The sequence below is a fragment of the Roseovarius lutimaris genome (assembly GCF_900115165.1).
GTDB lineage: Bacteria > Pseudomonadota > Alphaproteobacteria > Rhodobacterales > Rhodobacteraceae > Roseovarius > Roseovarius lutimaris.
In genome coordinates this window covers 1-57347 of sequence record NZ_FOVP01000001.1, presented here as the reverse complement: position 1 = coordinate 57347, position 57347 = coordinate 1, and the positions used below count along the sequence as shown (strand labels likewise).

Genomic DNA, 57347 nt, shown 5'->3' with positions numbered 1-57347 from the left:
TTGCCCCCATTCTTGTTGAGGCCCTCAAACGGCTTGAATATCGCGGCTATGACAGCGCCGGGATTGCCACTATCGAGAACGGACAGCTTGACCGCCGCCGCGCGGTCGGCAAGCTGGTCAACCTGTCGGATCTTCTGGTTCACGACCCGCTCGCGGGCAAGGCCGGGATCGGTCACACCCGCTGGGCCACCCATGGCGCGCCCAATGTCGCCAATGCCCATCCGCATCGCGCGGGACGGGTGGCGGTCGTGCACAATGGCATCATCGAGAATTACCGCGAATTGCGCAGCGATCTTGCGGCCAAGGGTATCGGTCATGAAACCGATACCGACACGGAAACCGTTGCTCTTCTGGCGGATCACTTTCTTGGTCAGGGTCACGATCCGATCAGCGCCGCGCGCGCCACGATTGCCCGCCTTGAGGGCGCCTATGCGCTGTGTTTCCTGTTTGATGGCGAACCCGATCTTCTGGTCGCCGCGCGTAAAGGCAGCCCGCTGGCCATCGGCCATGGGACGGGGGAAATGTATGTGGGTTCTGACGCCATTGCGCTTGCCCCGATGACCGATCGCGTGACCTATCTTGAGGAGGGTGACATGGCTGTTGTCACCCGCTCCAGCCTATTGATCACCGATGAGAACGGCGCCCCGGTCAGCCGCGAGGTCCGCACCATCGAGATCGACAGCACCCGCGTCGACAAAGCCGGGCACAAGCATTTCATGGCCAAGGAAATCGCCGAACAACCCGCCGTGATTGGCGGGGCCCTTGGTCATTACCTAAGCGAGGATGGCCGCCAGATCACCCTGCCCGGCGAAGACATTGATTTCACCGCCATAAATCGTTTCACCATGGTCGCCTGCGGCACCGCCTATTATGCCTGTCTGACGGCAAAATACTGGTTTGAACAGATTGCCGGCCTGCCGGTCGAGGTCGATATCGCCTCGGAGTTCCGCTATCGCGAACCGCCCGTTACGCCGGGCACTGTCGCCCTTTTCGTAAGCCAATCCGGCGAGACCGCCGATACCCTGGCGGCATTGCGCTATTGCTCGGGTCGCACAGATGCGATTGTGTCGGTGGTCAACGTAGCCGAAAGCTCGATCGCGCGCGAAAGCGATCTGGCGCTGCCGATCCATGCCGGGGCCGAGATTGGCGTCGCCTCGACCAAGGCATTCACCTGTCAACTTACCGTGCTGTTGCTATTGGCGCTCAAGGCGGCGCAGGCGCGCGGAATGATCAGTGATGAGCGGCTAGCAGATCTGCTGTCGGCGTTGCGCTCATTGCCCGCGACGCTGAACACCGCGATGGAGCGCGACGAGAATTTCAAAACCGCCGCACGCCTGCTTTCGACCTCTGATAACGCGCTGTTTCTGGGCCGCGGCCTGATGTATCCTTTGGCACTTGAGGGCGCACTTAAGCTAAAGGAAATCAGCTATATACACGCCGAAGCTTATGCATCAGGCGAACTTAAACATGGCCCCATCGCGCTGATTGATGAAAACATGCCGGTGATCGTTATGGCGCCTTGTGATGCGCTCTTCGACAAGACCGTCTCCAACATGCAAGAGGTGATGGCGCGCGGTGGTCAGATCATGCTGATTTCCGATGCCAAGGGGGTGGCGGATGCGGGCGAAGGTGTCTGGCAAACGCTGACGATGCCGATGGTTGAACCAATCCTGTCGCCGATTCTTTACGCGCTGCCGGCACAGCTATTGGCCTATCACACCGCCGTCGCCAAAGGCACGGATGTCGATCAACCCCGCAACCTTGCTAAATCGGTCACTGTGGAATGACCGCCTTGCCGCAATCGGGCGAGCAGGCGCTTGAGATGCTGCGGGCCCAAGGCGACACCGCGCGCGCCAAAGGGCTTGCCGAACATCACAAGGTGCCACGCGAGTATCTCGGTGTGGCCAACGGCGCGCTTGGCGATCTGGCGCAGGCGTGGCGGCAGGGGCTTGATCTGTCTACCCGCCTCTCGCTTGCGGATGCGCTCTGGAAAACCGATATCTTTGAGGCCCGCATCACCGCTGCCAAGCTTTTGACCCAGGCGCGCATTCGCCCCGATGACGGTGCGGTCTGGGATATGATCCTGTCCTGGATGGCCGATTTCGACAGTTGGGCAATTGCCGATCAGGTCATGACCGCCGCACAAAAGCGGCTTGTGGCCGATCCGTCACGGATTGAGACCGTCGCCAGTTGGACCACATCTGATGATCACTGGATCAAACGCGCGGCGATGATCATCGCCCTGCCCTTTGCCAAGCAAAACCACCCCTCCGAAACCGAGCTTGCCATTCGCGTCCGGGTTCTGGGCTGGGCGGCGACCTATGTGCAGGATGCCGATTGGACCTTGCAAAAATCGGTTGCCTGGTGGCTGCGCGACCTGTCCAAGCATGATCCCGAGCGGGTGCAATATTTCCTGTCAAACCATGCCAAACACATGAAACCCTTTGCCCGCAAAGAGGCCGCGAAGTTCCTGACAGAATAGGAACGTCTCTATCGCGCCTTACGGCAATTGAAACACCCGTACCTCCGGCAATCCGGTCAGCGGCGCCTCCAACAGGCGAAACGCCGCCAGCGACATCCGGCTGCCCGCGCCTTCGGCACCGCCAAGCGGGATAAGATCGACCGCAGCCGATTTGCCGGTGGCGCCATAATCCACCCGCCCCTTGGCCGGTGCCTTGACCAGCGGCGTCTTGAGCCAGAACCCCGGCTCTGACGGTGCCCCGAGCGAGGCAATCGTGATACCCAAATCCTTGGCGCCTGACGTTTTCGGCGCGGCGGCGGCGGCGCGTTCGCTGGCGGTGGTGGTATCAAGCGCCGCTGGCGTTTGCGGCCCCGTTACCGGCGCGCGCGGCGCCGATTCGGCGGCAATCTCCCCCTCTTCACCCGCGCCCTCTGGCGGCGGGGCCTTGCCCCATGGCGGCACTATACGCTCGACTTGCGCGCAACCGCCCAAGGCAAGAGCTAAACCCATAATCGCAACGGCATGTCTCATATGTCCACCATATCCCCCCGACAATCGGGCTTCAACGGACAACATGACCCTTGCCCCTCTGGCCCCGCGCGCCTAGATTCCCCTCATGACAGCACCTCTTATTGATCCCTTCCAGCGCGCGATTAACTATTTGCGCGTCTCCGTCACAGACCGCTGCGATTTTCGCTGCGTCTATTGCATGTCGGAGAACATGACGTTTCTGCCCAAGAAAGAGCTGCTCACGCTGGAAGAACTTGATCGCATGTGCTCGACCTTTGTCGGCCTTGGCGTGGAAAAGCTTCGCATTACCGGCGGCGAGCCTTTGGTGCGCAAGGGCATCATGACCTTTTTTGACGCGATGACCCAGCACCTTGACAGCGGCGCCCTGAAAGAGCTGACGCTGACCACCAATGGAAGCCAGATGGAACGCTTTGCCGATGATCTCTATGCGGCGGGCGTGCGCCGGGTGAATATCTCGCTCGATACGCTGGACGATAAGAAATTCGCCGACATCACCCGCTGGGGCCGCCTGCCGCAGGTGATCAAGGGCATTGATGCGGCGCAAAAGGCGGGACTTCGGGTCAAGATCAACACCGTTGCCCTCAAGGGCTTTAACGAGGACGAGCTGTTCACTTTGCTCGACTGGTGCGCCAGCCGCGATATGGACCTCACCTTTATCGAGGTGATGCCGATGGGCGATATCGGCAATGAGGACCGGCTTGACCAATACTGGAAGCTGTCGGATCTGCGCTCCACCCTGCGCGAGACCTATACGCTGACCGACCTGCCCGAGCGCACGGGCGGCCCGGCGCGTTACGTGAGGATCGAGGAAACCGGCCAGAAAATCGGCTTCATCACCCCGCTCACCCATAATTTCTGCGAAAGCTGCAACCGCGTGCGCCTGACCTGCACCGGCGAGCTTTACATGTGCCTCGGCCAGGAGGATATGGCCGATCTGCGCGCGCCCCTGCGCAACAATCCGGGCAGCGACGCGATGCTGCAAGACGCCATTCGCGCCGCCATCGCGCTCAAGCCCAAGGGCCATGATTTCGACTATTCTCGCCAGGGCGTCGATGGCCGGGTGTCGCGCCACATGAGCCACACCGGCGGCTGATGCGCCGCGCCCCTGCGCCCCTGCCTCTTCGGGTCTATAGCGCGGCGGCAAACCTGATCGCGCCACTGGCCTATGCCCGCGTCAAGGACAAGCTGGCGGCGCAAGGCACAGATCCCGCACGCCTGCCTGAACGGATGGGGCGGGCCAGTGTCAAACGCCCCAATGGCCTGCTGATCTGGTTTCACGCCGCCTCTGTCGGCGAAAGCCAATCGGTACTGCGACTGATCACCCATATGGGCGAGGCACATCCCGACTGGTCGTTTCTGATCTCCTCGGGCACCGCCAGTTCGGCGCAGGTGATGGCAACCCGCCTGCCCGCGCGCACCATCCATCAATTCGCCCCGCTCGATGCGCGTCGCGCGATTGACCGCTTCCTTGCCCATTGGCGCCCCGGCGCGGCGATCTTCGTGGAAAGCGAGCTTTGGCCGCAGATGCTGATGCGCACCCAGGCCGCCGGTATTCCGATGGCGCTGATCAATGCGCGGATGTCGGATCGCTCGGCCCGCCACTGGAAACGCGCCCCGAAAACCGCGCGCCACCTTTTGGGCGTCTTCACCCAGATTCATACACAAGACGCGCGCACCACCGCGCATCTGCATGATCTGGGGGTCAGCCATGCCGCGACCGGGCAGACCCTCAAATCGCTTTCCGGCCCGCTGCCGTTTGAGACGGACGAGAAAGACCGCATGCAGCGCCTGATCGCCGGGCGCGCGGTCTGGCTTGCAAGCTCGACCCACCCAGGCGAGGATGAGGTGATGCTTGCCGCGCATAAGCGCCTCCTGCGCCAGACCCCGGATGCGCTTTTGATCCTGGTGCCGCGCCATCCCGAACGCGGAGCCGGACTTGAGACCCTGATTGCCACCTCTGGCCTTAACGGCACGCGCCGCGCCATTGGCGGCCAGATCACCGGCCAGACCCAGGTTTACCTTGCCGACACTCTGGGCGAGACCGGGCTTTGGCACGCGCTCTGCCCGCTGACCTGTCTTTGCGGCACCTTCACCCCTGTCGGCGGTCATACCCCTTACGAGCCCGCCTGTGCCGGCTCGGCCATCCTGCACGGCCCGCTTTACGCAAATTTCGCCGAGACCTATCCCACCCTTGACGCCTCTGGCGCGGCGCTTGAGGTCGCGGATGAGACGGCCCTTGCAGAGACTCTGATACCGCTGCTTGCGGATCACGCGGCGCTTGACGCCATGCGTGAGCGCGCCCGCGCCTTTGCCCTCGCACAGGACAATACCCTAGATCAGATCACAAGCGACCTGATCGCCGCCCTTGGCCTTGAGGACAGGCAATGCCCCTGACTTTCATCTTTCCAAAAATACTCAAATCCGACAGTCCCGCCCAATGCCCGATCTGATCGTGACCAATTTCAACCGCAATTTCACCGGCGTGTCGGCCACGACGGCGGCTGTGGTGCGCGCGCAAACCGGCCGCTATGACATGGCGCTTGCCGGGGTGGCCCTGCCCGGTTGCCCGGCCCCGATCAGCCGCGCCAAGGCGTGGGCCCTGTCGCGCACCCCGCCACAGGGCCGCCCCTTCACGATCTGGCACGTGCGGCGCAACACGGAGATGCGCGCGGCGATCTGGGCGCGCGACGTGCTCGGCCTGCCGATCCGGATTGTCTTTACCTCGGCCGCACAACGCAGGCATTCGCCCCTTCCCCGCTGGCTTATCGCGCGCATGGATGCGGTGATTGCCACGAGTGAGGCCGCCGCCGGTTTCGTCCCGCATCTGCGCGCGGTCGTTCCACATGGCGTGGATTGCGCCCGCTTTTCCCCCGCGCCCGAGCGCGCCGCCGCCTGGGCGCAAACCGGCTATGGCGGCAGTTTCGGCATCGCCACCATTGGCCGCATTCGTCCCGAAAAGGGCAGCGACCGCTTCGTCGCGGCGATGATCCGGCTGTTGCCCCGCCACCCCGGCGCCACCGCGCTTTTGATTGGCCGCGCGGCCAAATCGGACCGAGGGTTTCTTGAGGGGTTGAAACAGAAAATCGCGGCGGCGGGCCTGGGCGATCGTATCCTCTTTCCCGGCGAGGTGGCGTCCGAGGCCCTGCCCGCCCTGATGCGCGCGCTGAGCATGATCGTGCAACTGCCGCGCTATGAGGGCTATGGCATGGTCCCACTGGAAGGCATGGCAAGCGGTGTGCCTTTCGTCGCCACAGATGCCGGGTCTTACCGCAGCTTGTCCTGTGATGGTGCCTGCGGTGTGATCGTGCCAGAGGATGCCCCGGCCGAGACCGCCGCCGCCATCGACCGCATCCTGAGCGACACCCAGGCCCATGGCGCCATGGCCCGCGCCGCGCGCTCGTGGGCCGAAACCCGGTTCAGTATCGCAGCCGAGGCCGACGGCATCGGTGCGGTCTATGATGCCCTGTGGTCAGACAGCTAGAGCGCGTTCAAGGCGCCCTAAGGCAGTTCGACCGCCGCCTCGATGGTGCCGAAATCGGGGTATTGCAACAGCACCACCAGCGGCTCATCGCCGCTGACCTGGGTGTCAATCGCCAGCGGCTCGCTGCTGTCCCAAACCGTCAGTTGGGTCATCTCGGTGACGATATTTGAATATTCCAAAAGCTTTCCGGCGTTCTCGCCACGCTCAATCGCGACGGTCGCCTCGGGCCGATAGCGCAGCAGTTGCACCAGCATCGGCATGTCGTGCGCCACATCGGTCCTGGCGGTGATACGCAGGACACTGCCATCGCGGGTGGCCTTCAAAACGATATCATCGGCGTCAGAGCGGTGTTTCTCGATAAGCTCGGTTACATCGCGCGGTCGGTTGCCGACCACGTGATCGGTGCCGTTGATGATCATTTGCGGTGTATAGATCATGCGGCGCCCGCCGGATTTGGCATAGCCGCGTTGACGGGCGGTATATTCGGGCTTGGCAAAGATGTCGGCCCAGCCGATGTAATCCCAGTAATCCACATGCAATGAAAGCGCGATCACATCATGGCGCGCGGCCAGTTGCTGCATGAACTCATCGGCCGGCGGGCAGGACGAACACCCCTGCGAGGTGAACAACTCGATCACCACGGGGCGGTCCTGGGCTTGCAACGAGACCGGCAGGCAAAACATCAGGACGGCGGAAAGGATGGCGATGATTTGTCTCATAGTCTCTGCCCGAGCTTAAGTCTGTTGGATTTCATGCTATCATACCTAGGCCCGCAAGCCGAGAATAACCAATCAAGGTTTCGAGAGACCAATATGAAATATTGAAATACCGTAGAATTGTGTGCAATAGTATACAAAAGAATGCGCGCCCCTCTTGATCGAACTCCGCAAATCGGTCAGAAGCAGGGCAAATACTTCCTCATCACTCGTGAAAGGACGGCTCAAATGCCCATTAGCGTCGGACAAGACAGCTCGAATACCCGTAAAACCCTGAAAGTTGGCGACCAATCTGTCGCCTATTATTCGATCAAGGCCGCCGAGGCCGCCGGTCTGGGTGATTTCTCCCGCCTGCCTGCCGCGCTCAAGGTGGTGCTTGAAAACATGCTGCGATTTGAAGATGGCAAGACTGTCACCACCGATGACATCAAGGCGTTTTCCGAATGGGCCGACAATGGCGGCCGCGCCAACCGCGAGCTGGCCTATCGCCCGGCGCGGGTGTTGATGCAGGATTTCACCGGCGTTCCGGCGGTTGTCGACCTTGCGGCGATGCGCGACGGGATCGTCGCCCTTGGCGGCAAGGCCGAACAGATCAACCCGCTCAACCCTGTCGATCTTGTGATCGACCACTCGGTGATGATCGACGAGTTTGGCAATCCGCGCGCCTTCCAGATGAACGTCGACCGCGAATATGAGCGTAACATGGAGCGTTACCAGTTCCTCAAATGGGGTCAGGGCGCGTTCAACAACTTTCGCGTTGTGCCCCCCGGCACCGGCATCTGTCACCAGGTGAACCTTGAGTATCTGGCCCAGACCGTCTGGACCGATACCGACCAGAACGGCGATACCGTTGCCTATCCCGACACGCTTGTCGGCACCGACAGCCACACCACCATGGTGAATGGCGCGGCGGTGCTTGGCTGGGGCGTTGGCGGGATCGAGGCCGAGGCCGCAATGCTTGGTCAGCCGATTTCCATGCTGATCCCCGAGGTTGTCGGATTCGAACTGACCGGCCGCATGATCGAGGGCACCACCGGCACCGATCTGGTTCTGAAAGTCGTGGAAATGCTGCGCGCACAGGGCGTTGTCGGCAAGTTCGTTGAATTCTATGGCGCGGGTCTTGACCACCTGCCGCTGGCCGATCGCGCGACAATCGCCAATATGGCGCCGGAATATGGCGCCACCTGCGGCTTTTTCCCGATCGACGATGAGACCCTGCGCTATCTGCGCAACACCGGCCGCGAAGAGGCCCGCGTGCAGCTTGTCGAGGCCTATGCCAAGGAAAACGGCTTCTGGCGCGGCGCGGATTACGCACCGATCTATACCGACACCCTCAGCCTTGACATGGGCACCATCGTACCGGCGATTTCCGGCCCCAAACGCCCGCAGGATTACGTGGCGCTTGATAAGGCATCGGATGCGTTCTTTAACGTGGTGTCGGAATATCGCGGCGAAGATCAGGGTCAGTCCGCCGAGGACATGGCCTCTGAGGGGCCTGCGCCCGACACCCTGATTGACCCGCGCAAGTCGCAAAAGGTCAAAGGCGAGGACTATGAGCTTCGCGACGGCTCGGTGGTGATTGCCTCGATCACGTCGTGCACCAACACCTCGAACCCCTATGTGATGATCGGCGCCGGTCTTGTGGCGCGCAAGGCCGCGGCCCTGGGTCTTAACCGCAAGCCCTGGGTGAAAACCTCGCTGGCCCCTGGTAGCCAGGTCGTCAGCGCCTATCTTGAGGCCGCCGGCCTTCAGGAAGACCTCGACAAGATCGGCTTTAACCTTGTCGGCTATGGCTGCACCACCTGCATCGGCAACTCTGGTCCGCTGCAATCCGAAATCTCGGACGCGATTTCCGAGGGCGATCTGATAGCCACTTCGGTCCTGTCGGGCAACCGCAACTTTGAAGGCCGCATTTCGCCCGATGTACGCGCCAACTATCTGGCCTCGCCGCCGCTCGTGGTGGCCTATGCCCTGGCCGGTGACATGAATATCGACCTGGCCAACGACCCCATCGCGCAAACGCCCGAGGGCCGCGATGTCTATCTCAAGGATATCTGGCCGACCACGAAAGAGATCGCCGACCTGGTTGAGCAGACCGTCACCCGCGAGGCGTTCCAGTCGAAATATGCCGATGTCTTCAAGGGCGACGACAAATGGCAGGCGGTCGAGACCTCGGAAGGCGAAACATACGATTGGCCTGCACAATCGACCTATGTGCAGAATCCGCCCTACTTCAAGGGCATGTCGAAAGACCCCGGCACCATTTCCAACATCGAAGGCGCGCGCGTTCTGGCATTGTTGGGCGATATGGTCACCACCGACCACATCTCGCCTGCCGGGTCGTTCAAAGACTCAACACCTGCCGGCAAATACCTGACCGAGCGTCAGGTGCCGGTGCGCGAATTCAACTCTTACGGGTCGCGGCGTGGCAACCACGAGGTGATGATGCGCGGCACCTTCGCCAATATCCGCATCAAGAACGAAATGCTCGATGGCGTTGAAGGTGGCTATACGCTCGGGCCGGATGGCGAACAGACCTCGATCTTTGACGCCGCCGAGGCCTATCAGGCGAACGGCACCCCGCTGGTGATCTTCGGCGGCGAGCAATACGGCGCCGGGTCGTCGCGTGACTGGGCCGCCAAGGGCACTGCCCTGCTTGGCGTCAAGGCGGTCATTGCCGAGAGCTTTGAGCGTATTCACCGCTCGAACCTGGTTGGCATGGGCGTGATCCCGTTCGAATTCACCGGTGGGGACAGCCGCAAGACGCTTGGCCTTAAAGGTGACGAAAGCATCTCGATCTCGGGCCTTGATACCATCAAGCCGCTTCAGGAGGTGCCCTGCACCATCACCCATGGCGATGGCACAGTCAAAGAGATCACGATCAAGTGCCGGATCGATACCGCCATCGAGAAGGAATATGTCGAACATGGCGGCGTGCTGCATTACGTGCTGCGCAACCTGGCCAAATCGGCGGCCTGATCGCCACAGATATGAACGCCAAAGGGCGGCCCCTTGCCGGGCCGCCCTTTTTCATTCTGCGCAAGATTGCGCCGACCAGTCTGAATTTGCGCCAGTACCCGCCGCTGCTCTGCGCCTGACGCAAGCGTGAGGACATTCCCCCTTTCAATCGTGCCTGATGCGCTCAACCTTGGAAGCATGCCGATAGAAAGGACTATCCAATGCGTACCGCTCTCATTCTTCTACAGGCAGGTTTTTTGAGCTTTCTTGCCGTCTACGGCGCCCATGGCGCGGACAACAAGACCCCGGCCTGCCCGTTGCCCGCCGCCGCCATCAGCACCGAGCATTGCAGCGAGTGATCCGCCTCAGCGGGCACTCTCGATCGCGGGCAGGATGGTGCTCTGCATCACCCGGCTGGTGATCGGCCCGGCAAAGCGCAGCACGATATTGCCGTCGCCATCAATCACATAGGTTTCGGGCACGCCGTAAACGCCCCAGTTGAGCGCCATGCGCCCCTTTTCATCCGCGCCCATAGCGTCATAGGGGTTGCCCAACTCTTCTAGAAAGCCGAGCGCATTTGCAGGCTTGTCCTTGTAATTCACCCCGTAAATCGTGATGCCCTGCTCTGAAAGGGTTTCAAGATTGGGGTGCTCGACCCGGCAGGGCGCGCACCAGCTTGCCCAGTAATTCACCAGCTTGACCTCGCCATCGCGCAGATCGCTGTCGCCAAACATCGGGCCTGTGCCAAGCGCTGTGACCTCGACGGCGGGTGCGGGTTTGCCCTTGAGCGCCGAGGGAAGCTCATTGGGGTTGTCGCGTTGCAGCCCGACAAAGGCCAAGCCGGCAAACCCGGCAAAGATCACCAGCGGCGCCAGCATGAGCGGCGAAAGTTTAGCCATTTGATTTCACCTTGTTTTCAATCTCTTGCAACTGTTTGCTGACACGATTCGCACGCAGCACGCTCACCACGATCAACCCCGCGATCAGGGCAATCGAGACCGCATAGGACGATAAAACCGCCTCGGCGTATTTTCCAAGATCCGGCATCAGGCCCCCATTCTTTCACGTGCCAAAAGCACCCGCATCCGGCGGGCGCGGATTTCCGTGCGGGTCCGGAGCAACACGAGGGCGATGAACAGCAACGCAAACCCCGCGATGCACACCAGCAGCGGATACCAGAACACATCGGCGACGTTTTCCTCTTTATCAAGGCTCAGAGAGGCCCCCTGATGCAGGCCCTGATTCCAGAAATTCACCGCATAGCGGCTGAGCAGCGCAAAGACCGAGCCGACAAGACAGAGGATGCTGGTCAGATCGGCGGCGGTGTCATCGTTCTCGATCGCCTCCCAGAGGGCGATATAGCCAAGGTAGAACAGGAACAGGATCAGGAACGAGGTCAGGCGCGGATCCCAAGCCCACCATGTGCCCCACATCGGCTGGCCCCAGATTGCGCCGGTAATCAGCGCGATCACCGTCATCACCATGCCCACCGGCGCCGCCGCGCGAGCCGCAAGGGCACTTACATGGTGGCGGCGCACGATCCAAACCAGCGAGGTCACAAGCATCATCATCCAGGCATTGATCGCCATGAGCGCGCTTGGCACATGCAGGTAGATGATCTTGACGGTCGATCCCTGCCGGTAATCCTCAGGCGTGAAAAAGAACCCCCAGATCAGCCCAAACACAAGCGACAACGCCGCCAACCCCGCCACCCAAGGCAAAACCCGGTCGGTGGTCTGGATAAATTTCTTCGGGTTCGCATATTCCCAGAGTGCGTTCAGGTTCATCCAAAATTCCATATGTCTAGCGCAGATTGACCCTTAGTACCGCAGCCGAGGCGAAAGGCAAAAGCGCGATGGTGCCGCAGGTGATTCCGGCCAGCATCAACAGCGGCGTCGTGGTGTCAAAGCCTTCGGCACCGCGCCGCGCCATCTCTGCGCCAAAGATCAATGTAGGCACATAAAGCGGCAGCACAAGCAGGCTCAGCAACAGCCCGCCGCGCTTGAGCCCGACCGTCAGCGCCGCGCCGAAAGTGCCGATCACGCTAAGCGCCGGGGTGCCGAGTAAAAGCGATATAATCAAGGGCCTGTAGCCCTCGGTCGGCATGTTCAGCAACAGCGCGAACACCGGCGCCGCCAGCACCAGAGGAAGGCCCGTGGTCAGCCAATGCGCCAGGGCCTTAATCGTCACAAGCGCCTCCATCGGCAAGGGCGAGGTCGCCAGCAGATCAAGGCTGCCGTCCTCCCAATCCAGGGCGAAAATCCGGTCGAGCGACAACAGACAGGCCAACAGCGCGCCAAGCCACAGGATGCCCGGCGCAATGGTGGCCAACAACGTACTTTGCGGCCCGACACCAAACGGCACCAGCGTGACCACGATCAGGAAAAACGCCAGCCCAAGGCCAAAGCCGCCGCCCGCGCGCATTGCCAGCCTGAAATCCCGGATCAGAAGCGCGATCATAAAAAGGCCCCGTCGAAATCGTCATGCTCAAGCGGTTTGGCCTTGAACGGGCCGACATCCAGCACTTGCGCCTCGGACAGGCCAAGGTCGATATGCGTGGCGATCACCGCAAGCCCGCCCCCCGCCAGATGCGCGCGCACGGCACTGGCGAACATCGCCACGGCCTCGACGTCAAGCGACACGGTCGGCTCGTCCAGCACCCAGATCTTGCGCCCGGTCACCAGCAGGCGCGCCAGGCCAAGCCGCCGCTTTTGCCCGGCCGAAAGCGCGCCGGCGGGCCGCTCGCCAAGCGGGGCAAGCTGAAACGCCTCCATCGCCCCGGTGATGTCGCTATTGCCAAAGGCCTGCGCCCAGAAACCCAGATTCTCGCGCACCGTTAGCGTGGCCTTGATGCCATCGGCATGGCCTGCGTAGACAAGGGCATCGGCGGGCACCTTAACCCGGCCCGATACGGGGGGTTGCAGCCCGGCAATGGTGCGCAAGAGCGTGGTCTTGCCCACCCCGTTAGGCCCGCGCAGCACAAGCGCCTGCCCCGCACCAAGGGCGAAGGACAGCCCTTCAAGCACCCTGATGCCGCCGCGCGCAATTGTAAGATCAGAAACAGTCAGCCCCATGCGCCCTGCTTAGCCCAAAGTCATGGGCGCGAAAAGCGCGTTCCGCAGGCGGGCGTTGATGGCCTGCCTCACACCGGCAACAGGGCCACGGCGACGCGTCGCCCTTCGGATAAAAGCACGTTATAGGTGCGGCAGGCCGAGGGTGAAGTCATGATTTCAACGCCAAGCCCGGCCTCCTCAAGCGTGATGCGCAAAGCACTCGGAATATGGGCCATCTCGGCGCCGGTGCCGATGAACAAAACGTCGATCTCGCCAACAAGCGCCAAAAGGCTTTCGCTGTCGCCATAGCCGCCCCAGCCGCGCGCGCCGGTCACGGTGACGCAGATCGGCCCCTCCATCACCTGCCCCGCGACGCGGAAAAAGCCGGGGCCATAGCCGTCAATCGGGGTTGCGCCGTCAAAGCTTATTTCGGTCATGCGCATGGGTAAGCTCCCTTATGTCCAGAGTGGCAGGCCGCTTAGCACGGCCAGGGCGATCACGCTATAGGCCGCCCAACGGTAAAGCCGCTGGTGGCGCGGGTCAAACAGCGCCTGCCCGATCAGCGAAGTGATGAAATAAGGCACCGCCAGCGTCAGCGCCAGAATCACGGTCGAACTTTCAAGCACGCCGCGCGTCAGCAGGTTCACCGCGATCACCACATCGAGGACTGCCAGAAACAGGATGGTATTGGCGCGCACCGATTGCGCCGCCGATTGTCCCGCGAGGTAAAACAGGATCACCACCGGCCCGGTCAGCCCGGTAAGGCCGCCGAGGATCCCGGCCATCGCGCCGATAATCAAAAGCACCGGCCGCGAGACCAGACCGGAAAATCGCCAGCCCGCCACAAGCGCGCCAAGGGTGATGGCCGCCACGGCCGCGACGACCCAGCGGATCGTGACCGGCTCAAGCGCCTGCATGAGCCAGAGACCGAACGGCACCGTCAAAAGCGCGGCCAGCGCCAGCAGCCCGACCTCGCGCCGGTCCGCCTGTCGCCAGGCGCGCGGCAAAAGGACGAAGGTGCTGACAATGCCGGTCAGGGTCATCACCCCGACCACGGTCTGCGGCGCAAGGAAAATCCCGGCCACGGGCACAAAGACAAGCGCCGTGCCAAAGCCGGTAAAGCCGCGCACAATCCCCGCGACACCAATCGCCAGCAACAACCAGATAAGCCCGGGCGTGGCCCAGACCGCCAGGATCGGATCAGGCATCTATATTGGCGAACTGGTTCCCGGCATTGGCGTCCGGCTTGGACCAATCCCGCTTGACGCCAAGCCAGCGCAAAACCGAGCTTGCCACGAAGATCGACGAATAAGTGCCGACAATCACGCCCCAGATCATCGCGAAGACAAAGCCGCGGATCACATCGCCACCAAGGAAATAGAGCGCCAGAAGCGCCAGAAGCGTGGTCACAGAGGTCATCACCGTGCGCGACAGGGTTTCGTTGATCGACAGGTTCAACACCTCGTTCATCGGCTTTTGCTTGTATTTGCGCAGGTTCTCGCGCACCCGGTCAAACACCACCACCGTATCGTTGAGCGAATAGCCGACGATGGTCAAAAGCGCCGCGATGATCGCAAGGTCAAACTGGATCTGCATCTCGGAAAAGACCCCGATCGTCAGCACCACATCATGGACAAGCGCCACCACCGCGCCGACCGCAAACTGCCACTCAAAGCGCATCCAGATATAGATAAGCACCGCGCCAATCGCCAGAATGACCGCGATCACTGCGGTCTGGATCAGCTCGCCCGAGACTTTCGGCCCGACGCTTTCCACCGAGGTGAATTTGACATCCGGCACCGCCACCTGAAGCGCATCCTCGACGGTCTGCACCATCTCTGCCGAGACGCTTTCCTGATCGTCCTGCGCCTGAATGCGGACCATCGCGACGTTCTGATCCGGGCCAAAGGTCGGGTCGAACACCTCGGTGATGCTGATGTCGCCAAGCTCAAGCCCATCCATCGCGCCACGATAGATGCCGATATCCACCGGCTCTGCGCTTTGGGTGCGGATCGTCGTGCCGCCCTTGAAATCAATCCCGAAATTCAGCCCCTGAAGCCCGAAAGACCCAAGCGCCACTACAATCAGAACCGCCGAAACACCAAGCGACATTTTCCAGCGCTTGAAAAAGTCCCAGCTTGTGTCCTTCGGCACAAGGCGCAAACTGCGCCCCGATAGAACGGTTTTCGGACGGCGGCGTTCAAACCAGATCACCGCGATCAGCCGGGTCACGAACAGCGCGGTAAAGACCGAGGTGATAATGCCAAGCCCAAGCGTGATCGCAAAGCCGCGCACCGGGCCAGAACCAATGGCATAGAGAATGACCGCCGTCAGGAAGGTGGTGATATTGGCATCCACGATCGCGCTCATCGCCTTTTCATAGCCAAGCTCGATCGCGCGCGCCGGGCCCTTGGCCGATGTCATCTCTTCGCGGATTCGCTCGAAGACAAGCACATTGGCATCCACCGCCATCCCGATGGTCAACACGATGCCCGCAATCCCCGGCAGGGTCAGCGTGGCGCCGATCATGCTCAGCAGGCCAAAGATCAGACCGACGTTGATGATCAGGGCAATATTGGCGAACACCCCGAAGATGCCATAGCTCGCGAACATGAACACCAGCACAAGCGCGAAGGCCACGATACAGGCGATCTTGCCCGCCTCGATGCTGTCGGCGCCCAGTTCCGGGCCGACCGTGCGTTCCTCAAGAAACTCAAGCCCCGCAGGCAAGGCCCCGGCGCGCAGCAGAACCGCCAGATTGGTGCTTTCCTCGACGTTGAAATTGCCGGTGATGATGCCCGATCCGCCGGGAATATGGCTCTGGATGACCGGGGCGCTGATCACTTCGCTGTCAAGCACGATGGCAAAGGGATTGCCGATGTTTTCGGCGGTATAGTCGCCAAATTTGCGCGCGCCGGTCGGGTTGAACCGGAACGACACCGCAGGGCGGCCGTTCTGGTCAAAATCGGGCTGCGCATCGACGAGCTCCTCGCCGGTGACCACCGGGGCGCGCTCAAGGATGTAATAGACGCCCTCCTCATCGAGCGAGGGCAGCACTTCGTTGCCGGCCCCTGCGCGTTCGTCGGCGTTCGAGGTGCGGCTGACCACCGGTTGAAAGGTCAGCTGCGCGGTGGTGCCGATGATCTGTTTGAGTTCGGCCGCACTGCCGACGCCGGGCACCTGGATCAGGATGCGATCGGCGCCCTGGCGCTGGATCGTGGGTTCGCGGGTGCCGACCTCGTCGATCCGGCGGCGGATGATTTCAAGCGCCTGACGCACGGTGCGGTCATCGGTGGCAAGCTGTTCGGCCTCGCTCAGGCGCAGGACGATCTCACCCGCCTCGGCGCTGACGTCAATGTCGCTTGCCCCGGCCCCGGTCAGACTTGTGACCGGGCGCGCCAGACCGCGCACAAGGCTGGCCGCCTCGCTCGCCATTTCGGGGCGATCCACAAGCCGCACGCGCAGCTCGGCATTCTCGGTCGATTGCAGACGGATCGGGCCGATGCGGTCGCGCTCTTCGCGCAACAGGTCGCGCACCTCGGGCCACATGCCCTCAACCCGCGCCTGATAGACATCCGCGACCTTGACCTCGGCCAGAAGATGCGCACCGCCGCGCAGATCAAGCCCAAGATTGACCAGCGCCGAGGGCATCCAGTCGGGCCATTGCGCAAGCCCCTGCGCGATCTCGGGCGTCTCGGCATTGCCCGCCTCGATCGAAGCGACGGCATCGTTGTAGCGTTCGACCCGAGGGTAAAAGGCATTCGGCAGAGCCAGCAAAAGACCAAGGGCAACAACCCCCCAGATACACAGGCGTTTCCACAGGTCAATTTGCAGCATAATTCTGCCTTTTCAGAGAGTTATAACAAACGGTCGGGCTTAGCCTTCGGCGGGCTCGGTCTTGGAGAGAACCTGCGCGATGGTCGAGCGCACAACCCGCACCTTGACACCTTCGGAAAGCTCGACCTCGACCTCATTGTCATCCTTGACCTTATGCACCTTGCCGATAAGCCCGCCCTGGGTGACCACCTGATCGCCCCGGCGCAGCGCATCGACCATCGCTTTATGTTGCTTGAGCTTTTTTTGCTGCGGACGGATCAGCAGGAAATACATGATCGCGAAAATCAGGATAAGCGGGATAAACTGGCCAAAGGCTTCCATAGGGTCGTGTCCTTCATAGGTTACGGCGGGGTGCCCCCGCGAATTGTTGCGGAAACTAGGCGGGGCGGTTGGGTTTTGCAAGGCGCGAAAACAGAGTAAGTGCCACCTATGATTGGCATGGCCGGGTTGCAAGACTTTACCGCCGGGCATTTGCACGGATAGGGTGAGGAAAGCATGGAGTAAGGCGGGTTGGGTGAATGAGTAAGAACAACAAGCCGGACCTGCGCGCATGGCTGGGTTTCGCGAAACCCTTCAACTACGCCGCCGCGCCGTGGCTTGGGCCTATTGTTTCGGGCGTTATGGTGACCGTTGTCGGTGGGCTATTCCTGCTCGCCATCGCAAGCGCGGCCAAGATGCTTGTCCTCGCCGTCTTTGGCGCCCCGATCCTAAGCACAGGCCGCAGCCTTAGCATTGGCGGGGTCACCGTCGCGCTTATCGGCGCGCCCTTTGTGGTTTGGCGGTCCATCGTGGCGCAAAAGACCCTGAACGTCACCGAACAGGGCCACATCACCGACCGGATCAACAAGGCGGTTGAGGGGTTGGGGGCTGAAAAGACCGTCAAGCGCGATGGCGATGAAAGAACCGAACCCAACCTCGAAGTGCGGATCGGGGCGATTTATGCGTTGGAGCGACTCAGTCAGGATAGCGAACGCGATCATATCCAGATCATGGAAATCCTCTGTGCCTACATCCGCCAGAATGCGCAGGCTCAGGATGTTGCCCTGCCCAAGGACAAGGCGACGCCCGAGAAGTGGCGCGCATGGGCCATAAGGGGCCGTGAGCATCCCCGGCTGGATGTCGATGTGGCGCTCAAGGTAATCGAGCGGCGCGATGAGACCCGCAAACAACATGAGACAGACAAAGGTTATCGTCTGGGGTTTGAGCGCGCCCCGCTGCGCAAGATCATTCTGACCGGGCGCGACCTGACCGGGGCCGACCTGCGCGATGCGCAGTTGCAGGGGGCGGACCTCAGGGCCGCGACGTTGCAGGGGGCGGACCTCTGGGGCGCGCAGTTGCAGGGGGCAGACCTCTGGGACGCGCAGTTGCAGGGGGCGACCCTCGGGGGCGCGGAATTACAGGGGGCGGACCTCTGGGACGCGCAGTTGCAGGGGGCGGTCCTCAGGGCCGCGACGTTGCAGGGGGCGACCCTCGGGGGCGCGGAATTACAGGGGGCGGACCTCGGGTTCGCGACGTTTGATGGTGACACAAACCTGACAGCCGCTACTCTTCGAGGTGCGGCTGTCAGGTTTGTGGATTTTACAGAAATAGCAAAAATTGAGCCGCATTTGGAGGGGATGTTTGGCGATGGCACGGTCATCCTGCCCGGCGGGCATGGGCCGAAGCATGAAAGCTGGCCCAAGCATTGGCCAAAGTTTGAGTTGGGTTACAAGCAGTTCGACAAAGAATGGAAAAAGTGGCTGGCGGACCCGGAGGGGTATGTGCCGCCGGAGCCGCCAGAAGAGGACGCGCAGGGGTGAATGAGGTCCCGGGTCAGGCCCGGGAGGGCGGGATTCGCTTTGACGTCTCAAAGCGTGGGTTTCACCCACCCTACACAGCCACAAAAATCTGGTGCATAAGGCGCTGACGACTCAACCACGCCAAGGATCAGACCGATGCATGATATCCGCGCCATCCGCGATACCCCCGATGCCTTTGATGCCGCCCTTGCGCGGCGCGGGGTGGCGCCGATCTCGGGTGAGATCCTTGCGCTTGACGAGGCCCGGCGCGCCCGTATCCATGCGTCTGAGACCGCGCAGGCCGAGCAGAACCGCGCCTCCAAAGAGGTGGGTGCCGCCAAGGCCAAGGGCGACAATGCCGAATTCGAGCGTCTGCGCGCGCTTGTGGCCGACAAAAAGGCCGAAGTGGCGGCGATGCAGGCCGAGGCCAAGGCGCTTGACGCAGAGCTTAACGATCTGCTGATGGGTCTGCCCAACCTGCCCCATCCCGATACGCCCGATGGCGCCGATGAGGCCGATAATGTCGAGATGCACCGCTGGGGCACGCCAAAGGTGTTCGATTTCACCCCGAAAGAGCATTACCAGCTGGCCGGCGTTGTGCCCGGCATGGATTTCGAGCTGGCCGCGAAACTCTCAGGCAGCCGCTTTGTCGTGCTCAAGGGCGCCGTGGCGCGCATTCATCGCGCCTTGGCGCAGTTCATGCTTGATACGCATGTGGATGAAAACGGGCTTAATGAGACCTGGACCCCGGTTCTGGTGCGCCCCGAGATGATGCTTGGCACCGGGCAGTTGCCGAAATTCGGCGAGGACAGCTATGAGACCACCAATGGCTGGTGGCTTGTGCCGACCGCCGAGGTGACCCTGACCAACACCGCCAATGGCGAAACGCTTGACGAGGCCGACCTGCCGCGCCGGATGGTGGCGCATACCCAATGTTTCCGCTCCGAGGCGGGAAGTGCCGGGCGTGACACCGCCGGCATGCTGCGCCAGCATCAGTTTGAAAAGGTCGAAATGGTCAGCCTGACCCACCCCGATCAGAGCCGCGCCGAGCTTGACCGCATGACCGCTTGCGCCGAGGGCATTTTGGAAAAGCTTGGCCTTGCCTATCGCACGGTTGTGCTGTGCACCGGCGACATGGGGTTTGGTGCGCAGCGCACCCATGACATCGAGGTCTGGTTGCCCGGTCAGGATACCTATCGCGAGATTTCCTCGGTTTCGGTCTGTGGGGCCTTTCAGGCGCGCCGGATGAACGCGCGGTTCAAACCGGCGGGTGGTGGCAAGCCCGAGTTTCTGCACACGCTCAACGGCTCTGGCCTTGCGGTCGGGCGCTGTTTGATCGCGGTGCTTGAAAATGGCCAGAACGGCGATGGTTCGGTGCGCCTTCCGGATGTGTTGCACCCCTATCTCGGCGGCAAGAGCCTGCTTCAGGCGGATGGCACGCTTGCCTGATCGCGCCGCCGCACTCCTTGTCTTTGTGCTGGCGGTGGGATTTGCCCTGTCGCCCTTTGCCACCGGCGGATTTGCGGGGTTTCGCCCGGATCAGTTCCCAGTGGCGCAGACAAACGCACCGGTGCAACCGGCGGGCTATGCCTTTGCGCTTTGGGGGCTGATCTATCTCTGGCTGATCCTCGGCGCCGGGTTTGGCGTGATCCTGCGTGTCACCGCCACCGACTGGCAGCGCGTGCGCCTGCCGCTGATGGCAAGCCTCGGGGTTGGCATTTTCTGGATTCCGGTGGCGCAGGTGAATGTGCTCTGGGCGACGGTGATGATCTGGATCATGCTGGCGGGGGCGCTATGGGCGCTGCTCGGGGCGCATTACCGCGATCGGCTCTGGCTTGAGGGGCCGATCGGGCTTTATGCCGGCTGGCTGACGGCGGCAAGTAGCGTCGCCTTTGGGCTGGTGCTTGCGGGCTATGGCATCCTTGGCGCGCAGGGCGCGGCCATCGCGATGATCACGCTGGCCCTCGCGATCACCCTTGCGGTTCTGGTGGTCCGGCCCGGCACGCTTAGCTATGCGTTTGGCGTCGGCTGGGCGCTGATTGGGGTGATCATGCGCAATCTTGAGGCTGGCAACACGCCGGTGATTGCGCTCTGTGCCGCCGGAATTGCGGCCATCACGATTGTCACATGGCGCGGCTGGCGCGCCCTGTCGCGCGCCTGACACACTCGTCCGGAGGGGAACCCCTAGGGTTTCGGCGGCTTGCCCAAATGCTTGCGCAGGCTTGAGGGGCCCGCCTTTTTCTTGGCCTTATAGGGGTTCTTGTCCGACTGGCTTCGCATGTAAAGACGGATCGGCGTGCCCGGCATGTCGAAATCTGTCCGCAAGCCGTTGACAAGATAGCGCGAATAGCTGTCAGGCAATTTATCGGGATGCGAGCACATCACAACGAACCCCGGCGGGCGGGTCTTGGCCTGGGTCATATAGCGCATCTTGATGCGCTTGCCGCCCGGTGCGGGGGGCGGGTGCTGTTCCAGCATGCCGGTCAGCCAGCGGTTCAGCTGTGCGGTGGTGACCCGGCGGTTCCAGACCTCATAGGCCTTTTCCACCGCCGCGCGCAGCCGGTCCAGCCCCTTGCCGGTCTTGGCCGAGACGGTCACAAGCGGCGCGCCGCGAAGCTGCGGCAAAAGCCGCTCGAAGGATTCGCGCAGATGGCGCAGCTTTTCCTGTTTCTCGGGCTCGACATCCCATTTGTTGACCGCCACGATCACTGCCCGGCCCTCGCGCTCGGCAAGATCGGCGATCCGCAGATCCTGTTGCTCGAAGGGGATTTCCGCATCCAGCAGCACAATCACCACCTCGGCGAATTTCACCGCGCGAAGCCCGTCAGAGACCGAGAGCTTTTCAAGCTTTTCCTGAACGCGGGCCTTCTTGCGCATGCCCGCCGTGTCAAAAATCCGCACCGGAAGCCCGTCCCAGTCGAGCGCCAGCGAAATCGCATCGCGGGTGATGCCCGGCTCGGGGCCGGTCAAAAGGCGGTCTTCGCCGAGGATCTTGTTGATCAGCGTCGATTTACCTGCATTCGGGCGGCCCACAACCGCCACCTGCAACGGGCGCGCCTTGGTGGGCCTGCGATAGGTGTCTTCTTCGTCCTCGTCGTTCTCATCAAGGGCGACATCGGTTTCGGGCGCTTCGGATTTGGCGCGCTCTTCAAAGGCATCCGAAAGCGGCATGAGTTGCGCATAAAGATCGTTGAGCCCCTCGCCATGCTCGGCCGAGAGGCGGATCGGCTCGCCCAGACCAAGGGCGTAGGCCTCATTCACACCCGCATCGGCGGCGGCGCCCTCGGCCTTGTTGGCGGCAAGGATCACATGCGCCGAGCGTTTGCGCAGGATTTCGGCAAGTGCCTCATCCAGTGGGGTAACCCCGGCGCGCGCATCAATCAGGAACAGACAGATATCGGCCATGTCCACCGCTCGCTCGGTCAGCTTGCGCATCCGGCCCTGCAGGGATTCGTCGGTCGCATCTTCAAGGCCGGCTGTGTCGATCACGGTAAAGCGCAAATCGCCCAACCGCGCGGCGCCTTCACGCAGATCACGCGTCACGCCGGGCTGGTCATCGACCAGAGCAAGGCGTTTGCCGACAAGGCGGTTGAACAGCGTGGACTTGCCAACATTCGGGCGGCCCACGATGGCGAGAGTAAATGTCATCTTTATTTCTGCTCCGACACGGGATCAAGCCGGTCTGATACAGGATCGCGCGGTCAACGGAAAGCCAGCAATTGGCCCTTTTTTGAAACCACGTAAAGCGTGTTGCCTGCAACGACCGGATTGGTGGTCGCGCCGCCGGGCAGGTCAACCGTGCCCCGCGGCAGGCCCGAGGCCGGGTCAAAGAACCGCAGCACCCCGTCGCCCGAGGCCACGATAAGCTGCCCCCCGGCAATAATCGGGCCGAAGTGGCCGATGATATCTGATTGACGGCGCGGACGCTTGTTCTTGAACAGCGGCAGTTCATGCCCCCAGATGCGGCGGCCATCCTCGGTTGCCAGGCGCACGATTTCGTTGCGATCGGTGACCATGAAGATCGAATCGCCCGCAGGCCAGACCCGGTTGAGCGGGCCTTCGGTCGCGGTCCAGATCCGCTCGCCATTGCCAAGGTCAAGCGCCACGGTGCGTCCCGAATGGCTTCCGGTATAAACACGCTCGCCCACAACCACCGGATCGCCGGTGATGTCATCGACCCGCGCACTGGCAACGCCAAGACGCTCGCCCGCGATCTGGGCATCCCAAAGGCGTAGACCGCCCTTGCGGAAAGCACCCTGCACTTCGCCCGCCCCAAAGGCAAAGATCGCATATTTATCGGTGATCGCCGGGGCCGGGCCGCCCAGAACATTGTGGATATCCGGCGAACCCGATAGCTGCCAGCGGATGCGCCCGGTATCGGTTTCAAGCGCCCAGGCGACATCATCGCCGGCCACCACATAAACCAGATCACCCAGCACAGCCGGGGTGCCGGTGCCACTCGCGCCAAGCTTTTGCTGCCAGATCACGGCGCCGGTGGCAGAGTCAAGCGCGCTCAGCAGGCCAAAGCCCGAGGACACAAACAGCTTGTCCGCACCATAGGCAAGACCGCCGCCGCTGGCATTGGACGAGGCGTCATTCGGCGGGGTGATATCGGTGCTCCACAACAGCGCGCCAGCGGTCGACACGGCGCTGATCTGCGCCTGTGCATCTAGCGTAAAGACCCGCCCGCCCGCGACGACCGGATCGGCAGTGATGCGCACGCGGTGCGCGTCACCGGCGCCGATATTCACCGCCCAGGCCAGTTGCGGATTGGCCCCAAGGGCGGGATGCACCGTGCGGGTGGCGGATGTGCCGATGGCCTGGCGCCACTCTGCGTTCGCCGTGGCAGCGGGCAAGGCCACCAGTTCGACGCTGTTGTCGGGCGTTACATTGACCTCGGCCTGGGCGGCATCGGTTTGCAGCACTTCGCGCAGCCCCTGACGCTCCCCAGGCAGAATCGGGTCTTTCTTGTTACAGGCCGTCAGGGCAAGGACCGTTGCCAGTCCAAGGATCAATCCGTTGCGTGTCACTACTCGTGCCCTCTACTTTTTCGCCCGTTTTCGCACACCGGGGGTGCCCCCGCTGCGGGATACGTCTTACTGGGATGCCGCCGCACCCGACTGGTCGATGCGCGCCGTCTCGGGCGGCTCGGCGCCCAGGGCCACAATCACTTGTGTGGCGCGCCGACGCAAGCCCGCTGTGGCCTCGGCATCAGCGACGATTTGCATCATCCGGTCAAGCGCCGCCGTCTTGTCGCCGGTTTCCAGATCAATCAGGCCAAGCTGTTCTTCGGCCAATAGCCGCACCAGACCGCCCGACCGCGCAAGCCCCTCCATCAGGGTGCGACGGGTGTCAACGTCAAGCCCGGAGCCCGGAAGCGTCACCGCCTTGAGCGTGGCAATCTGGCGGTAAACCGGATCGGTGCCCTCGCGTTCGGCCATCGCCATCAGGCGCTTGGCGGCCTCCTCCGGGCTCTCGCTTGCGGCCTCGGAGGCGGCCAGAAGGTCAAGAACCGCCTGCGCCGACGGGTTGGGCACGGTGATCTCGCTCAGGGCCTGCGCGCGCGCTGCGCGCTCGTCAAGGGCAAGCGCCGCGACAATGCTATCGCCAAGCGCCTGTGCCGCGTCGCGGGCCTGCGCCTTTTGCCATTCATTCCACGCCGCCCCGCCAACCAGCAAAAGGATCGCCAAAATCGCGATCCAGCCATAGCGGCGCATATAGCCAAACAGACGGTCGCGGCGCACCTCTTCCGTGACTTCTTCAATGAAACTGTCGCTGTCGCTCACGCCCCGGCCCCCTTGCATTTTTCCCCTCTTAACCCGAAGCCCCGGCCCTGCCAAGGGGCGGCAGGCCCTGCCGTGACGGAGCGGCTTGCGAGGCCGCGCAGAAAAGTTTAATCTGAACCGGTCAGTTTAGCGTATGACGGAGTATGAACCCCGCCTGCGCCCATAGCCATGCGGTATGATGGTCATACGGTATGAGACGCCCGGCTCGGAAAGTTGCAAGATGCGTTTAATTCCTATTTTGATTGCCATCGTGGTTTCCGCGCTGATCTATGCCTTTGTGTTCGAGCGTGAGCGCCTGGTCGCGCTGCTGCCCGCGCCCACACCAGAGGCGACCGCCCCCGCAGACGAAAGCGCGACCGCACCCAACACCGAACAGAGCAAGGTCGGCGTCGTCGCCATCCACTCAAAGGCGCGGGTGATCGACAGCGCCGTGATCCTGCGCGGGCGAACCGAGGCCAACCGCCTTGTCGAGCTGCGCGCAGAAACATCCGGCCTTGTCATCTCCGAGCCGCTGCGCAAGGGGGCGTTTGTGGCAAAGGGCGATCTGCTCTGCCGCCTTGATCCGGCCGCGCGCAACGCCACTCTGGCCGAGGCCCGCGCCCGGCTTGCCGAGGCAAAAACCCGCGTGCCCGAGGCCGAGGCCCGCACATTGGAGGCCCGCGCCCAGCTTGAAGAGGCCGAAATCAACGCCAACGCCGCCGAAAACCTTGAGCGCGGCGGCTTTGCCTCGCAAACCCGCGTGGCGGCCACCCGCGCCGAAGTAAGCTCTGCCCGCGCTGCGGTGCAATCGGCCAGTTCCGGGCTTGAGGCGGCGCGCGCAGGCATCGAATCGGCCCGCGCCGCCATCAGCGCCGCCGAGAGCGAGATTGAGCGGCTGGAAATCACCGCACCCTTTGAGGGCGTTCTTGAGACCGACACCGCCGAAATCGGCAGCCTTCTGCAACCCGGCGCGCTCTGTGCCACGGTGCTGCAACTCGATCCGATCACGCTTGTCGGGTTCGTGTCGGAAATGCAGGTTGCGCGCGTCGAGCGCGGCGCCATGGCCACAGCCCGCCTTGCCTCGGGCCTGAGCGCCGAAGGGCGGGTGACCTTCCTGTCGCGCGCCGCCGACAACACCACCCGCACCTTTCGCGTCGAGATCGAAGTGCCCAACCCCGACCTTGGCCTGCGCGACGGTGAAACCGCCGAAATCATGATAAGCGCCGAGGGCAAGACCGCGCATTTGCTGCCGCAATCGGCGCTGACGCTTGATGACGAGGGCACCCTTGGGGTGCGCCTTGTGGATGGCGACAGCCGCGCCCTCTTCACGCCGGTCACGCTGTTGCGCGACACGCCGCAGGGGGTCTGGATGACCGGCCTGCCCGAAAGCGCCGATGTAATCGTGATTGGACAGGAATATGTCACCGATGGGGTGCCGGTCAAACCGACCTATCAGGAGCTTGGCCAATGACCGGCATCGTCGATTGGGCCGCCGCGCGCGCACGCATGGTGCTGGCCTTTGTGGTGCTCTCGGTGCTTGCGGGCACGCTGGCCTATGTCGGACTGCCCAAAGAGGGCGAGCCCGACATCGAAATCCCGGCCCTCTTCGTCTCGGTCCCCTTCCCCGGCATTTCCGCCGAAGACAGCGAAAAACTTCTGGTCAAGGTCATGGAAACCGAGCTGAGCGATCTTGACGGGCTCAAGACCATGACCGGCACTGCGGCGGAAAACTATGGCGGCGTCGCGCTTGAGTTCGAGTTCGGCTGGGACAAGACCAAGATCCTTGCCGATGTGCGCGATGCGATGGACACCGCCGAGGCCGACTTTCCCGAGGGGGCCGAGAAATACACCCTGAACGAGGTCAATTTCAGCGAATTCCCGATCATCGTCGTCAATCTGAGCGGCCCTTTGCCAGAGCGCACGATGGCGCGGCTTGCCAAGGATCTTCAGGATACGCTTGAGGGCATGGAACCGGTGCTTGAGGCCGGCATCGCGGGCAATCGCGACGAGATGGTCGAGGTGGTGATCGACCCGCTGCGCCTTGAGGCCTATAATGTCACAGCCCTTGAGCTGATCAATGTGGTGCGCAACAACAATCAGCTTATTGCCGCCGGCGAGGTCGACAATGCCCAAGGCACGTTTTCGGTCAAGATCCCGTCCTCATTTGAAGAAACCCGCGATATCTATCGCCTGCCGATCAAGACCAATGGCGACCGGGTGGTGCGGCTTGGCGATCTGGCGACGATCAACCTGACCTTCGAGGACCGCCTCGGCACCGCGCGCTTTAACGGCGAAACCACGGTGGCCTTGCAGGTGGTCAAGCGCAAGGGTTTCAACATCATCGACACCGCCGACCTTGTGCGCGAGGTGGTGGCCAAGACGGCGGCCCGCTGGCCGGACGAGGTGCGCGCCGCTGTAACCGTGGGCACATCCAACGATCAGTCGCGCACCGTGGCCTCGATGGTCAGCCAGCTTGAAGGCTCGGTGCTGACGGCGATTGCGCTTGTGATGATCGTCATTCTGGCGACGCTTGGCATTCGCCCGGCGCTGTTGGTGGGCTTTGCAATCCCGACTTCGTTCCTGCTGTGCTTTGCGCTTTTGGCGATCATGGGGGTGGCGGTTTCCAATATCGTGATGTTCGGCCTCATCCTCGCGGTGGGCATGTTGGTCGATGGCGCTATCGTGGTGGTCGAATATGCCGACAAGCGGATTGATGAGGGCGTCGGCCCGATGCACGCCTATGTCGCGGCGGCCAAGCGGATGTTCTGGCCTGTGGTAAGTTCGACCGCGACCACGCTCTGCGCATTTTTGCCAATGCTGTTCTGGCCCGGTATTCCGGGGCAGTTCATGGGCATGTTGCCGGTCACTCTGATCTTCGTGCTGAGCGCATCGCTTCTGGTGGCGCTGGTCTATCTGCCGGTGCTGGGCGGTGTGACCGGGCGCACCGAGCGCTGGTTCGATCTGCGGATAGCCCAGATTGCCGGGCTTTTCTGGCTATGGCACCTGTTGCTTTTGCCGATTACAGCGGGGGCCGTGGCCCTGGCGGGCAGTGTCGCGCCGATGCTGCTGGAACAGGTCAGTGCCGCCTTTGCGGGATTGGACAGCGCCAGGATTCTGGGATCGGTGGTGCCGACCCTGGCGCGGGTCTTTGCACTTTTGCTTGGCGTGACCGTTTTGGCCGCCATTGGCCTCGGGGGCGTCGTGGGCCTGTTCCTCGGGGTGATGGCGATTGGGCGTCGCTGTGGCAATCTTGGTCGCGCGCTGTTGCGCCGCGCCCTGCCCAACCGGCGCCCGCGCGTCAAGGCGGGCTATCGCCGCTCGCCGTTTGGCCGGGTGATCCACCTGATCACCGGCAATCCGCTGTCACCGCTGCTGGCCTTTGGGGCGATCTTCGTGCTCGTCGGTTCGGTTCTGATCTTTTACGTGCAAAACAACAACGGCACCGAGTTTTTTGTCGAATCCGAACCCGAACAGGCGATCGTTTACGTGCGCGGACGCGGCAACCTGTCGATCGACCAAAAGGACGATCTGGTCACACAGGTCGAAAAGATCGTGCTGGCGCACCCCGGCGTGCAGACCGCCTTTTCCTTTGCCGGCGACGGCGGGCTCACCAACAACACCGGCGGCGCACAGCCGCCGCGCGACACCATCGGTCAGGTTCAGCTTGAAACCATTCCCTGGGATGAGCGCCCAGTGGCGCGCGAAACCTGGTTTACCATTCCGATCCTGAACTACGCGGTCAGCCGCGCGGTCAAGGTCGAGGCCTTTGACGGCGACACGGTCATTGCGGAGCTGACCGAGGAGCTTGGGCAAATCCCCGGCATCAAGGTCGAGATCCTCGCACAGGCGCGCGGCCCGGCCTCGGCCAAGCCGGTGCATCTGCGCCTCAAGAGCGATGACTGGAACAGCCTGATCGCCTTTACCGAAACGGCGCGTGCGAAATTCGATGAAACCACCGGTCTGCATCAGGTCGAAGACACCCTGCCCCTTCCCGGCATCGACTGGCAGATCGACGTGGACGTGGAAAAGGCCGGTCGGTTCGGCGCCGATGTGGCCACCGTGGGCGCGATGGTGCAGCTTGTGACCCGCGGTATCCTGCTTGATACGATGCGGGTTGAAAGCAGCGATGAGGAGATCGAAATTCGCGTGCGCCTGCCGGAGAAGGACCGGGTGCTCTCGACGCTCGATACCCTCAAGGTGCGCACCGAAGACGGGCTTGTGCCGCTGAGCAACTTTACCACCCGCACCCCGGTGCAGAAGCTGGCGCAGATCGACCGCGTCGATCAAACCCGGTTTTTCGACATCAAGGCTGCGGTCGTGGACGGGCTGAGCAAGACCACCACCGATGCGCAGGGCCATGAATCCAGCGTGCCGATCACCGCCAACGAGCGGATCGCAGAGCTTACCAAATGGCTTGAAAGCGGGGTTCTGCCCGCCAATCTGACCTATGAATGGACCGGCGACGCCGAGGATCAGGCAGAATCCGGCGCCTTCCTGCAAAAGGCGTTTCTGGGCGCGTTGGGCTTGATGTTCATCATCCTGCTGGCGCAGTTCAACAGCGTCTATAACGCGGTTCTGGTGCTTCTGGCGGTGGTGTTGTCGACCACCGGGGTTCTGATCGGGATGCTGGTGATGAACCAGCCGTTTTCGATCATCATGACCGGCACCGGCATTGTCGCCCTCGCGGGGATCGTGGTGAACAACAACATTGTCCTGATCGACACCTATCAGGAATTCAGCCGCTACATGCCCCGGATCGAGGCGATCACCCGCACCGCCGAGGCGCGCATCCGGCCGGTCCTGCTGACCACGATCACCACGATGGCGGGGCTTGCGCCGATGATGTTCGGGCTGAGCCTTGATTTCGTCGCGGGCGGCTATGCCTTCAACAGCCCCACCGCTTTGTGGTGGAAACAACTGGCGACGGCGGTGGTGTTCGGGCTTGGCATTGCCACGGTGCTGACGCTGATCTTTACCCCGGCGATGCTGGCGATGCGGGTCTGGGCGGGGACCTATGTGCTCTGGACGGCGCAATTGATGGCGAAACTCTCGATGGGCCGCAGCAGCCGCGCCGCCCGCGATTGGGCGCTCACGCGCGCCGCGCGCCGGGTGCAGGCGCCCGAGCTGGTCTGGCCGGATGAGAGCGCACCCGACATCGGCTATGTCGAAGAGGCCGATACCCCGCCCCCCGATCTTGACGACCTGAAGCGCATTCTTGAGACCCGCGACACAGGCAAGCCATTGCGCGCCGCCGAGTGATTCGCCCCTCCCGCAAAGGGAGGCGAGCGATATTTTCCGCTGTCAGGATTCCATTTGATGAAAATCGGAAACAATGCCGGGTTTCCGCTCGTTTCGTTTCACTCTGCACGGCTTAAACGACGCCAGTCTTGAAATGTGGCCGATTTCTGGCAAATATGTGGTCGTATATAGATCGAAAGACATTCTGGGGAGACAGCATCATGTGGAATTGGTTCATCCAGCATTACGGCGGAGGCAACAGCGGCTCCGGCGGTTCCACGTCGCATGCATCTTCGGTGCCCGAGATGGATGCGGCAAGCGGCACTCTGGCGATTGCTGTGGTTCTGGCGGCGCTTGTGCTGGTCTGGGAAATCAAGCGCCGCAGGCGCGCCTGATCAGATCAGCGACCAGTCGCCCCGCCACAGGGCGACACCGGCAATAACGGCATTGGCAACAGCATGGGCGGCAATGGCATCGGCCAGCCGCCCGTTGCGCATGTAAAGCAGTGAAAAGACCAGCCCCGCAAGCCCGGCCTCAATCCAGCGGCCATGCATCGCGGCAAAAAGCGTGGCCGAGACCAGCACCGCCACGACCCGCGAGGCCGTCCCGCCCTGATCAAGGCGCGCCTGAATATAGCCGCGAAAGAACATCTCTTCGATCAGCGGCACAAGCATTACTGTGCCAAATATCCGCAGCATGGCCCAAAGCGCCAGCGACATCCCGCCAAGGGCCGCCAATGCAGCATCGGGCGCGGCGGCGGGTGCGCTCAGCACCCAGAGCACGCCGACACACAGGCCTGCGAAACCCGCCAGCGGCCCCGGCATGGCAAGATGGCGTCGCACCGTCCCGCGCGCCCACCACAGCACGCCAAGCATCATCGCCACCTGCACCGGATAGCCAAGCGCAGGCGCAGACCAGAACGCCTGAACGATCAGCCCCGAGAGGGCAAAGACAATAAAGGGCAGGATTCGCCCGACCACGTCATCCTGTGCCAACGAAGCGACAGGCGCCGCCCTCTCCTCCGCCACATCGCGCATGACAAAACCGCTGCGGCTGACCACGATCAGCACACCGATCGACAGCGTCGAAAACATCAGCCAGCCGGCAAAGCTGTGAAAGCCGTTGACCGCAAGCTCTGGCGAAAGATGCGCGCCGATCAAAAGAAGTGCCGTGATGCGCAGCACGTTGAACATCCAGCTTGCCACAAGCGCCAGCGGCCAGATCACCAGCCAGAACCGCTTGAGACGCAAATCGTCGCGAAACAGCGCTGCGAACAGCGCCAGAAACACCGTGATCAGAACAAAACCCTCGATCCCCGAACAGCTATCGGCGACCTGGACCAGAAAATCATCGGCGCCGATGATATGCACACTCGGGTCCACCGTCACCCGGTCGGATACCAACGACAACGCCACCACAACGGCGATAAAGGTGATATCGGTCAGAACCTGCTGATACCAGAGCGGCCCCAGCAGAACCACAAGCCCCGGCAACAGCGCCGCCAGCCCAAAGAGCGCCAAGAGCGACAGGCCACGCCCGCGCAGCCAGCTGCGCCAGGCGCCCGGCCTGGCCAGCCAAAAGAGCCCGCCAAGCGCGGCCAGTGCGGCCCCCGCCACCAGCACCGGAAAGATCAGGTGAAAATTCGCGTTCATATCCGCCGGGGCAACCACGCCAAGTGGCGCAAGGATCAGGGCAAACCCACCCCCATGCACCAGCCCGGATATCCGCCCGCCCGGTGTGTCACGACAGATATCGGCAAAGCCCTGCCGCGCCTCTGGTCGCGCCCAAAGGTAAATGCCAAGCAAGAAGGCCACGCACATCACCCCAAGCGCCAGCCCGCGCAACGCCCGGCAGGCGCCCTCAATGGCGGTTTGGCGACACTCAATCTGGCTCAGGATCTGAAAGGCGAGGATCACCACGACCATCTCGGTCGCGAATAACGCACCAAGCCAGACCACCCGCGAAGGCAGTATCCGGGTCTGTGTTGCCTCTGTCATTGCTCAAACATTTAGCACCGCCGCATGAGTGCAATAAGGCACACCTTGGGCGATTTTCGAGAGGTCCGCGTCAAAGCCCAAGCTTGTCGCGCATGAAGGCAAGCGCCACGCTTAGCCCATCGGGGGCAATGCCATGGCCCGTGCCCTTCATGATATGGGCATAGACATCCTGCCAACCCGCGCCCTGCAAGGCCTCTGCCGCCTCGGGCAGGGATTGCACCGGCACCACGTCGTCGGCATCGCCATGCACCAACAAGATCGGCGGGCGGCTGACGGTGTCGTCCTGCAACAATTCGGGCGACAGCAGGCGACCGGAAAACGCCACGATCCCCGCCACCGGGTCTTCGCGGCGCGGCGCCACATGCAGCGCCATCATCGTGCCCTGCGAAAAGCCGAACAGCACGACCTGTTCGGGCAACAGATCCTCATCCACCATCAACGCGTCAAGAAAGGCGTTCAGATCGTCGGCGGCTGCCATCAGCCCGCGATGCGCCTCTTCCTCGCTTGATCCGTCAATCCAGGGGATCGGAAACCATTGCAGACCAAACGGCATGCCGGGAATTGATTCCGGCGCATCGGGCGCCACAAACAACGTATCGGGAAGGTGTTCGCCCAAGGGATCGGCCAGCCCCAGAAGATCGGCCCCATTGGCGCCATAACCGTGCAAAAATACCACCGCCGAGCGGGTTTCGCCCGAGAGTGCCTCTTTGCGCCCTGCTTTCAATACGCGTGTCATCTGATCCCTTCCCTGTCCTTCGCCACCCGGTAGTAGGCCCATAAAAGCCGCGCCGCAACCGATCGCCAGGGCGCCCAATCTTGCGCCATCTGCCGCAACGCACGTTCCTTGGGGCGCTCGGGCAGGTCATAAATCAGCCGCGCGGCCTCTTGCAACGCCAGATCGCCGGGGGCAAAGACATCGGCGCGACCGAGGCTGAACATCGCATAGATTTCCGCCGTCCAGACGCCGATGCCGGGCACCTTGGTCAGCGTCGCGATCACCTCGGCGTCGGGGGCCGCGCGCAATGCGGCATAGTCTATCTCGGCCTCGGCCAATGCCCGCGCATAGCGCGCCTTCTGGCGGCTCAACCCTTCGCCGCGCAGGGCGTCTTCGGAGGCGCCCAGAACCGCGCACGGAGTGTCCAGCCCGGCGGTCTTGAGCCGGGTCCAGATCGCATTGGCCGAGGCAACACTGACCTGCTGGCTGACAATCGCGCTCAACAGCCGCTCAAACCCGTCCTCGCTGCGCCGCAATGGCAAATCGCCGGTCTGCGCATAGGCCGCTTTCAGGCGCGGGCAAATGCCCGAGAGATAGGCCGCGCCTTCTTTCACATCCGCGTCGGTTTCGATGATCCGCCCGGTCATAGTGTCGCCACCCATGCAAGGGCCGCCTCGACCGTGGCCACGCGCGGCGCATCGGGCTGGGCGGGGCGGTTGATCACGATCACCGGCAGGCCCAGATCGCGCGCCGCCACCAACTTGGACATCGGCGCATCGCCCCCGGCATTCTTGACCACAAGCCAATCCACCTTGAGCCGTTTGAAAAGGTCGCGCTCATGATCATCGGAAAACGGCGGCCGCCCGACAAGATATTCGCCATTTTCAAAGGGAAACGCCGCCTCGGGCGGGTCAATCTGGCGACAGATCAGATAGCGCCCGGTCATATTGGCAAAGCGCTCAAGGGTCTGGCGGCCCGTCGCCAGAAACACCCTTGCGCCTGTCGGAATATGCGTGGCGGCGTCTTCCTCGCGGTCAATGAACACCCAGCTGTCGCCGGGCCCTGCCTGCCATTCGGGCCGCAAAAGCTGGCAATAGGGAATGCCGCGCGCGGCGCAGACCTCTGCGCTTCGGGTCGAGATATGCGCGGCAAAGGGATGCGTCGCGTCCAAAACAGCGGTGATCCCCGCCTCTTGCAGGAAATCGGCAAAGCCCTGGGCCCCGCCAAAGCCGCCAATCCGAAGCGGCACCCCAAGCGCACGCGGCGCCCGTGTCGCCCCGGCCATTGACGCCACCACGTCGCGGCCCTGCGCAGATAGCGCACGCGCCAGGGTCTGCGCCTCGCCGGTGCCCGCGAGTAACAGGAGGGTCATGCGACCGGCCCCGGCGCACCTGCGCGGGCCAGAATACTGCCCTTGCGGTCAATCACCACCGTATCAACGCCAATCTCATCCGGCAGCATGGCACGCACCTTCTCAACCGCCGTTTCAGCCACCCATTCGGCAAGCTTTTCCCCGGCCTCTTCATAGGCTTGCAGCGCAGTATTCATGTATTTTAGATCGGGCATATCAAGCGCCTTGGCAAGGCCCTCAAAATCAACCTGACTGCGCCCGGAATGCAGATCACGCGCGCCCTGTGCCAGCTTGATCATCTTGCCGATACCGCCGCCAATCGTGATATGAGGCAACGGGTGCCGGACCAGATACTTCAACAATCCACCCGCGAAATCGCCCATATCCAGCATCGCGTGATCCGGCAGATCGTATAGCTTTTGCACGACCGCCTCGCTGGTGGCCCCGGTACAGCCCGCCACATGGCGCAGGTCCGCACTGCGCGCCACATCAATCCCGCGATGAATAGAGGCAATCCAGGCGGCACAGGAAAAGGGGCGCACGATGCCGGTGGTGCCCAGGATAGACAGCCCGCCCTTGATGCCCAAACGCGGGTTCCAGGTCTGCTGCGCGAGCGCCGCGCCACCGGGCACCGAAATCGTGATCTCGATATCGGGCCGCTCGCCAAGCCGCTCGGCGGTGTCGGCAACGGTGGCCTGCATCATCTGGCGCGGCACCGGATTGATCGCAGGCTCGCCCACCGCGATCGGCAAGCCGGACATGGTGACCATGCCAACACCCTCGCCCGCCCGAAACACCACGCCGCCGTTCGAACGCGCCACCCTTGCGATGATCATCGCGCCATGGGTCACATCCGGGTCATCGCCCGCATCCTTGATCACCCCCGCCTCGGCCCAGCCCTCGCCCTGATCGGCATGCGCAATGGCAAATTCGGGCGTTTCTCCCTTGGGCAGGGTAATGTCCACCGATTTGGGACAGGGCGCGCCCCACAGCATTTCAAGCGCCGCGCGCGTCGCTGCGGTGGCGCAGGCGCCCGTGGTCCAGCCGCGGCGCAGGGGGGTATCGGGTTTGCGTGCCATATCTTGCCCGGACTATAGGCATGCCGCCGCCCAAGGCCAATTGCCAAATCCACCGCACGGCTCTATCGCGCCGCACCGCTTCTTCTGGCCCTAAATATCCCCGCCGGGGGCTCCGACAGTGCCCCTGAAGCCGCCCCTGCGGCCCGATCATGTCGCTCTTCCCCCTGTTTCGCGTCGCTTGCCACCTTTTCCCCCGGGCGAACTCGCGCCATACAGGGGGCATGACCGACTCAACCCCCTCTTTACCCACCCGCCTAGCTGGGCACGACTGGCCCGAGCTGAAATCCGGCTGGGTCTGGCTTTGCGGTGCCGGGCCCGGTGATCCGGGGCTGTTGACGCTGCATGCGCTCAATGCCCTGCAACAGGCCGATGTGGTGATCTATGACGCGCTGGTACAACAGGATATTCTGGCCTGGGCCCCGCAGGCGCGCCATATCTATGCGGGCAAACGCGGCGGCAAACCTTCGGCCAAACAGCGCGATATCTCGCTGCAACTGGTCGATCTGGCGCGTGCCGGTCACAGGGTCCTGCGCCTCAAGGGCGGCGATCCGTTTGTGTTTGGCCGGGGCGGTGAAGAGGCACAGACGTTGGTGCAACACGGCGTGCCGGTGCGCATCATTCCCGGCATCAGTGCGGGCATCGGCGGGCTGGCCTATGCCGGCATCCCGGTGACCCACCGTGACGTCAACCAATCGGTGACCTTTGTCACCGGCCATGATCAATCCGGCGAAACCCCCTGCTCGCTTGACTGGGCCTCGATCGCCAAGGGCAGTCAGGTTCTGGTGATCTACATGGGCATGAAGCATGCGGCGCAGATTGCCAGTTCGCTGCTCGCGGCCGGTCGCCCGACGGATGAGCCCTGCGCGGTGGTGTCATCGGCCACCACCCCCGACCAGAAAGTGCTGGAAACCACCCTTGGCCGAATGGCCGCCGATATCGAGGCGAGCGGCATGCAGCCGCCGGCAATCCTCTGCATCGGGCGCTCTGTTCTGATGCGTCAGGTGCTTGACTGGCAAGGCATGATGGCGGGCGCGGCACCGCGCGATCTTGATCCGCTGGGGCGCGGTCTCCCGGCTGAGGTGTCATGCCCGGAATGATCCTGGCCGCGCCGTCCTCTGGCGCGGGCAAAACCACTGTCACGCTGGCGCTTTTGCGGCTTTTGTCGCGCGAGGGCCTGGTCGTGCGTGGTGCCAAATCCGGCCCCGATTACATTGATCCGCGCTTTCATGAGGCCGCCTGTGGCGCGCCCTGCCCCAATCTTGACGCCTGGGCGATGTCGCCCGCGCGGCTTGGCGATCTGGCGACGGGGGATGGGCTTTTGATCATCGAAGGCGCCATGGGTCTGTTTGACGGCGCCCCGCCCGACGGGCGCGGTGCGGTGGCCGATCTGGCGCGCATTCTATCGCTGCCGGTGGTGCTTGTGGTCGATGCCGGTCGCATGGCCGACTCTGTCGCGCCGCTGGTGGCGGGGTTTGCCGGGTTTGACGCTTTGGTGCGCGTGGGCGGTGTCATTCTCAACAATGTCGGCTCCGAGCGCCACGAGGCAATGCTGCGCCGCGCGCTTGCGCCGCTTGGCCTGCCGGTTCTGGCGGCGCTGCGGCGCACCCCAGACCTTGCGCAGCCCTCGCGCCACCTTGGCCTGGTGCAGGCATCAGAGCGCGCCGATCTTGAGGCCTTCCTGAACAGGGCGGCGGATACGCTTGACGCCTCGCTTGACCGCGACGCGCTTTTGGCGCTCACCAGCCCCTTGCCCCTGCCCGGCAAGGCCCCCCGCCTTGCGCCGCCCGCGCAGGTGATCGCTGTCGCACAGGATCGCGCCTTTGGCTTTGCCTATCCGCATATGCTGGCCGATTGGCGCGCGGCGGGGGCCGAGTTGCGGGTGTTTTCACCGCTTGACGACGCGCCGGTGCCAGAGGCCGGGTTCGTGTTTCTACCGGGCGGCTACCCCGAACTTCATGCCGGGCGATTGAGCGGCGCGCATGTCTTCATGCAAAGCCTTAGAAATGCTGCCAAACGATCTGAAATATATGGGGAATGTGGCGGCTATATGACTTTGGGTGACGGCCTGATTGACGCGCAGGGCACCCGCCATGCCATGGCCGGGCTGCTGCCGCTTGAAACCAGCTTTGCGGCCCGCAAGCTGCATCTGGGATACCGGCGGCTCACCGCCCCTGACGGGCCGTTTCGCGGGGCATGGGCGGGGCATGAGTTTCATTATGCCAGTACCCTGCGCGCCGAGGGACCACCGCTTTTTGCGGCCCGCGACGCCGAAGGCACCGCTCTGCCCGATATGGGATTGCGGATGGGACGGGTCAGCGGCTCTTTCGCGCATCTGATCGAGCGCTGCTGATTGACCTTGCGGCGCCTGCGCGCGCGGTCTAGCACGTTGCCCATGACTGATACTGCCCTCATGCCCGATGATCGCCGCGCCCGGCGCAATGTCGCCGTTCTGGTCGCCGCGCAGGCGGTTTTGGGCGCGCAGATGCCAATGATCTTTGTGGTGGCCGGTCTGGCCGGGCAATCTCTGGCCAGCAATATCTGTTTTGCCACTCTGCCGATCTCGCTGATTGTTCTGGGCTCGATGCTTTCGGCGACACCGGTGTCGCACCTGATGCAGACCTATGGGCGACGCGCAGGCTTCATGCTTGGCGCGGGGGCCGGTGCGATTGGGGGCGCAATCGGGGCCTATGGGCTTTATGTGGCATCGTTTCCGATATTCTTGCTGGGCAGCCTGATCACCGGCACCTATATGTCGGCGCAGGGGTTTTACCGGTTTGCCGCCGCCGATACCGCCAGTGACGGCTTTCGCCCCAAGGCGATCTCTTATGTGATGGCGGGTGGCCTGCTGAGCGCCATCATTGGCCCGCAATTGGTAAAACTCACCGCACAGTCGATGATCATTCCGTTTCTCGGCACCTATCTGGCGGTGATCGCGCTGAACCTTGGGGGCGCGTTCTTGTTTCTGCTGCTCGATATCCCCAAACCGCCAATCCCCTCCGAGGATGCGCCGCGCGGGCGCACGCGGATGGAATTGCTGAAAACCCCGCGCATCGCGGTGGCAGTGATCTGTGCGATGGTGGCCTATGCCTTGATGAACCTGGTGATGACATCGACCCCCCTGGCGGTGGTGGGCTGTGGCTTTACCGAAAACAACGCCGCCGATATCGTCACCGCCCATGTGCTGGCGATGTATGTGCCCTCCTTCTTCACCGGCCATCTGATCGCGCGCTTTGGCGTCGAGAGGATCGTCGCAACCGGCCTTTTGATCCTTGCTGCTGCCGGGGCGGTGGCCTTGCAGGGCATCGAGATCAGCAACTTTTTCGCGGCGCTGATCCTCCTAGGGCTAGGCTGGAATTTTGGCTTTATCGGCGCCACGACGATGCTGGCGGGGGCGCATGCCCCGCATGAGCGCGGCCGGATGCAGGGACTGAACGATCTTCTGGTCTTTGGCGGGGTTACCTTCGCCTCACTCGCCTCGGGTGGCTTGATGAATTGTTCGGGCGGCGACGCAGAGACCGGCTGGACGGCGGTCAACCTGGCGATGGCGCCGTTTCTAGCCCTTGCCGGGGGCGCGCTGATCTGGTTGATGCTGCGCCCGAAAGACGCCTGATCGCTTCAAGGCAGATGTCGAATTTGAGTATTTTCAGAAAGATGAAAGACAAGTTGCACTCTTTCATCTTTCCCTGAAATACTCAATTCGAAGGGCGTGCCGCAAACGCCAACCGAAGTGGAGATCACATGATTTTGGATATCTGGCAAAGCTATCGGCGCATGCCGCTCTGGGTGCAGCTTTGGGTCGCTCTGATCCTTGTGCCGGTGAATGCCGCCTCACTGCTTTTTTGGGGTGCGCCGATGGGCGCCTGGGTGGCGATTCTGGCGGTTGGGGCGATGCTTTTGAATGGGGTAATCATGCTGGTTGAGCGTGGGTTTTCAAAGATGATGGCGCTGCCACATGTGATGATCTGGACACCACTTGTCGTGCTGATTCTGTGGCTATTGTCATGGGGCGATCTGACGCAGGGATATGCGCGTTATCTTGTGATCCTGCTCGTGGTCGATCTGATTTCACTGGCGCTGGATTATGCCGACACGGTGAAATGGCTGCGGGGCGAGCGCCATATCGCGTGACGCCGTGCAAAGCGAGGCCGCCCAACCGGGCGGAAGAGCGGCCCCGATGTTTGTATTAGCCCAACGCGCGCAGGCGTTTGAACAGGCTTGAGGTGTCCCAACGCCCGCCGCCCATGTTCTGGACATCCTTGTAGAATTGATCGACCAGCGCCGTCACCGGCAGGCTCGCGCCGGTTTCATCCGCCGTGCTCAGGCAGATACCGAGATCCTTGCGCATCCAGTCGACGGCAAAGCCGTGCTCGAACTTGTCGTCGATCATTGTCTCATAGCGATTCGCCATCTGCCAGCTTCCGGCGGCGCCCTGGCTGATCACCTCGACCACGGCGCGCCCGTCAAGACCGGCTTTCTCGGCGAAATGCAGCGCCTCGCTCAGGCCCTGAACCAGACCGGCGATTGCAATCTGGTTGCACATTTTTGTCATCTGGCCGGCGCCACTCTCGCCGATCCGACGGCACAGCTTGGCATAGGTGTTCATCACCGGCTCGGCCGCATCATAGGACGCCTGATCGCCGCCACACATGATCGACAGCTGGGCGTTTTCGGCCCCTGCCTGACCGCCCGAGATCGGCGCGTCGACAAAGTTCAGCCCCGCCGCCTTGGCGGCGCTATAAAGCTCGCTCGTGACCTTGGCAGACACCGTGGTATGATCAACGAAGGTGGCCCCGTCCTTCATGCCCGCAAAGGCCCCGTCCGGACCAAGGCAAACACCGCGCAGGTCATCGTCATTGCCAACGCAAGCCATCACGAAATCCGCCCCTTCGGCCGCCTCGCGCGGGGTTGGCGCATGAGATCCGCCATGCTCAGCCGCCCATTTTTCGGCCTTGGCCGCCGTGCGGTTGTAGACACGGACATCATGCCCCGCCGCCTGCAAATGCCCCGCCATCGGATAGCCCATCACGCCAAGCCCAAGAAACGCAAGTTTCGCCATTGTCTTTCCTCTCCCATTGTCTCGCCCGGGTTTTCTGACTATCCCCAAGGCCTGATGCAAGTGAAAAGTGGGGCGAACGGCAGGCATGTCGCAGGTTATGAAGTGGTTATTGCGCCTCGCAGGCGGGGCCGTTCTTCTGGCAGTGCTGGTTTTGAGCGGGGTCTATTTCCTGTTGTCGCGCTCGCTGCCCGACTATGACGCGCGCCTGAGCGTCAGCGGGTTAAGCGCCCCGGTCGAGATCGTGCGCAACAATGCCAATGTGCCGCATATCTTCGGCACCACCGACCCGGATACGTTTTTCGGCCTCGGCTATGCCCATGCCCAGGATCGCCTCTGGCAGATGATGATGATGCGGCGCACGGTTCAGGGCCGCCTGTCAGAAGTCTTCGGCCCGCGCACCCTCAATATCGACAAGGTGCTGCGCCGGTTCGATCTTTATACACTGGCGCGCCAGTCGGTCGAGGTGCAGGATGCGCAAACCCTCGCCGCGCTCACGGCCTATGCCGCCGGCGTCAATGCGCGCCTCGCCGAGATCAACGCCTCGGCGCTTGGCCGTGGCGCACCGGAACAGTTTCTGTTCAACGCGCCGATCGCCCCCTGGCAGCCGGCCGATTCCATTGCCCTGGTCAAATTGATGGCGGTCCAGCTCTCGTCGCATCTTGAGAATGAGGTGCTGTTTGCACGCTCCTCTCTGGCGTTGGAAGACGCGACGCGGCTTGACGATATCATGCCCCTCGCCCCCGGCGGCGGGATCGCCGCGCTGCCCGGATATGCCAGCCTCTTCCCGACGGCGAATTGGCGGCGCGTGGCGCAGGCGGACAAGGCGCCGAAAGACCCGCTCTCGCCCTTCAACACGCGCGCCTTTGCCGGGGCCTCGAACGCCTTTGCCGCCGCGCCTGCGCGCTCGGCCGCGGGCGGCACCTTGATGGCCAATGATCCGCATCTTGGCTTTTCGGCCCCGGGCATCTGGTATCTGGCCCGGCTTGAATTGCGATCCGGCGGCGTGATCGGTGGCACCATTCCGGGCATTCCGGTGGTTCTGACCGGACGCAGCGCGCGTTTGGGCTGGGGGGTGACCTCCTCCTACATGGACGATCAGGATCTGTTCATCGAAGAGCTGAACCCCGACAACCCGTCGGAATATCGCACCCCCGATGGGTTCAAGCCGTTCCGCACCAGCCGCTCGATCATCCAGATCAAGGACGAGGCCCCGGTCACCCTGACCCTGCGCTGGTCCGACAATGGCCCGATCCTGCCCGGCAGCCATTATAACCTGGCCGAGGTCACCCCCGCAGGCCATGTCGCCGCCCTGAGCTGGACCGCGCTTAGCCCGCAGGACACGACCATGACATCCGCCATGGCGCTGATGCGGGCCCAATCGGTCGATCAGGCGATCGAGGCCGGGCGGCTCTATGTGGCGCCCTCGCAGAACCTGACGCTGGTCGATCAGGAGGTGATCGCGCTCAAGACCGTGGGCGCCATGCCGCGCCGCGATGCCCGCCATGAAAGCCAGGGCCGCATGCCAAGCCGGGGCTGGTTGCCGGAAAACCGCTGGCAGGGAGTTCTGGCCTATGCCGCCAACCCCGAATTCATCGCGCCCCAGGGCGGCATTCTTGGCAACACCAATAACAAGGTGGTCGATCGGCCCTTCCCGCTTCACATGAGCTTTCTTTGGGGCGATACACAGCGCGTGCAACGCTGGCGCCGCCTGATGCAGAACCGCGAGGTCCACACCCGCGACAGCTTTATCGAGGCCCAGCTTGACACCGTGAGCTTTACCGCCCGCTCGCTTTTGCCGCTGATCGGTGCCGATCTGTGGTTCACCGGCGAAGCCGCCACCGAGGGCACACCCGAGCGCCTGCGCCAACGCGCGCTGACGCTTCTGGCCGAGTGGAATGGTGAAATGAACGAACACCTTCCAGAGCCGCTGATCTACGCCGCCTGGATGCGCGCCCTTCAGGATCGGTTGATTCGCGATGACCTTGGCCCGCTGGCGCATGAATTCGATCACCCCGATCCGGTCTTCATCGAGCGGGTGTTTCGCGACATCGATGGGGCGGCGGCCTGGTGTGATGTCAAGCAATCCTCGCCGGTTGAAACCTGCACCGATATCGCGCGCATGGCGCTTGACGATGCGCTGATCTGGATTTCAGAGCGTTACGGCACGTCGATTGAAAGCCTGCGGTGGGGCGATGCGCATCAGGCCACCCACGACCATCAGGTTCTGGGCGAGGTGCCGCTGCTGCGCTATTTCGTGAACATCCGCCAATCCACCTCGGGCGGGGATAACACGCTGTTGCGCGGGCGCACGCGTGGTGGCGACGGGCCTGATCCATTCCAGAACGTGCACGGGGCCGGTTACCGCGGGGTCTATGATTTCGCCGATCCCGACAGCAGCGTATTCATCGCCTCAACCGGCCAATCGGGGCATTTCCTGAGCCGCCATTACGATGACCTCGCGCAACTCTGGCGGCGCGGCGAATATATCCCGATGTCGCTTGATCCGGCCTTGGCCCGCGCCGCAGCTGTGGGGGTGACAGTGCTCACGCCTGCCACCCCGTGACCCGAAATCTTCAAAAGATTTCGGGCCGCTTTCTTTTCAAGAAAGCGGTGCTCAGCCCGCAGCCGCCACCGCGCGCCGCGTCATCACCGCCACCAGATGCGCGCGATACGCGCCCGATCCGTGCAGGTCACTGATCATGTCCGACCCGTCAACGCTTAACCCCTCGATCGCCTCGGGGGCGAAATTGGCGCTCAGCGCGGCCTCGGCCTCGGCCCAGCGAAATACGCCGCCCTCAGAAGCACCGGTCACCGCCACACGCACGCCGTCCGCGTATTTGGCGACAAACACCCCGACAAGCGCAAAGCGCGAGGCGGGTTGCTCGAACTTCTGATAGCTGGCCTTTTCGGGCACCGGAAAGCGGACCTCGGTGATGATCTCGCCCTCCTCAAGTGCGGTGGTGAACAACCCGTCAAAGAAATCATCCGCCGCGATCTCGCGATTGCTGGTGATCACCGTCGCGCCAGAGCCAAGCACCGCCGACGGATAACAGGCCGAGGGGTCGTTATTGGCGAGGCTCCCGCCGATGGTGCCGCGATTTCGCACCGCCGGATCGCCGATATGCCCGGCAAGACTGGCGAGCGCCGGATAGGCGCCGGCCTCGGCGGCGACATCGGCGTGACATGTGCCGCCACCAATGCACAGGCTGCCATCATCGGCGGTACAAACCCCCTTCATCTCGGAAATCCCGGTCAGGCTGACAAGTTTTGCAGGCGCCGCAAGGCGCTGTTTCAGCGTCGGGATCAGGGTCTGCCCACCGCCAAGCGCTTGTGCCTCTTCGTGACCAAGCGCGCTCAACGCATCCCCGATGGTGGTCGGGCGTTCGATATCAAATGCATACATTGCTGTCTCTCCTTACCCTTGCATCGCGTCCCAGACCCGCGAGGGGCTGAGAGGCATGTCGATATGGGTTACGTTTTTACCACCGGATTGCAGCGCGTCGATCACCGCATTGACCACCGCAGGCGGGCTGCCGATGGCCCCCGCCTCGCCACAGCCTTTGACGCCAAGCGGATTGTGCGTACAGGGCGTCTGACAGGAATGATCAACCGTATAGAACGGCACATCATCGGCGCGCGGCATCGCGTAATCCATGTAGGATCCGGTTTGCAGCTGACCGTTTTCATCGTAAGCACAGGCCTCAAGCAGGGCCTGACCGATGCCCTGCCCGATGCCGCCATGCACCTGACCCGAGACAATCATCGGGTTGACGATATTGCCAAAGTCATCGGCGGCCGAGAACCGCTCGATGGTGACGCGCCCGGTGTCGGGATCGACCTCAACCTCGCAGGCATAGGCGCCCGAGGGGTAGGTAAAGTTCGACGGATCATAAAACGCGGTTTCCTCAAGGCCCGGCTCGATATCCTCAAGCGGATAGTTATGCGGCACATAGGCCGCCAGCGTGACATCGCCCCAGGCCACGGATTTATCCGTGCCCGCAACACTGAAGGCGCCATCCTTGAGCTCGATATCGGCCTCCGAGGCCTCCATCAGATGGGCCGCGATCTTCTTGGCCTTGTTGATGATCTTCTCAGTAGCGCGCACCATCGCGCTTCCGCCGACAGCGAGCGAACGAGACCCATAGGTGCCCATGCCCATCGGCGCATTGCCGGTGTCGCCATGCACGATCTCGACCATGTCTGCATCTATGCCGATCATCTCGGCAATCACCTGCGGAAAGGCGGTTTCATGGCCCTGTCCGTGGCTATGGCTTCCGGTCATGACCACAAGACCGCCGGTGGCGTTCACGCGCACTGTGGCGCTCTCGTAAAGACCCGCGCGCGCGCCCAACTGACCGACAAGGTTGCTCGGCGCGATGCCGCAGGCCTCGATGTAACAGTTGATGCCAAGACCGCGCAGCATGCCTTTGGCCTCGCTCGCTTTGCGGCGCGCCGCAAAGCCCTTGAAATCCGCGATCTCTTCCAGCTTGTCCATGGTGGCATTGTAATCGCCAGTGTCATATTCCACCGCCACCGGCGTAGCATAAGGGAATTCGGTGATAAAGTTCTGCCGTCGCAGGGCAATCGGGTCAACGCCCAACTCGCGCGCGGCCTTGTCGATCACGCGCTCAAGTTGATAGGTCGCCTCGGGGCGCCCGGCGCCACGATAGGCATCGACCGGCACGGTGTTGGTAAACACCGCCTTGACGTTCACATAGATCAGCGGCGTCTTGTAATTGCCCGCCATCAGAGTGCCATGCAGCCATGTCGGCACCGAGGGTGCAAAGGTCGACAGATACGCCCCCATATTGGCATGGGTGTCGGTGCGCAGCGCGGTAAAGTTGTTGTCCTTGTCCAGCGCCAGCTCGATCTTGGTGACGTGATCGCGGCCATGGGCATCGGACATGAACGCCTCAGAGCGCGTGCTTGTCCACTTCACCGGACGGTTGAGCGCCTTGGCGGCGAAGGTACAGAACGCCTCTTCGGCATAGTGAAAGATCTTGGTGCCAAAGCCGCCGCCCACATCGGGTGAGACCACGCGCAGCTTGTGTTCGGGAATGCCAAGCACAAAGGCGCCCATCAGCAGCCGGATCACATGCGGGTTCTGGCTTGTGGTGTAGAGCGTCGAATCGCCGGTCGAGCGGTTGAAATCCCCCACCGCCACGCGCGGCTCCATCGGGTTGGCGATCAGCCGGTTGTTGACCAGCTCCAGCGTGGTGACATGCGCCGCTTTTTCAAAGGCCTCGTTCACAGCGGCCTTGTTTTCTTCGACAAAGCCCCAGTCATAGCAAAGGTTGTTCTTGAGATCGTCATGCACCTTCGGCGCGCCCTCCTTGAGCGCGTCCTTCATGTTGACGACGGCGGGCAGTTCGTCGATGTCGTATTCAATCGCCTCGGCCGCGTCGCGGGCCTGCATGTAGGTCTCGGCGACAATGGCGGCAATCGGATCGCCGACATGGCGCACCTTGCCCTGGGCCAGAACCGGATGGGCCGGCTCCTGCATCACCTCGCCAAAGCGGTCGGTGACCTGCCAGCCGCAGGGGATGCTGCCAACGCCCTCGAAATCCGCGCCGGTAAAGATGCGCAACACGCCGGGCATGCCCGAGGCCGCCTCGGTATCCACCTTGTTGATCTTCCCGTGCGCGACGTCCGAGCGCAGGAAATGCACATAGGCTTGACCGCGCAGGTTGATGTCATCGGTGTAATTGCCGGTTCCGGTCAGAAACCGGACGTCTTCGCGCCGCTTGGTGCTGGCGCCGATGCCTCCGTCTTTGGGCATGTCTTAATCCTCCCTTGGGGTCCGTGTCATGAAGGTGGCGTGGGTTTCACCCACCCTACGCATCATTCGGCAGCGATTGCGCTGACGTCCTGGCCGGATGCGGCCAGGATCGCCTTGACGATGTTGTGATAGCCGGTGCAGCGGCAGATATTGCCCTCAAGGTAATTGCGCACCTCGGCCTCTGTCGGCTTGGGGTTTTCGGCCAGAAGCGCCGCCGCCGACATCACCATGCCCGGCGTGCAGAACCCGCATTGCAGCCCGTGATGATCCTGAAACGCCTGTTGAATGGTGTTGAGCGTGCCATCGGGCGCGGCCATGCTTTCGATGGTCAGAACCTCGGCGCCCTCGGCCTCGGCGGCGAACATGGTGCAGGCCTTGACCGCACGCCCGTCCACATGCACCACGCAGGCGCCGCACTGGCTTGTGTCACAGCCGACATGCGTGCCGGTCAGTCCAAGGGTTTCTCGCAGAAATTCGACAAGCAGCGTGCGGCCTTCAATCTGGCCCGACGCGGACTTGCCATTCACGGTCATGTTGACCTGTGGCATTAGCACCTCCCGTTGGTTTTTTATGTCGCTTCAGATCAGACCTTAATCGGATCGGCCTGACTGTCCAGTAAGACTAAAGCATGCCCCCGACCCCTTGAGAACCCGGTTTGTTGAAATTCAGCCCCGCCCGGCGCGGCGTGGCTGGGGTCGGGTCGGGATTTCCTTGAGCAGGCCGCCCACCCCCATCGCCGCCATCTCCGCCGATCCCGTCGGCAGGCCACAGGCCACCCGCGACAGCACCCAGTCGGCGCCGTGCAAAACCGGGCTGCGGGCGCTGCCGGGCAGGCCGATCACCGGGGTGCCGCGCAGATGCCCGAGAAACAGCAGGTTACCGGGATCGACCGGCATGCCAAAGCGCGTCACCTCGCCGCCCGCACGCCGCAGCGCCTGCGGCGCGGTGTCAAACGGATCAGAGGTCGCCGAGGCGGTGAGGATCAGCACGATCTCGCCTGTCGCAGCGCCGATCTCCTGCGCCAGGGCGGTGGCATCATGGGCGCATATCCGGGTCTCGATCAATTCCATCCCAAGGCCGGTGACCCGCGCGGCAATCGCCTCGGCGCCCTTGGTGCCGGGGCCGCCGGGGGTGTCGGTGATGATCAGGCTGGCGGTTTTGTGCTTTGCCTGCACCAGCCGCACCGCGCCGCGCGCAAGGGTGGCCGCCTGCGCAAGCGCCGCGCCGGGCACTCCGTAAGCGATGATCTTGACCGTGGCGATCATGCCGCCGATGTGGATTTGGTGAAAATCGGGCACGGTGGCGACGGTAATCATCGGATCGACCGCATTGGCGGCGTTGATCTTACCCGCATCAAGACGCACCACGCCGGGGCGTTCGGCGCTCAGGTTGACGCGGCCGGTAAAAGGCGCGCTCAGGTGGATGTCTGCGCCCTCGCCCATGAGCGCGCGGGCAAGCTCTGCGGCGGCGGCATCCTCGTGCAGGTCATCGGGCGCAAGACGGGCCACGGTCACCTCGCTGAACCCCGCCGCGCGCAAGGCCTTGACGTGATCGGCGTCCAGCACCACCCCCTTGCGCAGCCGCCCCCCCGGCAATTGCTCGGAATGGGCGAGGATCGCGCCCATGGCCTTGTCAATCGGAACGGACCCGAATTTCATGCGCCAAGCCTTAGAACCCGGGTGATTTCCGCGAGGATCGCCAGGGCAATCTCGGAGGGGCCCGCCGCGCCGATATCTAGGCCGATGGGGCCATGAATGCGCGCGATCTCATGCGCTGAAAACCCGGCCTGCTCAAGCCGCTCAACCCGCTTGGCATGGGTCCGGGTCGATCCCAGAGCGCCGATGTAAAACACATCCGAGCGCAACGCCTCGGCGAGGGCCGGATCGTCAAGCTTGGGGTCATGGGTCAACAGGACAAGCGCCGTGCGGCTGTCAAGGCCGTAAGCCTTTACCGCCTCATCGGGCCAATCAAACAGGATGGTTTCCCCCGGAAAGCGCGCCTCTGAGGCAAAGCTTTCGCGCGGGTCGATCAAAAGCGGGTCATAACCGGCAATCCGCGCCATCGGCACAAGGGCTTGCGCGATATGCACCGCGCCGACGATGATCAGGCGCAGCGGCGGGTTGTGAATGGCGACGAATGTCTCGCCGTCCTCCTCAAAGCCCGAACGATCCATGCGAAAGCGCGCGCCATGGCCTTCGCGCTCAAGTCGCCGCTCTACCGCCATGCCGGTGACATAGGCCACCGGCACGCGCGCCTCGCGGGCCAGACAGAGATCGGCCAGAAGCGGCTCGGGCAGGACCGGGCCGACCGGTTCGACCAATACCCGGATGGTGCCGCCACAGGCAAGGCCAACCGCAAAGGCATCGCCGTCGGAGACGCCATATTCAAGCAGCACCGGCTTGCCGTCCTCGATCGCATCCAATGCCTCGGCGACCACCGCACCTTCGACACAGCCGCCCGAGACCGAGCCGGCAATCTCGCCTGCGCCGGAAATCGCAAGCTGGCTGCCGACCCGGCGCGGCGCGCTGCCCCATGTTTCGACCACGGTGGCCAGAGCCGCGCCCTTGCCTGCGCGATGCCAGGCGAGGGCGGTTTCGGGAATATCGTCAAATCGGGTCATCATCTTCTCCCTCGAAAGGCGAAATCTAGCACAAACATCGCGGCGCCCTCCCAAGATTTTTCGCCGAAAAATCTCAATCCTGCGCCTCGAGCGCGGCCATCAGACGCGCCTTTTCACCAGTATCGTCGCGCCGTGAGATGGCCAGTGCCAGATCTTCCAGCGTGGCGATGGAATGGCCCGCGCGAAATGCATCCACATGCGGCAGCATGGCGCGGATGCCCTGAGCCTTGGGTGCAAAACCTTCCCACCGGAGCAGGGGATTAAGCCAGATCAGCCGCCGCGAGGACAGATGCAGGCGCTCCATTTCATGACTGAGCGCCTCGGGCGCGTCGCGGTCAAGCCCGTCGGTGATCAAAAGCACCACCGCGCCCTGCCCCATCACCCGGCGCGACCAGTCGCGATTGAACGCGTGCAGGCAGGCGCCGATCTTGGTGCCACCCTCCCAGTCCTGCGCCTGACGCCCGGCAGCGGCAAGCGCGGCATCCACGTCGCGCGTGGCCAGTTGCCGGGTGATATTGGTCAGCCGCGTGCCAAAGGTAAAGGCATGCACCCGCGCCCAGCCCGCGCCCTTTTGATTGGCGACCGCATGCAGGAAATGCAGAACCATCCGGCTATATTGGCTCATCGAGCCGGAGATATCGCAGATCACCACCAGATTGGGCCAGCGGTCGCGCGGCTTTTTGCGATGGATGCGGCGCATCTCGCCGCCATGGCGCAGGGCGGCGCGCAGGCTGCGGCGCGCATCAATCCGGCGGCCCTGTGGGCTGGCTTCGCCGCGCCGCGAGGCAAAGGGTTTCACCGGCAAGGTGAGGCGCGCCAGCATGCGCTTGGCCGCGCTCATCTCGGCAGTGCTCATCTGCTCGAAGTCAAGCTGGCGCAGGCGTTCTTCGCCCGACATGGTGGTACTGGCGTCGATCTCGATCTGGACTTCATCGCTTTCATGCTCTTCGATTTCCGGCAGGTCACGGCTTATCCCGTCAAGCAGCGCCTCGGCGGCACGCTTTTCGGCGGCCTGCGCACTGCGGTCTTCCTGGACGCCGCGAATGGCGGGCAACATCATCGCCATCATGTGTTCGACATAACGCGGATCGCGCCAGTAGAGACGAAAGACCTGGGCAAAGACCGCCAGATGTTCGGGCCGCGTCACAAGACAGGCGCGCAGGGTGTAAAAGAAATCAGTCCGGCTGGTGAACCCCGCCATGGCCACCGCGCGCACGGCGTCAATCACCCGACCGGTGCCAATCGGCAGCCCGGCGGCGCGCAGGGCACGGGCGAAATGGGTTATGTTATGGGTGAGCCTGGGATTGTCAGGCAGATCAAGCGGGGCGTATTCGCTCATGGCAAAAGGTGGGGGGCTGTCTGCCCCCCACACCCCCCGAGAGTATTTCTGCCAAGAAGAAACATCAGGCCGGTTCCAGGCTTGCCTTGACCTCATCCAGAATGCGTTTGGCCTCGGAGCCCTGAAGCTTCTGGATGTCGTCCTGATATTTCAGGATCGCGCCCAAAGTATCGGCGATCACCTCGGGGCTGAGGCTTATGACATCAAGCGCGAGCAGGCATTTCGCCCAGTCGATGGTTTCTGCAACGCCGGGCTTTTTGAAGAGATCCTCGGTGCGCAGCGCCTGCACGAAGGCGACCACCTCGCGGGAAAGCCGATCGGCGGCCTCGGGGGCGCGGGCCTGCAATATCTCGATCTCGCGGTCAAATGCAGGGTAGTCAACCCAGTGATAGAGGCAACGCCGTTTGAGCGCGTCATGCACCTCGCGGGTGCGGTTCGAGGTCAGGATCACGATCGGCGGTTCGGGCGCATGGATCGTCCCAAGTTCGGGAATTGTCACCTGAAAATCAGACAGCGCCTCAAGCAAGAAAGCCTCGAACGGCTCATCAGTGCGGTCAATCTCGTCGATCAGCAGGACCGGCGCGCCACCGGATTGGGGGCGCATCGCCTGAAGAAGCGGGCGTTCAATCAGGTAGTCCTGGGTAAACAGCTCATCCTTGAGGTGACCACGGTCCACCCCGCCTGCCGCCTCGGCGGTACGGATGGCGATCATCTGTTCGGCAAAGTTCCACTCATAGACCGCGCTTGAGACATCAAGCCCCTCATAGCATTGCAGCCGGATCAGGCGGCGGCCAAGCGCGGTGGCGATGGCCTTGGCGATCTCTGTCTTGCCGGTACCGGCCTCGCCCTCAAGAAACAACGGTCGCCCGAGGGTAAGCGCAAGGAAGGCAACTGTCCCAAGGCCCCGCCCGCAGATATAGTTCTGCTCTGTCAAAAGGTCCTGGACGGCGTCGATGGATGTGGGGTTCTGCACTTTGGCTCTCCGCTTGTGTCCGAGTTGCGCCCAGAACTGCATGGCGGCGCGCAATGGTCAAGGGCGCGCGCCTGAGACTATTGTGGTAGATGCCCCCGGAATGCACATGGATTTTCCAAAGTTTTGCCTAAGTTCACGCGCATAACCGTTTCAACAAAGCCGCATCCAAGCGGTCAGGCATAAATAAGGTACGAGCAGATATGCAAGACAGCGCCCCAATGTTTGACGCCGATCTTTCCGATCTTGCCTGGGCGGATTGGTGCGAGCGCGCCAATGATCTGGCGGGCGATGATGGCTATTGCGAGCCGCTCGGCGCGCGCCATGCGGCCGTGCTTGTGGAACGCAAGCCGATCCTGCTGGTGACCTTTGAAAGCCATCAAAAGATGGCCGATCTATCGCCGCAGGCACAGCCCTTTGGCTGGAACATGATCAAAACGCTTGGCTGGTCGCATCTCGGTCTGATCAGCGATGGCGACACCTGGTTTCGCGATGGCCGCGTCTATGGGTTTTTCGACCGGCTGATTGACGATGGGTTCTTTGACGACTTTGAACAGGTGATTTTTTACGGTGCCGGGCCTTGCGGCTATGCGGCTGCGGCCTTTTCGGTAGCGGCCCCGGGGGCCAAAGTTCTTATGCTCTCGCCTCAGGCCACGCTAGATCCGCGGGTCGCCGAATGGGATGATCGCTATGTCAGAATGCGCCGGATCAGTTTTGACGATCGCTATGGCTATGCGCCCGATATGCTGGATGCCGCCGATATGGCGGTTCTGCTCTACGACCCCGAGATCGAGCTTGACGCGATGCATGCAGCGCTTTTCGCCCGCCCCAATGTCATGCGCTTTCGCACCCGCTATCTTGGCTACCGGATTGAGACCTGCCTGATGCGCATTGGCATGATCCCACGGGTTCTCGCGCAGATGAGCACCAACAAGGTGAGCCGGTTGAGCCTTGCCAGGCTTTTCCGCGCACGGCGCGACGATACACCCTATCTCATCAAGCTGCTGCAACGTCTTGTGTCGGATCAGCGCGATGGGCTTACCGTGATACATTGCCGCCGCGCCCTTGATCGCAAACTTGGCGGGCAACGGTTCCGCAAGGCGCTTTACCGGGCCGAGACCCGGCTTGACGAGCTTGCGGGCGCGCCCGACATCTGACAGGGCATCAAACTCTGGCCATGACCTGCGGGATTGTGTAATGCCTGCGCCATGAGCCAAACCCTGACCCTCCGCCGCCCCGACGACTGGCACCTGCATCTGCGCGATGGCGCCATGCTGCGCGCCGTCCTGCCTGAAACCACGCGCCATTTTGCCCGGGCGATCATCATGCCCAACCTGGTGCCGCCGGTGGTGACCGCCGCCGATGCCCGCGCCTACCGCGACCGAATCCTCGCCGCGCGCCCCGCGGGGGCAGATTTCACGCCGCTGATGACGCTCTACCTGACCGAGCAAACAGACCCGGCGGATGTTGCCGCCGCCCATGCCAGCGGCCTTGTTTCGGCGGTCAAGCTCTACCCGGCGGGCGCCACCACCAATTCCGCCAGCGGCGTGCGCGATTTCGACAAGGTGCGCGGCGTGCTGGAAAAGATGGCCGAGATCGGCCTGCCGCTTTGCGTGCATGGCGAAGTAACCGACAGCGAGGTTGATATCTTTGACCGCGAGGCGGTGTTCATCGACCGGGTGCTCGATCCGGTCCGGCGCGCCACGCCGGGCCTGCGGGTGGTGATGGAACATATCACCACCGCCAACGGGGTCGAGTACGTCAAAGCAAACGACCGCGATCTTGGCGCGACGATCACCACGCATCACCTGATCATCAACCGCAACCATATCCTCGTGGGCGGAATCAAGCCGCATTACTATTGCCTGCCGGTTGCCAAGCGCGAAGAGCACCGCCTTGCCCTGCGCGCCGCCGCCACCTCTGGCGACACGCGGTTTTTCCTTGGCACCGATAGCGCGCCCCATACCGATGCCCTCAAGGAAAACGCCTGCGGTTGCGCCGGGTGCTTTACGGCCACCAACACCCTGTCGATCCTCGCCCATGCGTTTGAAGAAGACGGCGCGCTTGATCGGCTGGAAGGTTTCACCTCTCTCAACGGCCCCGCCTTTTACGGGCTGGCGCCGAACAAGGCGACACTGACCCTGACCAAAAACGATACCGCAGTGCCCTGCCCTGACAAGATCGACACCGACGATGGCCCGGTTACGGTCTTTGATCCCGGCTTTCCGCTTTACTGGAGTGTCAGCTAGGTTTCTTCTGGCTCCAAATATCCTCGCCGAAGGCATAAAATCTCTTCGGGGCTGCCCCCGCGAAAAAGGACCACGCGCATGATTCCGACCTCTTACCCTTCGTCCCAGGACATGGCCCGCCTGAGCGCGCGCATGCTTTTGGAAATCAAGGCCGTGCATTTCAACGCGGACGAGCCGTTCACACTGGCCTCGGGCCTGCCGTCGCCGACCTATATCGACTGTCGCAAACTGATCAGCTATCCGCGCATCCGCGCGACGTTGATGGATTTTTTGACCGTCACCGTAATGCGCAACGCAGGCTTCGAGGCGTTTGACAATATCGCCGGCGGCGAGACAGCCGGCATCCCTTTCGCCGCCCTCGTGGCCGAGCGGATGGCGCTGCCGATGACCTATGTGCGCAAAAAACCCAAAGGCTATGGCCGCAATGCCCGGATCGAGGGCGTCATGTCCGAGGGCGAGCGTGTGCTTCTGGTCGAGGATCTGACCACCGATGGCGGATCAAAGCTCTCCTTCGTGGATGCGATCCGCGAGACCGGGGCGACCTGCGCCCATACGGCGGTGATTTTCTATTACGGCATCTTCCCCGAAACCGAAAAGACGCTTGGCGATCACGGGGTCGCGTTGCACCATCTTTGCACCTGGTGGGATGTGTTGGCCGAGGCCCGCGCGCAGGGCGCCTTTGATGCCGCCACGCTTGATGCGGTCGAGGTTTTTCTGAACGATCCGCGTAAGTGGCAGGAAGACAACAAGAAATAAAACTTATCCCCTGAGCCTGTGGACAAGCCCAATCGCGAATCGCAATCGACCACAAGATGTGGTAGGTTTATCGCTCAAGGCCGCAACATACCATTAAATCAACCGGTGCGCAGGCTTACGCACCGACTTATCCCGCAGACCATCCACAGGTTTATACAAGTGGCGGAACGGGGCGGCTTGGCCTAGAAACGAGCCAAGTCAAAAAGACGTAAAACGGGGACAGCAGAAATGAACGAAATAGCAGGTTTCAACGCCACCGGTGCCGAAATTCAGGCCGCCGACACGATGCCCCATTCGATCGAGGCCGAGCAGCAGCTGTTGGGCGCGATCCTGACCAATAACGACATCTACGACCGCATCGCCCAGATCATCGGGGCGCAGCATTTCTATGACCCGGTACATGCGCGCATCTTCGAGACGGCCGCGGCGCGGATTGCCAAGAACAACCTCGCCTCGCCGGTAACCCTGCGGGCGTTTCTGGAGGATGACGAGGGCCTCAAGGAGCTTGGCGGCCCGGCTTACCTTGCGCGGCTTGCGGGCGCGGCGATCTCGACCTTTGCGGTGCGCGATTATGCGCGGATGATCTATGACCTTGCGATCCGGCGCGAGTTGATTGCCCTTGGTCACAACATTGCCGGCAAGGCGGCGCGGGTCGATGTCGACAGCGAACCAAAAGAACAGATCGTCGAGGCCGAACAGGCGCTCTATCAGCTGGCCGAACAGGGCCAGACCGAATCCGGCTTTCAATCCTTCCTCAAGGCCGTCACCGATGCGGTGAACGTGGCCAATGCCGCCTATCAGCGCGAAGGCGGGCTTGCAGGGATTTCGACCGATCTGGTGGATATGGATAAAATGCTGGGCGGGCTGCACAAGTCTGACCTTCTGATCCTTGCCGGGCGCCCGTCGATGGGCAAGACCTCGCTGGCGACCAACATCGCCTTCAACGTCGCCAAGGCCTATAAGCGCGGCCCCCTGCCCGATGGCACCGAGGGCGCGGTGGATGGCGGTGTGGTCGGCTTTTTCAGTCTTGAGATGAGCGCTGAACAGCTTGCGGCGCGGGTTCTGGCCGAAGCCTCGGAAATTTCCTCGCATAAGATCCGTCAGGGTGACATGGACGAGACCGAGTTTCGCCGCTTTGTCGAGGCCGCCAAGACGCTTGAATCCTGCCCGTTGTTCATCGACGACACCGCCGCCATTCCGATTTCGCAACTGGCCGCACGCGCGCGTCGCCTCAAGCGGACCCACGGGCTTGACCTGTTGATTGTCGATTACCTCCAGCTGGTGCGCGGCACCTCGGACAACCGCGTGCAGGAGATCGGCGAGATTTCGATGGGCCTCAAGGCCATCGCCAAAGAGCTGAACATCCCGGTGATCGCCCTCTCGCAGCTCTCGCGTCAGGTCGAATCACGCGAAGACAAACGCCCACAACTGAGCGATCTGCGCGAATCCGGCTCAATCGAGCAGGATGCCGATGTGGTGATGTTCGTGTTCCGCGAAGAATATTACAAAGAGCGCGAAAAGCCCGGCGATCACGAGCTTGAAAAAACCGCCGAGTGGCAAGAGGCCATGGCGCGCCTGCACGGCAAGGCCGAGGTGATCATCGGCAAGCAGCGCCACGGGCCCATCGGCACGGTCGAGCTTAGCTTTGAGGCGCAGTTCACCCGCTTTGGCAATCTGGTCAAACCCTGGCAGCAAAACGCCGGTCAGGGGGACTTCTAGGAGCAAGACGATACCGTCTTTTCTGCGGCTGCGTTTTGATTTATGCGCAGGCGCATGCCCAGATACGCTCTCAAAGTCGAATATTCCGGTGCCCCCTTCGTCGGCTGGCAACGCCAACCCAATCACCCCTCGGTGCAGGGCGCGATCGAGGCCGCCCTGGCCAAGATTGAACCCGGTAGCCACACCATCGCCGCCGCCGGACGCACCGATGCGGGCGTGCATGCCTATGCCCAGGTGGCGCATTGCGATCTTACCCGCGACTGGAACACCTTTCGCCTGACAGAGGCGGTGAATTTCCACCTCAAACCGCACCCGATTGCGATTGTCGGCTGTGAAAAGGTCTCGGGCGATTGGCATGCCCGGTTTTCCGCGACCGAGCGGCGCTATGTGTTTCGCGTGCTGGTGCGCCGCCCTCCGGTAACCCATGAGCGTGGGTTCGTGTGGCAGGTGCTGCGCCCGCTTGACCTTGCGGCGATGCGCGAGGGCGCGGCCCATCTCATTGGCCTGCATGATTTCACCACCTTCCGCTCGACCATCTGTCAGTCGGCCAGCCCGGTCAAAACCCTGAATGCCATCGAGATCGAGGAAATCCCGCTGTCGCTTGGCTCTGAGGTGCGCTTTCACCTGCGCGCGCGCTCGTTCCTGCACAATCAGGTGCGCAGCGTCGTGGGCACACTAGAACGCGTCGGCGCCGGGTCGTGGACTCCCGACAAGGTACGCACGGCCCTGCACGAACGTGACCGCGCCGCCTGTGGCCCGGTTGCCCCGCCGCACGGGCTTTATCTGGCCGGGGTCGAGTATGACGACAACCCGTTTACCTGAACCACGCCACATACTTCGTTTTCGCTTTGATCTTGGCGCACGCCCACGCTAGAAGCCAGATCAGCGGTCCCGTAGCTCAACTGGATAGAGCACCTGACTTCTAATCGGTTGGTCAAGTCCAAATTTCACTTTGAATTAAAGGTGATTAGCAAGTAGTAGATTATCGCGGACTGTTTTGCAGACTGCTTTCAGCGGCTCCGTAGCTCAACTGGATAGAGCAAGGACCTTCTAAGTCCGAGGTTGAGGGTTCAAGTCCTTCCGGGGCCGCCAAAAGCTAACCTTGGTTGGATGTTAGCGTATCATCGCGCAATGTCAAAACCCCTTGTAAAGGCCACTCCACAAGAAGCGTTGTAGGGAGCAACTGCCTTATCTGACTTCAGTACCTGTGGGATGAATCTGGGAAGCTGGTAGAGTGGCAATGAACAGCTGTATCTGAACTTTTTTTTCGACGGATGATTTGAAGTTCATCAACGTGCATGAGAAGGATTTTTCCATCGCTCATGCCCCTCTATGTGAGGGCATTCGCGATGGAAAAACTGCCTGATGAAATTCTCTGGAAATTTGGTCGTTTCCTGTGTCGCCTTCACTAAGAAAGACTTGGAAAAAGTTCCCAGCCACAACGTGACGATTTTACGAGTAAGTTGTGTGACAGTAGAAGAAATTCCGAACTTCAGTTCTATGCGATTATCTTAGCGAGACCGCCTCGAACCGTAATCCGGGAGGGTTGGTGAGAGGTGGTCCTGCTTTTTCGACCAGTTTGCAGCCTTGTTAAGATGGATCAGGGTTTCACTTCAGGCTGCTAATCTCATTGGTTCTGTTTTGTTGGCGTATACCTCATCGGGGGTCAATAACCCGTGCGTCGAATGGGGGCGCTCAGAGTTGTAGTAGGTCAGCCATTTACCGATGCCCGCCCGCATTTCTGAGCCGGTCTCAAAAGCGTTGAGGTAGACGCATTCATATTTCAGTGACCGCCACAGCCGCTCAATCATCCGATTGTCGCGCCAAGCGCCTTTGCCGTCCATGCTGATCTTGATCTTTGCATCCGTAAGCACGTCGATCCAAGCACCACTGGTAAAT

The 57347-nt window shown here is 62.5% G+C and carries 50 protein-coding genes, 1 tRNA gene and 1 pseudogene (1 of these 52 running past the window's edge); 24 read left to right on the top strand and 28 right to left on the bottom strand.

Annotated elements, in window-relative coordinates; genetic code table 11:
- Both glmS and BMZ91_RS00250 read left to right on the top strand, forming a co-directional pair.
- Nucleotides 1–1787: the 3' portion of a glutamine--fructose-6-phosphate transaminase (isomerizing) gene (glmS, locus tag BMZ91_RS00255; RefSeq protein WP_092833141.1), read on the top strand. Its footprint begins 37 nt before the window's first position; only the last 1787 of its 1824 coding nucleotides appear in the window; its start codon lies off the left edge, out of view; it ends in the stop codon at nucleotides 1785–1787.
- Nucleotides 1784–2482, top strand: coding sequence for a DNA alkylation repair protein (locus BMZ91_RS00250; RefSeq protein ID WP_092833140.1), 699 nt, complete (start codon nucleotides 1784–1786; stop codon nucleotides 2480–2482). The genes glmS and BMZ91_RS00250 overlap by 4 nt, the downstream gene beginning before the upstream one ends.
- An 18-nt stretch (nucleotides 2483–2500) precedes the next feature.
- Here the strand turns inward: BMZ91_RS00250 and BMZ91_RS00245 are convergent, their stop codons facing one another.
- The gene (locus BMZ91_RS00245; RefSeq protein ID WP_092833139.1) at nucleotides 2501–2992 is read right to left on the bottom strand and encodes a hypothetical protein; all 492 of its coding nucleotides are present in this window, start codon (nucleotides 2990–2992) and stop codon (nucleotides 2501–2503) included.
- Between the two features lie 85 nt (nucleotides 2993–3077).
- Here BMZ91_RS00245 and moaA point away from each other — a divergent pair, with 85 nt between their 5' ends.
- From moaA to BMZ91_RS00230, 3 genes and pseudogenes are all read left to right on the top strand, one after another.
- Nucleotides 3078–4085 (top strand): GTP 3',8-cyclase MoaA, encoded by a 1008-nt coding sequence (moaA, locus tag BMZ91_RS00240; protein ID WP_092833138.1) that lies wholly within the window; start codon nucleotides 3078–3080, stop codon nucleotides 4083–4085.
- Nucleotides 4085–4693: pseudogene (locus BMZ91_RS22035) on the top strand (3-deoxy-D-manno-octulosonic acid transferase); the annotation flags it as partial. The gene moaA and the pseudogene BMZ91_RS22035, both read left to right, overlap by 1 nt.
- Before the next feature lie 736 nt (nucleotides 4694–5429).
- Entirely contained in the window at nucleotides 5430–6473 is a 1044-nt protein-coding gene (locus BMZ91_RS00230) for a glycosyltransferase family 4 protein (RefSeq protein ID WP_092833136.1), read from the top strand.
- Between the two features lie 17 nt (nucleotides 6474–6490).
- Here BMZ91_RS00230 and BMZ91_RS00225 read toward each other — a convergent pair whose 3' ends face one another.
- Nucleotides 6491–7192 (bottom strand): DUF1223 domain-containing protein, encoded by a 702-nt coding sequence (locus BMZ91_RS00225; protein WP_092833135.1) that lies wholly within the window; start codon nucleotides 7190–7192, stop codon nucleotides 6491–6493.
- 225 nt (nucleotides 7193–7417) lie between these two features.
- Here BMZ91_RS00225 and acnA point away from each other — a divergent pair, with 225 nt between their 5' ends.
- Together acnA and BMZ91_RS21320 are read left to right on the top strand one after the other, a co-directional pair.
- The gene (acnA, locus tag BMZ91_RS00220) at nucleotides 7418–10168 is read left to right on the top strand and encodes an aconitate hydratase AcnA (protein WP_092833134.1); all 2751 of its coding nucleotides are present in this window, start codon (nucleotides 7418–7420) and stop codon (nucleotides 10166–10168) included.
- Nucleotides 10169–10368: 200 nt separating this feature from the next.
- The gene (locus BMZ91_RS21320; protein ID WP_177193751.1) at nucleotides 10369–10506 is read left to right on the top strand and encodes a hypothetical protein; all 138 of its coding nucleotides are present in this window, start codon (nucleotides 10369–10371) and stop codon (nucleotides 10504–10506) included.
- A gap of 6 nt (nucleotides 10507–10512) precedes the next feature.
- Here BMZ91_RS21320 and BMZ91_RS00215 read toward each other — a convergent pair whose 3' ends face one another.
- The 9 genes from BMZ91_RS00215 to yajC form a co-directional block, all read right to left on the bottom strand.
- Nucleotides 10513–11046 carry a DsbE family thiol:disulfide interchange protein gene (locus tag BMZ91_RS00215; protein WP_092833133.1) on the bottom strand — a complete coding sequence of 178 codons (534 nt, stop codon included), beginning with the start codon at nucleotides 11044–11046 and terminating at the stop codon, nucleotides 10513–10515.
- Nucleotides 11039–11197 carry a heme exporter protein CcmD gene (gene ccmD / locus BMZ91_RS00210; protein WP_092833132.1) on the bottom strand — a complete coding sequence of 53 codons (159 nt, stop codon included), beginning with the start codon at nucleotides 11195–11197 and terminating at the stop codon, nucleotides 11039–11041. The genes BMZ91_RS00215 and ccmD overlap by 8 nt, the downstream gene beginning before the upstream one ends.
- Nucleotides 11194–11934 (bottom strand): heme ABC transporter permease, encoded by a 741-nt coding sequence (locus tag BMZ91_RS00205; protein WP_092833131.1) that lies wholly within the window; start codon nucleotides 11932–11934, stop codon nucleotides 11194–11196. Before BMZ91_RS00205 ends, ccmD begins: the two co-directional genes overlap by 4 nt.
- Nucleotides 11935–11950: 16 nt before the next feature.
- Nucleotides 11951–12607 (bottom strand): heme exporter protein CcmB, encoded by a 657-nt coding sequence (gene ccmB, locus BMZ91_RS00200; protein ID WP_092833130.1) that lies wholly within the window; start codon nucleotides 12605–12607, stop codon nucleotides 11951–11953.
- Nucleotides 12604–13221: a heme ABC exporter ATP-binding protein CcmA gene (gene ccmA, locus BMZ91_RS00195; RefSeq protein ID WP_092833129.1), complete on the bottom strand. Its 618-nt coding sequence runs from the start codon at nucleotides 13219–13221 to the stop codon at nucleotides 12604–12606. Before ccmA ends, ccmB begins: the two co-directional genes overlap by 4 nt.
- Before the next feature lie 68 nt (nucleotides 13222–13289).
- The gene (locus BMZ91_RS00190) at nucleotides 13290–13643 is read right to left on the bottom strand and encodes an Mth938-like domain-containing protein (protein ID WP_092833128.1); all 354 of its coding nucleotides are present in this window, start codon (nucleotides 13641–13643) and stop codon (nucleotides 13290–13292) included.
- Nucleotides 13644–13655: 12 nt separating this feature from the next.
- Entirely contained in the window at nucleotides 13656–14408 is a 753-nt protein-coding gene (locus BMZ91_RS00185; protein ID WP_092833127.1) for a sulfite exporter TauE/SafE family protein, read from the bottom strand.
- Nucleotides 14401–17037: a protein translocase subunit SecD gene (secD, locus tag BMZ91_RS00180; protein ID WP_092833126.1), complete on the bottom strand. Its 2637-nt coding sequence runs from the start codon at nucleotides 17035–17037 to the stop codon at nucleotides 14401–14403. The genes BMZ91_RS00185 and secD overlap by 8 nt, the downstream gene beginning before the upstream one ends.
- A gap of 39 nt (nucleotides 17038–17076) precedes the next feature.
- A complete protein-coding gene (yajC, locus tag BMZ91_RS00175; protein WP_092833125.1) occupies nucleotides 17077–17358 on the bottom strand; it encodes a preprotein translocase subunit YajC in 282 nt (93 codons plus the stop codon).
- Between the two features lie 197 nt (nucleotides 17359–17555).
- Here yajC and BMZ91_RS00170 point away from each other — a divergent pair, with 197 nt between their 5' ends.
- The 3 genes from BMZ91_RS00170 (at nucleotide 17556) to BMZ91_RS00160 (ending at nucleotide 20976) form a co-directional block, all read left to right on the top strand.
- Nucleotides 17556–18836: a pentapeptide repeat-containing protein gene (locus tag BMZ91_RS00170; protein WP_092833124.1), complete on the top strand. Its 1281-nt coding sequence runs from the start codon at nucleotides 17556–17558 to the stop codon at nucleotides 18834–18836.
- Between the two features lie 135 nt (nucleotides 18837–18971).
- Nucleotides 18972–20264 carry a serine--tRNA ligase gene (serS, locus tag BMZ91_RS00165; RefSeq protein ID WP_092833123.1) on the top strand — a complete coding sequence of 431 codons (1293 nt, stop codon included), beginning with the start codon at nucleotides 18972–18974 and terminating at the stop codon, nucleotides 20262–20264.
- Complete coding sequence (locus tag BMZ91_RS00160) at nucleotides 20248–20976, top strand: hypothetical protein (RefSeq protein WP_092833122.1); 729 nt, start codon at nucleotides 20248–20250, stop codon at nucleotides 20974–20976. The genes serS and BMZ91_RS00160 overlap by 17 nt, the downstream gene beginning before the upstream one ends.
- Nucleotides 20977–20999: 23 nt before the next feature.
- Here the strand turns inward: BMZ91_RS00160 and der are convergent, their stop codons facing one another.
- From der to BMZ91_RS00145, 3 genes are all read right to left on the bottom strand, one after another.
- A complete protein-coding gene (gene der / locus BMZ91_RS00155) occupies nucleotides 21000–22463 on the bottom strand; it encodes a ribosome biogenesis GTPase Der (RefSeq protein WP_092833121.1) in 1464 nt (487 codons plus the stop codon).
- Nucleotides 22464–22516: 53 nt separating this feature from the next.
- On the bottom strand, nucleotides 22517–23845 hold the full coding sequence (locus tag BMZ91_RS00150; RefSeq protein ID WP_092833120.1) for a PQQ-like beta-propeller repeat protein: 1329 nt from the start codon (nucleotides 23843–23845) through the stop codon (nucleotides 22517–22519).
- 66 nt (nucleotides 23846–23911) lie between these two features.
- On the bottom strand, nucleotides 23912–24601 hold the full coding sequence (locus BMZ91_RS00145) for a tetratricopeptide repeat protein (protein WP_092833594.1): 690 nt from the start codon (nucleotides 24599–24601) through the stop codon (nucleotides 23912–23914).
- 220 nt (nucleotides 24602–24821) lie between these two features.
- Here BMZ91_RS00145 and BMZ91_RS00140 point away from each other — a divergent pair, with 220 nt between their 5' ends.
- The 3 genes from BMZ91_RS00140 (at nucleotide 24822) to BMZ91_RS00130 (ending at nucleotide 30213) form a co-directional block, all read left to right on the top strand.
- On the top strand, nucleotides 24822–26051 hold the full coding sequence (locus BMZ91_RS00140; RefSeq protein ID WP_092833592.1) for an efflux RND transporter periplasmic adaptor subunit: 1230 nt from the start codon (nucleotides 24822–24824) through the stop codon (nucleotides 26049–26051).
- Entirely contained in the window at nucleotides 26048–29839 is a 3792-nt protein-coding gene (locus BMZ91_RS00135) for an efflux RND transporter permease subunit (RefSeq protein WP_092833119.1), read from the top strand. The genes BMZ91_RS00140 and BMZ91_RS00135 overlap by 4 nt, the downstream gene beginning before the upstream one ends.
- Nucleotides 29840–30039: 200 nt before the next feature.
- The gene (locus BMZ91_RS00130) at nucleotides 30040–30213 is read left to right on the top strand and encodes a VPEID-CTERM sorting domain-containing protein (protein WP_245736162.1); all 174 of its coding nucleotides are present in this window, start codon (nucleotides 30040–30042) and stop codon (nucleotides 30211–30213) included.
- Here the strand turns inward: BMZ91_RS00130 and xrtE are convergent, their stop codons facing one another.
- From xrtE to BMZ91_RS00105, 5 genes are all read right to left on the bottom strand, one after another.
- Nucleotides 30214–31815 (bottom strand): exosortase E/protease, VPEID-CTERM system, encoded by a 1602-nt coding sequence (xrtE, locus tag BMZ91_RS00125; protein WP_092833117.1) that lies wholly within the window; start codon nucleotides 31813–31815, stop codon nucleotides 30214–30216.
- 70 nt (nucleotides 31816–31885) lie between these two features.
- The gene (locus BMZ91_RS00120; protein WP_092833116.1) at nucleotides 31886–32551 is read right to left on the bottom strand and encodes an alpha/beta hydrolase; all 666 of its coding nucleotides are present in this window, start codon (nucleotides 32549–32551) and stop codon (nucleotides 31886–31888) included.
- Entirely contained in the window at nucleotides 32548–33177 is a 630-nt protein-coding gene (locus BMZ91_RS00115; protein ID WP_092833114.1) for a DNA-3-methyladenine glycosylase family protein, read from the bottom strand. The genes BMZ91_RS00120 and BMZ91_RS00115 overlap by 4 nt, the downstream gene beginning before the upstream one ends.
- Nucleotides 33174–33902, bottom strand: coding sequence for a cobalt-precorrin-6A reductase (locus BMZ91_RS00110; RefSeq protein WP_092833112.1), 729 nt, complete (start codon nucleotides 33900–33902; stop codon nucleotides 33174–33176). The genes BMZ91_RS00115 and BMZ91_RS00110 overlap by 4 nt, the downstream gene beginning before the upstream one ends.
- Entirely contained in the window at nucleotides 33899–34960 is a 1062-nt protein-coding gene (locus BMZ91_RS00105; protein WP_092833110.1) for a cobalt-precorrin-5B (C(1))-methyltransferase, read from the bottom strand. Before BMZ91_RS00105 ends, BMZ91_RS00110 begins: the two co-directional genes overlap by 4 nt.
- Before the next feature lie 221 nt (nucleotides 34961–35181).
- Here BMZ91_RS00105 and cobA point away from each other — a divergent pair, with 221 nt between their 5' ends.
- The 4 genes from cobA to BMZ91_RS00085 all read left to right on the top strand — a co-directional run bounded on the left by cobA (nucleotide 35182) and on the right by BMZ91_RS00085 (nucleotide 39088).
- Nucleotides 35182–36057, top strand: a complete 876-nt coding sequence (gene cobA, locus BMZ91_RS00100; protein ID WP_092833108.1) for a uroporphyrinogen-III C-methyltransferase — start codon at nucleotides 35182–35184, stop codon at nucleotides 36055–36057.
- The gene (locus BMZ91_RS00095; RefSeq protein ID WP_092833106.1) at nucleotides 36045–37310 is read left to right on the top strand and encodes a cobyrinic acid a,c-diamide synthase CobB; all 1266 of its coding nucleotides are present in this window, start codon (nucleotides 36045–36047) and stop codon (nucleotides 37308–37310) included. The genes cobA and BMZ91_RS00095 overlap by 13 nt, the downstream gene beginning before the upstream one ends.
- A gap of 42 nt (nucleotides 37311–37352) precedes the next feature.
- Nucleotides 37353–38570 carry an MFS transporter gene (locus tag BMZ91_RS00090; RefSeq protein WP_092833104.1) on the top strand — a complete coding sequence of 406 codons (1218 nt, stop codon included), beginning with the start codon at nucleotides 37353–37355 and terminating at the stop codon, nucleotides 38568–38570.
- A 128-nt stretch (nucleotides 38571–38698) separates the two neighbouring features.
- A complete protein-coding gene (locus BMZ91_RS00085) occupies nucleotides 38699–39088 on the top strand; it encodes a hypothetical protein (protein ID WP_092833102.1) in 390 nt (129 codons plus the stop codon).
- A gap of 55 nt (nucleotides 39089–39143) precedes the next feature.
- Here the strand turns inward: BMZ91_RS00085 and BMZ91_RS00080 are convergent, their stop codons facing one another.
- Nucleotides 39144–40103, bottom strand: a complete 960-nt coding sequence (locus tag BMZ91_RS00080) for an NAD(P)-dependent oxidoreductase (RefSeq protein ID WP_281243294.1) — start codon at nucleotides 40101–40103, stop codon at nucleotides 39144–39146.
- Here BMZ91_RS00080 and BMZ91_RS00075 point away from each other — a divergent pair.
- Nucleotides 40102–42579: a penicillin acylase family protein gene (locus BMZ91_RS00075; RefSeq protein WP_092833098.1), complete on the top strand. Its 2478-nt coding sequence runs from the start codon at nucleotides 40102–40104 to the stop codon at nucleotides 42577–42579. The two genes, BMZ91_RS00080 and BMZ91_RS00075, sit on opposite strands and share 2 nt — an antisense overlap.
- A 51-nt stretch (nucleotides 42580–42630) precedes the next feature.
- On the opposite strand, the gene BMZ91_RS00070 is transcribed toward BMZ91_RS00075, so the two are convergent.
- The 7 genes from BMZ91_RS00070 to BMZ91_RS00040 form a co-directional block, all read right to left on the bottom strand.
- Entirely contained in the window at nucleotides 42631–43419 is a 789-nt protein-coding gene (locus BMZ91_RS00070) for an FAD binding domain-containing protein (protein WP_092833096.1), read from the bottom strand.
- Between the two features lie 12 nt (nucleotides 43420–43431).
- Nucleotides 43432–45795 (bottom strand): xanthine dehydrogenase family protein molybdopterin-binding subunit, encoded by a 2364-nt coding sequence (locus BMZ91_RS00065; RefSeq protein WP_092833094.1) that lies wholly within the window; start codon nucleotides 45793–45795, stop codon nucleotides 43432–43434.
- A 62-nt stretch (nucleotides 45796–45857) separates the two neighbouring features.
- Complete coding sequence (locus tag BMZ91_RS00060) at nucleotides 45858–46343, bottom strand: (2Fe-2S)-binding protein (protein ID WP_092833092.1); 486 nt, start codon at nucleotides 46341–46343, stop codon at nucleotides 45858–45860.
- Between the two features lie 117 nt (nucleotides 46344–46460).
- Nucleotides 46461–47453, bottom strand: a complete 993-nt coding sequence (locus BMZ91_RS00055) for a molybdopterin-binding protein (RefSeq protein ID WP_092833090.1) — start codon at nucleotides 47451–47453, stop codon at nucleotides 46461–46463.
- Nucleotides 47450–48415 carry an XdhC family protein gene (locus BMZ91_RS00050; protein WP_092833590.1) on the bottom strand — a complete coding sequence of 322 codons (966 nt, stop codon included), beginning with the start codon at nucleotides 48413–48415 and terminating at the stop codon, nucleotides 47450–47452. The genes BMZ91_RS00055 and BMZ91_RS00050 overlap by 4 nt, the downstream gene beginning before the upstream one ends.
- A gap of 73 nt (nucleotides 48416–48488) precedes the next feature.
- Nucleotides 48489–49754, bottom strand: coding sequence for a vWA domain-containing protein (locus tag BMZ91_RS00045; RefSeq protein ID WP_092833089.1), 1266 nt, complete (start codon nucleotides 49752–49754; stop codon nucleotides 48489–48491).
- A gap of 64 nt (nucleotides 49755–49818) precedes the next feature.
- On the bottom strand, nucleotides 49819–50727 hold the full coding sequence (locus BMZ91_RS00040) for an AAA family ATPase (RefSeq protein ID WP_092833588.1): 909 nt from the start codon (nucleotides 50725–50727) through the stop codon (nucleotides 49819–49821).
- Nucleotides 50728–50927: 200 nt separating this feature from the next.
- Between BMZ91_RS00040 and BMZ91_RS00035 the strand changes: the two genes are divergently transcribed.
- The 6 genes from BMZ91_RS00035 (at nucleotide 50928) to BMZ91_RS00010 (ending at nucleotide 56540) form a co-directional block, all read left to right on the top strand.
- Nucleotides 50928–51881, top strand: coding sequence for a phosphoadenosine phosphosulfate reductase (locus BMZ91_RS00035; protein WP_092833087.1), 954 nt, complete (start codon nucleotides 50928–50930; stop codon nucleotides 51879–51881).
- 51 nt (nucleotides 51882–51932) lie between these two features.
- Nucleotides 51933–52973, top strand: coding sequence for a dihydroorotase (gene pyrC, locus BMZ91_RS00030; RefSeq protein ID WP_092833085.1), 1041 nt, complete (start codon nucleotides 51933–51935; stop codon nucleotides 52971–52973).
- A gap of 78 nt (nucleotides 52974–53051) precedes the next feature.
- A complete protein-coding gene (locus BMZ91_RS00025; RefSeq protein WP_092833084.1) occupies nucleotides 53052–53729 on the top strand; it encodes an orotate phosphoribosyltransferase in 678 nt (225 codons plus the stop codon).
- A 228-nt stretch (nucleotides 53730–53957) separates the two neighbouring features.
- On the top strand, nucleotides 53958–55448 hold the full coding sequence (locus tag BMZ91_RS00020; protein WP_092833082.1) for a replicative DNA helicase: 1491 nt from the start codon (nucleotides 53958–53960) through the stop codon (nucleotides 55446–55448).
- A 54-nt stretch (nucleotides 55449–55502) separates the two neighbouring features.
- Nucleotides 55503–56270, top strand: a complete 768-nt coding sequence (truA, locus tag BMZ91_RS00015) for a tRNA pseudouridine(38-40) synthase TruA (protein ID WP_092833080.1) — start codon at nucleotides 55503–55505, stop codon at nucleotides 56268–56270.
- A gap of 193 nt (nucleotides 56271–56463) precedes the next feature.
- Nucleotides 56464–56540, top strand: a tRNA-Arg gene (locus BMZ91_RS00010).
- 521 nt (nucleotides 56541–57061) lie between these two features.
- Here the strand turns inward: BMZ91_RS00010 and BMZ91_RS00005 are convergent.
- Nucleotides 57062–57347: integrase core domain-containing protein (locus BMZ91_RS00005; RefSeq protein WP_143076275.1), on the bottom strand; the 286-nt coding region annotated here is incomplete at its 5' end.

Bases quoted from the DNA above. Each gene is read 5' to 3' on its own strand.
- BMZ91_RS00250 (WP_092833140.1), top strand. From the start codon at position 1,784: ATGACCGCCTTGCCGCAATCGGGCGAGCAGGCGCTTGAGATGCTGCGG.
- BMZ91_RS00245 (WP_092833139.1), bottom strand. From the start codon at position 2,992: ATGAGACATGCCGTTGCGATTATGGGTTTAGCTCTTGCCTTGGGCGGT.
- moaA (WP_092833138.1), top strand. From the start codon at position 3,078: ATGACAGCACCTCTTATTGATCCCTTCCAGCGCGCGATTAACTATTTG.
- BMZ91_RS00230 (WP_092833136.1), top strand. From the start codon at position 5,430: ATGCCCGATCTGATCGTGACCAATTTCAACCGCAATTTCACCGGCGTG.
- BMZ91_RS00225 (WP_092833135.1), bottom strand. From the start codon at position 7,192: ATGAGACAAATCATCGCCATCCTTTCCGCCGTCCTGATGTTTTGCCTG.
- acnA (WP_092833134.1), top strand. From the start codon at position 7,418: ATGCCCATTAGCGTCGGACAAGACAGCTCGAATACCCGTAAAACCCTG.
- BMZ91_RS21320 (WP_177193751.1), top strand. From the start codon at position 10,369: ATGCGTACCGCTCTCATTCTTCTACAGGCAGGTTTTTTGAGCTTTCTT.
- BMZ91_RS00215 (WP_092833133.1), bottom strand. From the start codon at position 11,046: ATGGCTAAACTTTCGCCGCTCATGCTGGCGCCGCTGGTGATCTTTGCC.
- BMZ91_RS00205 (WP_092833131.1), bottom strand. From the start codon at position 11,934: ATGAACCTGAACGCACTCTGGGAATATGCGAACCCGAAGAAATTTATC.
- ccmB (WP_092833130.1), bottom strand. From the start codon at position 12,607: ATGATCGCGCTTCTGATCCGGGATTTCAGGCTGGCAATGCGCGCGGGC.
- ccmA (WP_092833129.1), bottom strand. From the start codon at position 13,221: ATGGGGCTGACTGTTTCTGATCTTACAATTGCGCGCGGCGGCATCAGG.
- BMZ91_RS00190 (WP_092833128.1), bottom strand. From the start codon at position 13,643: ATGCGCATGACCGAAATAAGCTTTGACGGCGCAACCCCGATTGACGGC.
- BMZ91_RS00185 (WP_092833127.1), bottom strand. From the start codon at position 14,408: ATGCCTGATCCGATCCTGGCGGTCTGGGCCACGCCCGGGCTTATCTGG.
- secD (WP_092833126.1), bottom strand. From the start codon at position 17,037: ATGCTGCAAATTGACCTGTGGAAACGCCTGTGTATCTGGGGGGTTGTT.
- yajC (WP_092833125.1), bottom strand. From the start codon at position 17,358: ATGGAAGCCTTTGGCCAGTTTATCCCGCTTATCCTGATTTTCGCGATC.
- BMZ91_RS00170 (WP_092833124.1), top strand. From the start codon at position 17,556: ATGAGTAAGAACAACAAGCCGGACCTGCGCGCATGGCTGGGTTTCGCG.
- serS (WP_092833123.1), top strand. From the start codon at position 18,972: ATGCATGATATCCGCGCCATCCGCGATACCCCCGATGCCTTTGATGCC.
- BMZ91_RS00160 (WP_092833122.1), top strand. From the start codon at position 20,248: ATGGCACGCTTGCCTGATCGCGCCGCCGCACTCCTTGTCTTTGTGCTG.
- der (WP_092833121.1), bottom strand. From the start codon at position 22,463: ATGACATTTACTCTCGCCATCGTGGGCCGCCCGAATGTTGGCAAGTCC.
- BMZ91_RS00140 (WP_092833592.1), top strand. From the start codon at position 24,822: ATGCGTTTAATTCCTATTTTGATTGCCATCGTGGTTTCCGCGCTGATC.
- BMZ91_RS00135 (WP_092833119.1), top strand. From the start codon at position 26,048: ATGACCGGCATCGTCGATTGGGCCGCCGCGCGCGCACGCATGGTGCTG.
- BMZ91_RS00130 (WP_245736162.1), top strand. From the start codon at position 30,040: ATGTGGAATTGGTTCATCCAGCATTACGGCGGAGGCAACAGCGGCTCC.
- xrtE (WP_092833117.1), bottom strand. From the start codon at position 31,815: ATGACAGAGGCAACACAGACCCGGATACTGCCTTCGCGGGTGGTCTGG.
- BMZ91_RS00120 (WP_092833116.1), bottom strand. From the start codon at position 32,551: ATGACACGCGTATTGAAAGCAGGGCGCAAAGAGGCACTCTCGGGCGAA.
- BMZ91_RS00115 (WP_092833114.1), bottom strand. From the start codon at position 33,177: ATGACCGGGCGGATCATCGAAACCGACGCGGATGTGAAAGAAGGCGCG.
- BMZ91_RS00110 (WP_092833112.1), bottom strand. From the start codon at position 33,902: ATGACCCTCCTGTTACTCGCGGGCACCGGCGAGGCGCAGACCCTGGCG.
- BMZ91_RS00105 (WP_092833110.1), bottom strand. From the start codon at position 34,960: ATGGCACGCAAACCCGATACCCCCCTGCGCCGCGGCTGGACCACGGGC.
- cobA (WP_092833108.1), top strand. From the start codon at position 35,182: ATGACCGACTCAACCCCCTCTTTACCCACCCGCCTAGCTGGGCACGAC.
- BMZ91_RS00095 (WP_092833106.1), top strand. From the start codon at position 36,045: ATGCCCGGAATGATCCTGGCCGCGCCGTCCTCTGGCGCGGGCAAAACC.
- BMZ91_RS00090 (WP_092833104.1), top strand. From the start codon at position 37,353: ATGACTGATACTGCCCTCATGCCCGATGATCGCCGCGCCCGGCGCAAT.
- BMZ91_RS00085 (WP_092833102.1), top strand. From the start codon at position 38,699: ATGATTTTGGATATCTGGCAAAGCTATCGGCGCATGCCGCTCTGGGTG.
- BMZ91_RS00075 (WP_092833098.1), top strand. From the start codon at position 40,102: ATGTCGCAGGTTATGAAGTGGTTATTGCGCCTCGCAGGCGGGGCCGTT.
- BMZ91_RS00080 (WP_281243294.1), bottom strand. From the start codon at position 40,103: ATGCCTGCCGTTCGCCCCACTTTTCACTTGCATCAGGCCTTGGGGATA.
- BMZ91_RS00070 (WP_092833096.1), bottom strand. From the start codon at position 43,419: ATGTATGCATTTGATATCGAACGCCCGACCACCATCGGGGATGCGTTG.
- BMZ91_RS00065 (WP_092833094.1), bottom strand. From the start codon at position 45,795: ATGCCCAAAGACGGAGGCATCGGCGCCAGCACCAAGCGGCGCGAAGAC.
- BMZ91_RS00060 (WP_092833092.1), bottom strand. From the start codon at position 46,343: ATGCCACAGGTCAACATGACCGTGAATGGCAAGTCCGCGTCGGGCCAG.
- BMZ91_RS00055 (WP_092833090.1), bottom strand. From the start codon at position 47,453: ATGAAATTCGGGTCCGTTCCGATTGACAAGGCCATGGGCGCGATCCTC.
- BMZ91_RS00050 (WP_092833590.1), bottom strand. From the start codon at position 48,415: ATGACCCGATTTGACGATATTCCCGAAACCGCCCTCGCCTGGCATCGC.
- BMZ91_RS00045 (WP_092833089.1), bottom strand. From the start codon at position 49,754: ATGAGCGAATACGCCCCGCTTGATCTGCCTGACAATCCCAGGCTCACC.
- BMZ91_RS00035 (WP_092833087.1), top strand. From the start codon at position 50,928: ATGCAAGACAGCGCCCCAATGTTTGACGCCGATCTTTCCGATCTTGCC.
- pyrC (WP_092833085.1), top strand. From the start codon at position 51,933: ATGAGCCAAACCCTGACCCTCCGCCGCCCCGACGACTGGCACCTGCAT.
- BMZ91_RS00025 (WP_092833084.1), top strand. From the start codon at position 53,052: ATGATTCCGACCTCTTACCCTTCGTCCCAGGACATGGCCCGCCTGAGC.
- BMZ91_RS00020 (WP_092833082.1), top strand. From the start codon at position 53,958: ATGAACGAAATAGCAGGTTTCAACGCCACCGGTGCCGAAATTCAGGCC.
- truA (WP_092833080.1), top strand. From the start codon at position 55,503: ATGCCCAGATACGCTCTCAAAGTCGAATATTCCGGTGCCCCCTTCGTC.